At 73.0% G+C, this 56,292-nt stretch carries 53 protein-coding genes and 2 tRNA genes (1 of these 55 cut by a window edge); 46 read left to right on the top strand and 9 right to left on the bottom strand.

The genetic code is table 11. The features are described 5' to 3' along the window. Positions 1–7 precede the first annotated feature (7 nt). A tRNA-Glu gene (locus tag ACFY2K_RS03570) sits at positions 8–80 on the top strand. A 66-nt stretch (positions 81–146) separates the two neighbouring features. Continuing rightward, positions 147–221, top strand: a tRNA-Gln gene (locus ACFY2K_RS03575). A gap of 160 nt (positions 222–381) precedes the next feature. Here ACFY2K_RS03575 and ACFY2K_RS03580 read toward each other — a convergent pair. Then, on the bottom strand, positions 382–1,095 hold the full coding sequence (locus ACFY2K_RS03580) for an IclR family transcriptional regulator (RefSeq protein ID WP_030306825.1): 714 nt from the start codon (positions 1,093–1,095) through the stop codon (positions 382–384). A 230-nt stretch (positions 1,096–1,325) separates the two neighbouring features. On the opposite strand from ACFY2K_RS03580, the gene leuC reads away from it, so the two are divergent. The 4 genes from leuC (at position 1,326) to ACFY2K_RS03600 (ending at position 4,766) form a co-directional block, all read left to right on the top strand. Then, a complete protein-coding gene (gene leuC, locus ACFY2K_RS03585; RefSeq protein ID WP_375891715.1) occupies positions 1,326–2,756 on the top strand; it encodes a 3-isopropylmalate dehydratase large subunit in 1,431 nt (476 codons plus the stop codon). Positions 2,757–2,759: 3 nt separating this feature from the next. After that, positions 2,760–3,356 (top strand): 3-isopropylmalate dehydratase small subunit, encoded by a 597-nt coding sequence (gene leuD, locus ACFY2K_RS03590; RefSeq protein ID WP_375891717.1) that lies wholly within the window; start codon positions 2,760–2,762, stop codon positions 3,354–3,356. A 182-nt stretch (positions 3,357–3,538) separates the two neighbouring features. Further along, a complete protein-coding gene (locus tag ACFY2K_RS03595; RefSeq protein ID WP_380591584.1) occupies positions 3,539–3,889 on the top strand; it encodes a hypothetical protein in 351 nt (116 codons plus the stop codon). A 133-nt stretch (positions 3,890–4,022) separates the two neighbouring features. Beyond that, entirely contained in the window at positions 4,023–4,766 is a 744-nt protein-coding gene (locus ACFY2K_RS03600; RefSeq protein ID WP_375891720.1) for an HU family DNA-binding protein, read from the top strand. A 224-nt stretch (positions 4,767–4,990) separates the two neighbouring features. Here ACFY2K_RS03600 and ACFY2K_RS03605 read toward each other — a convergent pair whose 3' ends face one another. Both ACFY2K_RS03605 and cofC read right to left on the bottom strand, forming a co-directional pair. Continuing rightward, positions 4,991–5,215, bottom strand: a complete 225-nt coding sequence (locus ACFY2K_RS03605; protein ID WP_380525280.1) for a hypothetical protein — start codon at positions 5,213–5,215, stop codon at positions 4,991–4,993. Positions 5,216–5,253: 38 nt separating this feature from the next. After that, positions 5,254–5,937 carry a 2-phospho-L-lactate guanylyltransferase gene (cofC, locus tag ACFY2K_RS03610; RefSeq protein ID WP_375891724.1) on the bottom strand — a complete coding sequence of 228 codons (684 nt, stop codon included), beginning with the start codon at positions 5,935–5,937 and terminating at the stop codon, positions 5,254–5,256. Between the two features lie 230 nt (positions 5,938–6,167). Here cofC and ACFY2K_RS03615 point away from each other — a divergent pair, with 230 nt between their 5' ends. From ACFY2K_RS03615 to ACFY2K_RS03625, 3 genes are all read left to right on the top strand, one after another. Further along, positions 6,168–7,001: a lysophospholipid acyltransferase family protein gene (locus ACFY2K_RS03615; protein ID WP_375891726.1), complete on the top strand. Its 834-nt coding sequence runs from the start codon at positions 6,168–6,170 to the stop codon at positions 6,999–7,001. A gap of 14 nt (positions 7,002–7,015) precedes the next feature. Continuing rightward, the gene (locus ACFY2K_RS03620) at positions 7,016–7,999 is read left to right on the top strand and encodes an NAD(P)H-dependent glycerol-3-phosphate dehydrogenase (RefSeq protein ID WP_380396348.1); all 984 of its coding nucleotides are present in this window, start codon (positions 7,016–7,018) and stop codon (positions 7,997–7,999) included. A 99-nt stretch (positions 8,000–8,098) separates the two neighbouring features. Beyond that, positions 8,099–9,244 carry a D-alanine--D-alanine ligase family protein gene (locus tag ACFY2K_RS03625; protein WP_380525279.1) on the top strand — a complete coding sequence of 382 codons (1,146 nt, stop codon included), beginning with the start codon at positions 8,099–8,101 and terminating at the stop codon, positions 9,242–9,244. Positions 9,245–9,316: 72 nt separating this feature from the next. Here ACFY2K_RS03625 and ACFY2K_RS03630 read toward each other — a convergent pair whose 3' ends face one another. Beyond that, positions 9,317–9,838, bottom strand: coding sequence for a DUF3515 domain-containing protein (locus ACFY2K_RS03630; protein WP_375891729.1), 522 nt, complete (start codon positions 9,836–9,838; stop codon positions 9,317–9,319). A 19-nt stretch (positions 9,839–9,857) separates the two neighbouring features. After that, positions 9,858–10,091 carry an Lrp/AsnC family transcriptional regulator gene (locus ACFY2K_RS03635; protein ID WP_375891731.1) on the bottom strand — a complete coding sequence of 78 codons (234 nt, stop codon included), beginning with the start codon at positions 10,089–10,091 and terminating at the stop codon, positions 9,858–9,860. 228 nt (positions 10,092–10,319) lie between these two features. Between ACFY2K_RS03635 and ACFY2K_RS03640 the strand changes: the two genes are divergently transcribed. The 3 genes from ACFY2K_RS03640 (at position 10,320) to thiD (ending at position 13,314) form a co-directional block, all read left to right on the top strand. After that, on the top strand, positions 10,320–11,285 hold the full coding sequence (locus ACFY2K_RS03640) for a thiamine-phosphate kinase (RefSeq protein WP_375891732.1): 966 nt from the start codon (positions 10,320–10,322) through the stop codon (positions 11,283–11,285). Between the two features lie 167 nt (positions 11,286–11,452). Continuing rightward, entirely contained in the window at positions 11,453–12,478 is a 1,026-nt protein-coding gene (locus tag ACFY2K_RS03645; protein WP_380525278.1) for an ATP-dependent 6-phosphofructokinase, read from the top strand. 38 nt (positions 12,479–12,516) lie between these two features. Beyond that, a complete protein-coding gene (gene thiD, locus ACFY2K_RS03650) occupies positions 12,517–13,314 on the top strand; it encodes a bifunctional hydroxymethylpyrimidine kinase/phosphomethylpyrimidine kinase (protein ID WP_380525277.1) in 798 nt (265 codons plus the stop codon). A 156-nt stretch (positions 13,315–13,470) separates the two neighbouring features. On the opposite strand, the gene rpmB is transcribed toward thiD, so the two are convergent. After that, positions 13,471–13,656 (bottom strand): 50S ribosomal protein L28, encoded by a 186-nt coding sequence (rpmB, locus tag ACFY2K_RS03655; RefSeq protein WP_014138233.1) that lies wholly within the window; start codon positions 13,654–13,656, stop codon positions 13,471–13,473. A 281-nt stretch (positions 13,657–13,937) separates the two neighbouring features. On the opposite strand from rpmB, the gene ACFY2K_RS03660 reads away from it, so the two are divergent. The 10 genes from ACFY2K_RS03660 (at position 13,938) to mutM (ending at position 23,908) form a co-directional block, all read left to right on the top strand. Next, positions 13,938–15,569 (top strand): DAK2 domain-containing protein, encoded by a 1,632-nt coding sequence (locus ACFY2K_RS03660; RefSeq protein ID WP_380525276.1) that lies wholly within the window; start codon positions 13,938–13,940, stop codon positions 15,567–15,569. Between the two features lie 49 nt (positions 15,570–15,618). Continuing rightward, complete coding sequence (gene recG / locus ACFY2K_RS03665) at positions 15,619–17,850, top strand: ATP-dependent DNA helicase RecG (RefSeq protein WP_387709407.1); 2,232 nt, start codon at positions 15,619–15,621, stop codon at positions 17,848–17,850. A 104-nt stretch (positions 17,851–17,954) separates the two neighbouring features. Beyond that, complete coding sequence (locus ACFY2K_RS03670) at positions 17,955–18,488, top strand: hypothetical protein (protein WP_350508249.1); 534 nt, start codon at positions 17,955–17,957, stop codon at positions 18,486–18,488. Between the two features lie 132 nt (positions 18,489–18,620). Then, positions 18,621–19,205, top strand: coding sequence for a 16S rRNA (guanine(966)-N(2))-methyltransferase RsmD (rsmD, locus tag ACFY2K_RS03675; RefSeq protein WP_380591572.1), 585 nt, complete (start codon positions 18,621–18,623; stop codon positions 19,203–19,205). Positions 19,206–19,254: 49 nt separating this feature from the next. Continuing rightward, positions 19,255–19,746 (top strand): pantetheine-phosphate adenylyltransferase, encoded by a 492-nt coding sequence (coaD, locus tag ACFY2K_RS03680; protein ID WP_375891741.1) that lies wholly within the window; start codon positions 19,255–19,257, stop codon positions 19,744–19,746. Between the two features lie 195 nt (positions 19,747–19,941). Next, positions 19,942–21,186, top strand: a complete 1,245-nt coding sequence (locus ACFY2K_RS03685; RefSeq protein WP_387709410.1) for an ATP synthase F0 subunit B — start codon at positions 19,942–19,944, stop codon at positions 21,184–21,186. 162 nt (positions 21,187–21,348) lie between these two features. Further along, positions 21,349–21,993, top strand: coding sequence for a DUF177 domain-containing protein (locus tag ACFY2K_RS03690; RefSeq protein WP_375891745.1), 645 nt, complete (start codon positions 21,349–21,351; stop codon positions 21,991–21,993). A gap of 2 nt (positions 21,994–21,995) precedes the next feature. Then, entirely contained in the window at positions 21,996–22,169 is a 174-nt protein-coding gene (rpmF, locus tag ACFY2K_RS03695) for a 50S ribosomal protein L32 (protein ID WP_030056747.1), read from the top strand. A 20-nt stretch (positions 22,170–22,189) separates the two neighbouring features. Continuing rightward, the gene (gene rnc, locus ACFY2K_RS03700) at positions 22,190–22,978 is read left to right on the top strand and encodes a ribonuclease III (protein ID WP_350508254.1); all 789 of its coding nucleotides are present in this window, start codon (positions 22,190–22,192) and stop codon (positions 22,976–22,978) included. A gap of 54 nt (positions 22,979–23,032) precedes the next feature. Next, the gene (gene mutM, locus ACFY2K_RS03705; RefSeq protein ID WP_380591568.1) at positions 23,033–23,908 is read left to right on the top strand and encodes a bifunctional DNA-formamidopyrimidine glycosylase/DNA-(apurinic or apyrimidinic site) lyase; all 876 of its coding nucleotides are present in this window, start codon (positions 23,033–23,035) and stop codon (positions 23,906–23,908) included. A gap of 36 nt (positions 23,909–23,944) precedes the next feature. Here mutM and ACFY2K_RS03710 read toward each other — a convergent pair whose 3' ends face one another. Then, positions 23,945–24,865, bottom strand: coding sequence for a hypothetical protein (locus ACFY2K_RS03710; protein ID WP_380591566.1), 921 nt, complete (start codon positions 24,863–24,865; stop codon positions 23,945–23,947). Between the two features lie 318 nt (positions 24,866–25,183). Here ACFY2K_RS03710 and ACFY2K_RS03715 point away from each other — a divergent pair, with 318 nt between their 5' ends. From ACFY2K_RS03715 to ftsY, 5 genes are all read left to right on the top strand, one after another. Then, on the top strand, positions 25,184–26,533 hold the full coding sequence (locus tag ACFY2K_RS03715) for a hypothetical protein (RefSeq protein ID WP_380525270.1): 1,350 nt from the start codon (positions 25,184–25,186) through the stop codon (positions 26,531–26,533). Between the two features lie 124 nt (positions 26,534–26,657). Further along, positions 26,658–26,957: an acylphosphatase gene (locus tag ACFY2K_RS03720; protein ID WP_380525269.1), complete on the top strand. Its 300-nt coding sequence runs from the start codon at positions 26,658–26,660 to the stop codon at positions 26,955–26,957. 411 nt (positions 26,958–27,368) lie between these two features. Beyond that, positions 27,369–27,572 carry a hypothetical protein gene (locus tag ACFY2K_RS03725; protein ID WP_030243474.1) on the top strand — a complete coding sequence of 68 codons (204 nt, stop codon included), beginning with the start codon at positions 27,369–27,371 and terminating at the stop codon, positions 27,570–27,572. 157 nt (positions 27,573–27,729) lie between these two features. Continuing rightward, the gene (smc, locus tag ACFY2K_RS03730) at positions 27,730–31,350 is read left to right on the top strand and encodes a chromosome segregation protein SMC (RefSeq protein ID WP_387709414.1); all 3,621 of its coding nucleotides are present in this window, start codon (positions 27,730–27,732) and stop codon (positions 31,348–31,350) included. A gap of 239 nt (positions 31,351–31,589) precedes the next feature. After that, the gene (gene ftsY, locus ACFY2K_RS03735; protein WP_387709416.1) at positions 31,590–32,810 is read left to right on the top strand and encodes a signal recognition particle-docking protein FtsY; all 1,221 of its coding nucleotides are present in this window, start codon (positions 31,590–31,592) and stop codon (positions 32,808–32,810) included. A 119-nt stretch (positions 32,811–32,929) separates the two neighbouring features. On the opposite strand, the gene ACFY2K_RS03740 is transcribed toward ftsY, so the two are convergent. Beyond that, positions 32,930–33,607 (bottom strand): bifunctional DNA primase/polymerase, encoded by a 678-nt coding sequence (locus tag ACFY2K_RS03740; protein ID WP_375891758.1) that lies wholly within the window; start codon positions 33,605–33,607, stop codon positions 32,930–32,932. 595 nt (positions 33,608–34,202) lie between these two features. Between ACFY2K_RS03740 and ACFY2K_RS03745 the strand changes: the two genes are divergently transcribed. From ACFY2K_RS03745 to ftsH, 7 genes are all read left to right on the top strand, one after another. After that, a complete protein-coding gene (locus tag ACFY2K_RS03745) occupies positions 34,203–35,699 on the top strand; it encodes a hypothetical protein (protein WP_375891824.1) in 1,497 nt (498 codons plus the stop codon). 313 nt (positions 35,700–36,012) lie between these two features. Further along, complete coding sequence (locus ACFY2K_RS03750; protein ID WP_375891760.1) at positions 36,013–37,410, top strand: ammonium transporter; 1,398 nt, start codon at positions 36,013–36,015, stop codon at positions 37,408–37,410. After that, entirely contained in the window at positions 37,410–37,748 is a 339-nt protein-coding gene (locus ACFY2K_RS03755) for a P-II family nitrogen regulator (RefSeq protein ID WP_350508264.1), read from the top strand. The genes ACFY2K_RS03750 and ACFY2K_RS03755 overlap by 1 nt, the downstream gene beginning before the upstream one ends. Before the next feature lie 160 nt (positions 37,749–37,908). Continuing rightward, positions 37,909–40,344, top strand: a complete 2,436-nt coding sequence (locus ACFY2K_RS03760; RefSeq protein ID WP_387709418.1) for a [protein-PII] uridylyltransferase — start codon at positions 37,909–37,911, stop codon at positions 40,342–40,344. A gap of 145 nt (positions 40,345–40,489) precedes the next feature. Next, positions 40,490–42,058 carry a signal recognition particle protein gene (gene ffh, locus ACFY2K_RS03765; protein ID WP_380525289.1) on the top strand — a complete coding sequence of 523 codons (1,569 nt, stop codon included), beginning with the start codon at positions 40,490–40,492 and terminating at the stop codon, positions 42,056–42,058. A 136-nt stretch (positions 42,059–42,194) separates the two neighbouring features. Then, positions 42,195–42,737, top strand: coding sequence for a GNAT family N-acetyltransferase (locus ACFY2K_RS03770; protein ID WP_380525265.1), 543 nt, complete (start codon positions 42,195–42,197; stop codon positions 42,735–42,737). Between the two features lie 113 nt (positions 42,738–42,850). After that, positions 42,851–44,770 (top strand): ATP-dependent zinc metalloprotease FtsH, encoded by a 1,920-nt coding sequence (ftsH, locus tag ACFY2K_RS03775; RefSeq protein WP_375891766.1) that lies wholly within the window; start codon positions 42,851–42,853, stop codon positions 44,768–44,770. 64 nt (positions 44,771–44,834) lie between these two features. Here the strand turns inward: ftsH and ACFY2K_RS03780 are convergent, their stop codons facing one another. Continuing rightward, positions 44,835–45,539, bottom strand: a complete 705-nt coding sequence (locus tag ACFY2K_RS03780) for a class I SAM-dependent methyltransferase (RefSeq protein ID WP_380525264.1) — start codon at positions 45,537–45,539, stop codon at positions 44,835–44,837. Between the two features lie 392 nt (positions 45,540–45,931). Between ACFY2K_RS03780 and proS the strand changes: the two genes are divergently transcribed. The 12 genes from proS to ACFY2K_RS03840 all read left to right on the top strand — a co-directional run. Next, positions 45,932–47,344, top strand: coding sequence for a proline--tRNA ligase (gene proS / locus ACFY2K_RS03785; protein WP_380525263.1), 1,413 nt, complete (start codon positions 45,932–45,934; stop codon positions 47,342–47,344). 444 nt (positions 47,345–47,788) lie between these two features. Beyond that, positions 47,789–48,367 (top strand): hypothetical protein, encoded by a 579-nt coding sequence (locus ACFY2K_RS03790; protein WP_375891771.1) that lies wholly within the window; start codon positions 47,789–47,791, stop codon positions 48,365–48,367. 374 nt (positions 48,368–48,741) lie between these two features. After that, on the top strand, positions 48,742–49,170 hold the full coding sequence (gene rpsP, locus ACFY2K_RS03795) for a 30S ribosomal protein S16 (protein ID WP_375891773.1): 429 nt from the start codon (positions 48,742–48,744) through the stop codon (positions 49,168–49,170). Positions 49,171–49,172: 2 nt separating this feature from the next. Next, a complete protein-coding gene (locus ACFY2K_RS03800; RefSeq protein WP_030056773.1) occupies positions 49,173–49,412 on the top strand; it encodes an RNA-binding protein in 240 nt (79 codons plus the stop codon). Positions 49,413–49,601: 189 nt separating this feature from the next. Continuing rightward, entirely contained in the window at positions 49,602–50,162 is a 561-nt protein-coding gene (rimM, locus tag ACFY2K_RS03805; protein WP_375891775.1) for a ribosome maturation factor RimM, read from the top strand. Positions 50,163–50,332: 170 nt separating this feature from the next. Further along, positions 50,333–51,151: a tRNA (guanosine(37)-N1)-methyltransferase TrmD gene (gene trmD / locus ACFY2K_RS03810; RefSeq protein WP_387709453.1), complete on the top strand. Its 819-nt coding sequence runs from the start codon at positions 50,333–50,335 to the stop codon at positions 51,149–51,151. 154 nt (positions 51,152–51,305) lie between these two features. Continuing rightward, entirely contained in the window at positions 51,306–51,656 is a 351-nt protein-coding gene (gene rplS / locus ACFY2K_RS03815; protein ID WP_030243502.1) for a 50S ribosomal protein L19, read from the top strand. Between the two features lie 77 nt (positions 51,657–51,733). Further along, a complete protein-coding gene (lepB, locus tag ACFY2K_RS03820) occupies positions 51,734–52,666 on the top strand; it encodes a signal peptidase I (RefSeq protein ID WP_387709422.1) in 933 nt (310 codons plus the stop codon). A 136-nt stretch (positions 52,667–52,802) separates the two neighbouring features. Further along, positions 52,803–53,609 (top strand): signal peptidase I, encoded by an 807-nt coding sequence (gene lepB, locus ACFY2K_RS03825; protein WP_380527406.1) that lies wholly within the window; start codon positions 52,803–52,805, stop codon positions 53,607–53,609. Between the two features lie 242 nt (positions 53,610–53,851). Then, on the top strand, positions 53,852–54,856 hold the full coding sequence (lepB, locus tag ACFY2K_RS03830) for a signal peptidase I (protein WP_380591555.1): 1,005 nt from the start codon (positions 53,852–53,854) through the stop codon (positions 54,854–54,856). Positions 54,857–55,001: 145 nt separating this feature from the next. Continuing rightward, a complete protein-coding gene (lepB, locus tag ACFY2K_RS03835) occupies positions 55,002–55,757 on the top strand; it encodes a signal peptidase I (RefSeq protein ID WP_387709424.1) in 756 nt (251 codons plus the stop codon). Between the two features lie 112 nt (positions 55,758–55,869). After that, a protein-coding gene (locus ACFY2K_RS03840) for an NUDIX hydrolase (RefSeq protein WP_375891786.1) crosses the window boundary here: on the top strand, positions 55,870–56,292 show its 5' portion. The gene runs 51 nt beyond the window's last position; the window shows 423 of its 474 coding nt (coding positions 1–423); it begins with the start codon at positions 55,870–55,872; its stop codon lies beyond the right edge, outside the window.

Consider the following 56,292-nt stretch of genomic DNA (forward strand, 5'->3'; position numbering starts at 1 on the left):
CCAGGATGCCCCCGTTGTGTAGCGGCCTAGCACGCTGCCCTCTCACGGCAGTAGCGCCGGTTCGAATCCGGTCGGGGGTACTTCAAAGCACGAAGCCGGTGGCTGTGTTCTTCTCGAGGACATGCCCATCGGCCCTTGCTTTGCGTTGGGGTATGGTGTAATTGGCAGCACGAGTGATTCTGGTTCATTTAGTCTAGGTTCGAGTCCTGGTACCCCAGCCAGAAATATGGAAGACCCCGTCCGCGGGGTCTTTTTGCTTTTCCGCCGCGCAGGTGTGCGAAGGGCCCCGCTCGATCCGAGCGGGGCCCTTTCGCGTGCGGTGGGGGAGTGGGGGATTCGGGTTCGGGGGAGTCGGCGGGGTGGGTGGGGGAGTCCGCCGGATCAGCTGCGCCGCAGGGCCTCGGTGAGCCGGTTCGCGGCCTCGATGATGGCCTGGGCGTGCAGCCGGCCCGGGTGGCGGGTCAGGCGCTCGATCGGGCCGGAGACGGAGACGGCGGCCACCACGCGGTTGGAGGGGCCGCGCACGGGGGCGGAGACGGACGCGACGCCCGGCTCCCGCTCGCCGATCGACTGGGCCCAGCCGCGCCGCCGGACGCCGCTGAGCGCGGTGGCGGTGAAGCGGGCGCCCTGGAGGCCGCGGTGGAGCCGCTCGGGCTCCTCCCAGGCCAGTAGGACCTGGGCGGCCGAGCCGGCCTTCATCGGCAGGGTGCTGCCGACCGGGACGGTGTCCCGCAGACCGGAGAGCCGCTCGGCGGCGGCTACGCAGATCCGCATCTCGCCCTGCCGGCGGTAGAGCTGTGCGCTCTCGCCGGTGACGTCGCGCAGGTGGGTCAGGACCGGGCCCGCGGTGGCGAGCAGCCGGTCCTCGCCCGCCGCGGCGGAGAGTTCGGACAGGCGGGGGCCGAGGATGAACCGCCCCTGCATGTCCCTGGTGACCAGACGGTGGTGTTCGAGTGCGACGGCGAGTCGGTGGGCCGTGGGGCGCGCCAGACCGGTGGCGGCGACCAGCCCCGCCAACGTGGCGGGGCCCGACTCCAGTGCGCTGAGCACCAGAGCGGCCTTGTCGAGAACGCCGACGCCGCTAGAGTTGTCCATGCCCTAAGACTGCAGTCTCATTCCGCGAGACGCAAGTTCAATCTTCCGGGAAAAGCGCCACTCTGGATGCAGCAGCCCGGGAGACATCCAGGATGGGGCCTCGTCAGAGTGTCCGCATCGTGGACAGCGATCCGGCGTGCAGGTCTCGCGAACACGCTCCCCACGGGCGGGCGCGCAATGACCTCGACGACACGAGAAGGCCGGCAACGCGGCCGGCTGGAGGGAATCCGATGGGACGGACACTCGCAGAGAAGGTCTGGGACGACCACGTCGTGCGGCGCGCGGAGGGCGAGCCCGACCTCCTGTTCATCGACCTGCACCTGCTCCACGAGGTGACCAGCCCGCAGGCCTTCGACGGGCTGCGGCTGGCCGGCCGTACGGTCCGCCGCACCGATCTGACGATCGCCACCGAGGACCACAACACCCCGACCCTGGACATCGACAAGCCGATCGCGGACCCGGTCTCCCGGGTGCAGTTGGAGACCCTGCGCCGCAACGCGGCCGAGTTCGGCGTACGGATCCACTCGCTCGGCGACGTCGAGCAGGGCGTGGTGCACGTGGTCGGCCCCCAGCTCGGCCTGACCCAGCCCGGCACCACCGTGGTCTGCGGCGACTCCCACACCTCCACCCACGGCGCCTTCGGCGCGCTGGCGTTCGGCATCGGCACCAGCCAGGTCGAGCACGTGCTGGCCACCCAGACCCTGCCGCTGGCGCCGTTCCGCACCATGGCGGTCACCGTCGAGGGCGACCTGCCCGAGGGCGTCACGGCCAAGGACCTGATCCTCGCCGTGATCGCGAAGATCGGCACGGGCGGCGGCCAGGGCTACGTCCTGGAGTACCGCGGTTCGGCGATCCGGAGCCTGTCGATGGAGGCCCGGATGACCGTCTGCAACATGTCGATCGAGGCGGGCGCCCGGGCCGGCATGATCGCCCCGGACGACACCACCTTCGACTACCTCCAGGGCCGCCCGCACGCCCCGCAGGGCGAGGACTGGGACGCCGCCGTCGCGTACTGGCGGACCCTGGCCACCGACGAGGACGCCGTCTTCGACCACGAGGTGTTCATCGACGCGAGCGAGCTCACCCCCTTCGTCACCTGGGGCACCAACCCCGGCCAGGGCGCCCCGCTCGGCGCGGACGTCCCGAACCCCGCGGACTTCGCCGACCCGCAGGAGCGCGCGGCCGCCGAGAACGCCCTCGCGTACATGGGCCTGGAGGCGGGCACCCCGCTGCGCGAGGTCGCCGTCGACGCGGTCTTCGTCGGCTCCTGCACCAACGGCCGGATCGAGGACCTGCGCGCCGCCGCCGCCGTGCTGGAGGGCCGCAAGGTCGCCGACCGGGTGCGGATGCTGGTCGTCCCCGGCTCCGTCCGGGTCGCGCTCCAGGCCGTCGAGGAGGGCCTGGACAAGGTGTTCACCGCCGCCGGGGCCGAATGGCGGCACGCCGGCTGCTCGATGTGCCTGGGCATGAACCCCGACCAGCTCGCCCCGGGGGAGCGCTGCGCCTCCACCTCGAACCGCAACTTCGAGGGCCGCCAGGGCAAGGGCGGCCGCACCCACCTGGTCTCCCCGCAGGTCGCCGCCGCGACCGCCGTCCTGGGCCGGCTGGCCGCCCCGTCGGACCTGTCCGCCAACTCCGCCAACGTCGCCGTGGAGGCCTGAGCCATGGAGAAGTTCACCACCCACACCGGCCGGGCCGTCCCGCTGCGCCGCAGCAACGTGGACACGGACCAGATCATCCCGGCCCATTGGCTCAAGAAGGTCACCCGATCCGGTTTCGAGGACGGCCTGTTCGAGGCCTGGCGCAAGGACGAGTCGTTCGTCCTCAACCGGCCCGAGCGCGAGGGCGCCACCGTCCTGGTGGCCGGCCCCGAGTTCGGCACCGGCTCCTCCCGGGAGCACGCGGTCTGGGCGCTGCAGAACTACGGCTTCCACGCGGTCATCTCCTCGCGCTTCGCCGACATCTTCCGGGGCAACTCGCTGAAGAACGGTCTGCTGACCGTCGTGCTGCCGCAGGAGACCGTGGAGCGCCTCTGGTCGCTCACCGAGAGTGACCCTTCGGCCGAGATCACCGTTGATCTGGAAGCACGGGAAGTCCGGGCCGAAGGCATCACCGCGACCTTCGAACTGGACGACAACCTCCGGTGGCGGCTGCTCAACGGCCTGGACGACATCAGCATCACGCTGCAGAACGAGGGGGACATCGCCGCCTACGAGGCCACCCGCCCGGCGTTCAAGCCCCGTACTCTGCCGGTGTCCTGAGTTCCCCTCAGAACAAGCATTCTGACGATCCGCCGGATGGCCCGCGCTCCCCCTCGGGGGGGCCGGGCCATCCGTCGTTCCGGAGCACGAGTTAGCACCGGGGGCTCCCCGGATTGCCCATTCGGCTTTGCGGAAGAGGGCCCCGCGCAAGTACAACTGCGGGTAGATGGCACAATCAGTACATGCACCGGCACCATGAACCTCCGTACGCGGGCGGCGAACCCGCGTCCGAGGAGTCCACGGGCCGGGGATCCGAACGCCGAATTGACGATCGGCCGGACGTCACCTCCGCAACACCAGCTGAGGCGCCGGACGACCAGGAAGTCGCAGCGCTCTACGCGCTTGTGGCCGAGCGGTTGAAGCAAGCTCACGCCCGCGTGCATGCGCTGAACGTGTCTGTCGATGCAAAGACCGCTCTCACCCGTCAACTGCTCATCGTCACGGAGACCGCCAAGCGCGATCTTCCGGAGGCGGCAAGGCGGTTGAGTCGCTTTGTACATGACCTCGACGAGGGGCACCCGCCCCTCGACTGAGGTCGCGGACGCGCAAATCCATTGCGACACTAGGGTGATTCGCGCGTTTGGTAATTGAAAGTCCGCAGATACATACCTAACGTGCGAAAAGAACGGATGGAATCATCCGGCGCCCGTTTCCGAAGGGGAAGACGTGAACAAGGCTCAGCTTGTCGAAGCGGTGGCCGAGCAGCTGGGCGGTCGCAAGGCTGCCGCAGAGGCCGTCGACGCAGTGCTCGACACCATGGTCCGTGCCGTTGTGGCCGGTGACCGGGTTTCGGTCACCGGTTTCGGCACCTTCGAGAAGGTGGAGCGCTCCGCGCGCTTCGCCCGCAACCCGCAGACCGGCGAGCGGGTCAAGGTCAAGAAGACCTCGGTCCCCCGCTTCCGTCCGGGTCAGGGTTTCAAGGACCTGGTCAGCGGCAGCAAGAAGCTGCCGAAGGAAGGCCCCTCGGTGAAGAAGGCCCCCAAGGGCTCGCTCACCCCGGGCAAGACCGGTGTCGCCGCGACCCCGGCCGCCAAGCGTGCCGCCACCAAGCGCGCCGCCACCGCTGCCGCCGCCGCCCCGGCCGCCAAGAAGGCCGCCGCGAAGAAGGCGACCACCACGGCTGCCGCCAAGAAGACCACGGCCACCGCCGCGAAGAAGGCGACCGCCACGGCCAAGAAGGCGACCACCACGGCCGCCGCCAAGAAGACCACGGCCACCGCCACCAAGGCGGCTGCGACCAAGGCCGCGGCGACCAAGAAGACGGCCGCCGCGAAGAAGGCGACCACCACGGCTGCCGCCAAGAAGACCACGGCCACCGCCAAGAAGGCGACCGCCACGGCCAAGAAGACGGCGCCGGCGAAGAAGACCGCCACCCGCAAGACCACCGCGCGCAAGGCCTCGGCCAAGTAAGTCCCGCGCGACTGTCCTCGGACGGCCTTCGGCACAGAGCCGCGGCACCCCCTTCCGCGAATTGCGGAGACCGGGTGGCCGCGGCTCTTTCGATTTCCGGGCGCTTAGTCAGGATTCACCGGCAGCCGCCGTCCGGGCGCGGAAATCCGCAGGAACTGCGGGAACTGCCGGAAGGGTGGGAACGGCCGGAGGGGGGACGGTGCCGTCAGCGGTCGTTGACGCCGTCAGCGGCCGTCGGCCGGGTCGGGGAAGGTCTGCAGGGTCACGAAGACCACCCGGCGGGCCGCGCCCGCGCCCTCGGTGCGGATCCGCACCCGCTGGCCGGGCCGCAGCAGCAGCAGGCCGCCGGCGTCGAAGGCGGCCGCGTCGAACGGCACCGGGGTCCCGTCGTCGAGCAGCACCGAGCCGGCTCGGGTGGCGGGGTCGAAGGTGAACGCGGTGGCCTGCATGCCAGCAGCATAGCGAGCGGGTCCGACGGGCCCGCTGGTCAGGAGCCGCCCAGACGGGCGAACAGCGCACTGGTGTACGGGCCGAGGCCGAGCCCGGCGGCCTCGCCGAGGTCGGCGCCGGTGTCGACGTCCCGGCGCACCGACTCCACGTCCGCCAGGCGCAGTTCGAGCGCCCCGCCGGCCGCGTGCCGGGCCCGCGAGCCGTCCCCGAACGCGGGGGCGAGCGGACGGCCGGGGCCGCAGGCGAGCAGGGTGGTGCCCAGGCCGGGGGAGTCCGGCAGGAAGGCCCGGCCGTCCGACGGCACCGCGCCCAGCACCCGGGCGAGTTCGGCCGGGCGCAGGGCCGGCAGGTCCGCCGAGAGGGCGGCCAGCGGCGCCCGCGGGGCGAGCGCCCGGGCGGCCGAGGCGCCGTGCGCCAGCGCCCGGTTGAGGCCGCCGCCGGGTTCGTCGGCGACCACCAGGGCGCCCAGCCCGGCCAGCCGGGCGCCGGCGGTGGCGTCCGGGGTGACCACCAGGACGCGCGAGACGCCCGGGGTGGCCAGCGCGGCGGTGACCGTGTCGAGGGCGAAGGAGAGGGCCAGCTCGGCCCGGTGCGGGCCCGCGTACGGGGCCAGTCGGCTCTTCGCGAGGGCGAGCGGCTTGAGCGGTAGCACCAGCGACCAGTCGGCGGCGGGTGCGGCGGGCGCGACGGGCTCGCTGGGGCGTACGGTGTCCTGGGTCATCGGCGTCATTGTGACGCCGGTCCCGGAACCCTCGCCAGGCCGTCCGAGCTGTGCGGACGTGCGTTTGATCACGCCCGCCCGGCGGGTTGGCGCGGCCGCTCGACAGCCGGTGAGCAGGCGGGCGACACTGTTCCGCGCCCGTGCCCCGGGCACCGGTCGCGCCGGTGCGCGGCACGGGAGGCCATGACCGCGGCACCCCACGTGCCGCATGCGATGAGAAGGAGCCTGGGGTGGCCCGCCGCTCGTACGCCAAGTTCGGCAACGCCGACTACGGCATCTGGTACCGCTTCGCGGCCGTGCTGGTGAAGCCGGTGACGACCGCGTTGGTGAAGCCCGACTGGCGGGGCTGGGAGCACATTCCGGAGAAGGGCGGCTTCATCGCCGCCGTGAACCACAACTCGATCATCGACCCGGTGATCTACGCGCACTGGCAGTACAACAGCGGCCGTCCGCCGCGGATCCTCGGCAAGTCCTCGCTGTTCTCGATCCCCTTCATCGGGTTCATGCTGCGCAAGACCGGCCAGATCCCGGTGTTCCGCGAGTCCACCGACGCGGCGCAGGCCTTCCGGGCCGCGATCGACGCCGTCAACAACGGCCAGTGCGTGCAGTTCTACCCGGAGGGAACGCTCACCCGGGACCCGGACCTGTGGCCGATGACCGGCAAGAACGGGGTCGCCCGGGTCGCGCTGATGACCGGCGCGCCGGTCATCCCGGTCGCGCACTGGGGCGCCCACGAGATCATCCCGCCGTACGGCCGGGCCGGTTTCGGCAAGGGCAGGTTCAACCTGTTCCCGCGGCACCGGGTGACCGTGGCCGCCGGGCCCGCGGTGGACCTGAGCAAGTACGCGGGCATGGAGCTCACCGGCCAGGTGCTCAACGACGCCACCGAGGACATCATGGCGGCGATCACCGAGGTGCTGGCCGGGGTCCGCGGCGAGGAGCCGCCGGCCGAGCGCTACGACATGCGCAAGGCCGCCCGCGAGCGGGCCGCCGCCGCGCTGGCCGAACGCCGCCGCGCCAAGGGCGGCCGGAACGACAACGACGAAGAGGGGACGGGCCGGTGACCCGCTGCGCCGTGATGGGGACGGGCTCCTGGGGCACCGCGTTCGCGATGGTGCTGGCCGACGCGGGATGCGAGGTCGTGCTGTGGGCCCGCCGCCAGGAGCTGGTGGACGCCGTCAACTCCACCCACGAGAACCCGGACTACCTGCCGGGCGTCCGGCTGCCCGACACCGTCCGGGCCACCACCGACGCCGCCGAGGCGCTGGCCGGCGCCGACTTCGCGGTGCTGGTGGTGCCCTCCCAGACGCTGCGCGACAACCTGGCCGCCTGGGCGCCGCTGATCGAGCCGCAGACCGTGCTGGTCAGCCTGATGAAGGGCATCGAACTCGGCACCGCCAAGCGGATGAGCGAGGTGATCGACGAGGTCACCAAGGTCGGCCCGGAGCGGGTCGCGGTGGTCAGCGGGCCCAACCTGGCCAAGGAGATCGCCAACCGGCAGCCCGCCGCGAGCGTGGTCGCCTGCACCGACGAGGCGGTCGCCAAGCGGCTCCAGGCGGCCTGCCACACGCCGTACTTCCGGCCGTACACCAACACCGACGTGATCGGCTGCGAGCTCGGCGGCGCGGTCAAGAACGTGATCGGCCTGGCCGTCGGCATGGCGGCCGGCATGGGGCTCGGCGACAACACCAAGGCCACCCTGATCACCCGCGGACTGGCCGAGACCACCCGGCTCGGCGAGGTGCTGGGCGCCGACCCGCACACCTTCGCGGGGCTGGCCGGGATGGGCGACCTGGTCGCCACCTGCTCCTCGCCGCTGTCGCGCAACAACACCTTCGGGATGAACCTGGGCCGGGGCATGTCGCTGGCCGAGACCATCGCGGCCACCCGGCAGACCGCGGAGGGCGTCAAGTCCTGCGAGTCGGTGCTGGACCTGGCCCGGCGCAGCGGGGTCGACATGCCGATCGTCGAGGCGGTGGTGGACGTGGTGCACAACGGGCGGCCCACCCAGGAGGCGCTGCAGGTGCTGATGTCCCGCTCGGCCAAGGCGGAGCGGCGCTGAGGCCCGGCCCGTCGGGCCCCGCACCCGGTGGTGGGTGCGGACTCTCCGGGCCGGCGTTGACTTCCCGGAAACACCTCGCACGGTAGTCTCAAACCCGATATGAGCATCGAACAGACCACCCCGGACCCGTCCGCCCCCAAGCCGCGCGTCGCGCTGGTCTTCGGCGGGCGCAGCTCCGAGCACGCGATCTCGGTCTCCACCGCGGGCAGCGTCCTCCGGGCGATCGACCGTGACAAGTACGACGTGCTGCCGATCGGCATCACCCACGAGGGTCGCTGGGCGCTGACCAGCGACGAGCCGTCCCGGATGGCCATCACCGACGGCCGGCTGCCGGACGTGGCCCACGTCGCCGAGGCCGTCGACGGGCAGGTCGCGCTGCCGGTCTCGCCGGGCAGCCGGGAGGTGCTGCTGAGCGAGCCGGGGAGCGCCCCCAAGGCCCTCGGCGAGGTCGACGTGGTGTTCCCGCTGCTGCACGGCCCGTGGGGCGAGGACGGCACCCTCCAGGGCCTGCTGGAACTCTCCGGCGTCCCGTACGTCGGCAACGGCGTGCTGGCCAGCGCGGCCGGCATGGACAAGGAGTTCGCCAAGCGGATCCTGGCCTCGCACGGCCTGGGCGTCGGCCACTACACGATCGTGCGGCCGCGCGACTGGGAGACCGAGCCGGGCCGCGCCGCGGTGCGCGAGCGGGTCGCCGAGCTGGGCCTGCCGGTGTTCGTGAAGCCCTGCCGGGCCGGCTCCAGCATCGGCATCACCAAGGTCAAGGACCTGGCCGAGCTCGACGCCGCGATCGAGGAGGCCCGCCGGCACGACCCCAAGCTGATCATCGAGGCGGGGGTCTCCGGCCGCGAGATCGAGTGCGGGGTGCTGGAGTTCGAGGACGGCCCGCGGGCCAGCGTCCCGGCCGAGGTGCTGGTCGGCGAGGGCTTCGACTTCTACGACTTCGAGGCCAAGTACATCGACTCCTCCGAGGTGCGGATCCCGGCCGAGCTGACCGCCGAGGAGGTCGCGGAGATCCGGCGCCAGGCGGTGGCCGCGTTCGAGGCCTTCGGCTGCGAGGGCCTGGCCCGGGTCGACTTCTTCCTGCTGGACGACGGCAGCTGGATGATCAACGAGATCAACACCATGCCGGGCTTCACCCCGATCTCCGCCTACCCGAAGATGTGGGAGGCCAGCGGGGTCTCGTACGCGGAGCTGATCGACCGGCTGCTGCAGACCGCGCTGCGCCGCTCGACCGGGCTGCGCTAGCGGGCCCGTACGCGTGACAGGGGCGGGCCGGGACTTCCCGGCGCGCCCCTTCGGCTCGGGGCGGGTACGGGCTCAGCCCGGGATGTTCGCCTTCACCGCGGGGGTCAGGGCGGCCGCCGGGTCGAAGGGGTTCTGCGCGGCTCCGGCCGGGACGGTCACCTCGACGTAGGCGGCCCGCATGGTCGCCACGAAGCGGTAGCCGCCGTCGGCGAGCTGCTGCGACCACCAGGTGACGTCGTCGACGGTCGGCGACAGGTCCTTGGCGTGCGGGCCGTCCAACTCCTCCGGGCGGTCGATGCCGCACCGCAGCACCACCCGGGGCGAGTCGCCCCAGGCCGCCACGTACGGGGAGGCCGGGGACGGGTCCCGGCGGGCGCGGCCGAGCAACTCCTGGGGCAGGGCGGCGCCCAGCGCCCGGCAGTGGTCCGCGGCCTTCCCGCTCGGCCGCGGGACCTCCACCGCGGGGTCGTCGGCGGAACTCCAACTGCCGATGAGCACCACCACGGTGCAGGTCAGCGCGACCGGCGCGGCCAGCCAGCGGACCGGCGCGGGAAGCGCGGTCAGCGCCCTGGGGATGCGGAGTTCTCTGGCCACCCGCCGATGGTAGCCGGGGTCAGAGGTGCACCACCGGACAGGTGAGGGTGCGGGTGATGCCCTCCACCTTCTGGACCTTGGCGACCACCAGGCGGCCCAGGTCGTCGACCGTGTCGGCCTCGGCCTTGACGATGACGTCGTACGGGCCGGTGACGTCCTCGGCGGTGATCACACCGGGGATCTTCGCGATGGTCTCGGCCACCGCGGTGGCCTTTCCTACTTCGGTCTGGATCAGGATGTATGCCTGTACCACGGGTGACCTCCCGGCGGCCGGTTGGGGGGATCGCCGCCGGGACCGCCCGGGCTGGTGCAGGGGTGGGTGCGGGCGCACCGGCAGGCTGATCACCACGCTACCGCGCAGCGGGCCGGGGAGGGGAGACTTCGGTGCCCCCGGAGGGCGTACGCTGCGCGCGGGGGGAGCGACGGGGACCGTATCCCGGGCGGCGGTGCCGTCCGGGGAGGAAAGGCGAGAGGACGGCAGATGCAGGGGACCGTGGGCGAGCTCGGCGAGTTCGGTCTCATCAGGGAGCTGACCGCCCGGGTACCGCTCACCGACGCGGTCGACCTCGGCCCCGGGGACGACGCCGCGGTGGTGAAGGCCCCGGACGGCCGGGTGGTGGCCACCACGGACGTCCTGATCGAGAACCGGCACTTCCGCCGGGACTGGTCCACCGCCTACGACGTGGGCCGCAAGGCCGCCGCCCAGAACCTCGCCGACGTGGCCGCGATGGGCGCGGTGCCGACCGCGATACTGCTCGGGCTGGTCGCCCCCGCCGACCTGCCGACCACCTGGGCCACCGAGCTGATGGACGGGCTGCGCGACGAGTGCCAGGTCGCCGGGGCGACGGTGGTCGGCGGCGACGTGGTGCGCGGCGACACCGTCATGCTGGCGATCACGGCGCTCGGCGACCTCCAGGGGCGCCCGGCGGTGACGCGCTCCGGCGCCCAGGTCGGCGACGTGATCGCGGTGTGCGGCTGGCTCGGCTGGTCGGCGGCCGGACTGACGGTGCTGCAACGCGGCTTCCGCTCCCCGCGCGCCTTCGTCGAGGCGCACCGCCGGCCCGAGCCGCCGTACCACGCGGGCCCGGCCGCCGCCGAGTTGGGCGCCACCTCGATGATCGACGTGAGCGACGGGCTGGTCGCCGACCTCGGCCACGTGGCCCGGGCCAGCGAGGTGGACATCGACCTCAGGGCCGCCGACTTCGACGTCCCGGCGCAGATGGCCGACATCGGCCAGGCGGTCGGGGTGGACCCTTTGGTCTGGGTGCTGTCCGGCGGCGAGGACCACGCGATCGTGGCGACCTTCCCGCGCGGGGTCCAACTCCCGTCCCGCTGGCGGGTGGTGGGCGAGGTGACCGGCCGCCCGCGGGGATCGCGCAGCGGACGGGTGACGGTCGACGGCGCGCCCTGGGACCGGGTCGGCGGCTGGGACCACTTCGCCGAGTGAGGTACGGAGGACGGCTGACGGGGCGTGGACGCCGGTACGGCGCGTGACGCTCCGGACGTGCGGCGGACGGGCTTCGAGGGTGCGTTCTGCGTAGGCTTGCGCCATCCGAGCCCGCCCGCCGTCGGCTGCGGCCGGGCCGAACCACGGCGAGCGGGAGCACACCACACATGCGCATCGGTGTCCTGACCAGCGGCGGCGACTGCCCCGGCCTCAACGCGGTGATCCGCTCGGTGGTGCACCGGGGCACGGACGTGCACGGCGACGAGATCGTGGGCATCGAGGACGGCTTCCTCGGGCTGATCGAGGGCAGAACCCGGCCGGTCTCGCACGACGACGTCACCGGTCTGCTCACCCTCGGCGGCACCATCCTGGGCTCGGCCCGGGTGCAGCGCGAGCGGATCGCCTGGGCGGTGGAGAACGCCAAGACGCTGGCCCGGGACATCGGCATCGACGCGCTGGTCGCGATCGGCGGCGAGGGGACGCTGACCGCCGCCAAGCTGTTCAGCGACGCCGGACTCCCGGTGGTCGGGGTGCCCAAGACCATCGACAACGACATCGACGCCACCGACGTCACCTTCGGCTTCGACACCGCGGTGCACGTGGCGACCGAGGCGATCGACCGGCTCAAGACCACCGCCGAGTCCCACCAGCGCGTCATGGTGGTGGAGTTGATGGGCCGGCACACCGGCTGGATCACCCTCACCGCGGGCATGGCCGGCGGCGCCCACGGCATCCTCATCCCGGAGAAGCCCTTCGACATCGAGGCGGTGGCCCGGATGGTCGAGGACCGCTTCGCCCGCGGCAAGAAGTTCGCCATCATCGCCGTCGCCGAGGGCGCCGCCCCGACGCCCGGCACCATGCGCTTCGACCACGGCGAGGTCGACCAGTACGGCCACCGGACCTTCGGCGGGATCGGCAACCGGCTCGCCCACGAGCTGGAGAACCTGCTCGGCAAGGAGGCCCGCCCGGTCATCCTGGGCCACACCCAGCGCGGCGGCACCCCGACCGCCCGGGACCGGGTGCTCGCCACCCGCTTCGGCTGGCACGCGGTGGAGGCCGTCCACCGGGGCGCGTTCGGGCACTTCACCGCGCTGCGCCGGACCGGCATCGAGCTGCTGCCGATCGGCGACGCGGTGACCAGGTTGAAGACGGTGCCGCAGGACCGCTGGGCGGAATCGGAAGCGGTGCTCTGACGGCGGCGCCCCGAACGCGCGCGGGTAGGTTGGGGGCCATGGATTCGACCGCACCTCCCCGCGTCCTCACCGTCGCCGGTTCCGACTCCGGCGGCGGCGCCGGCATCCAGGCCGACCTCAAGGCGATGCTCGCCCTCGGCGTCCACGGCATGAGCGTGATCACCGCCGTCACCGCGCAGAACTCGCTCGGCGTCCAGGGCTACTGGGAACTGCCCGCCGAAGCCGTCCGGGCGCAGTTCCGCAGCGTGGTGGACGACATCGGGGTGCAGGCGGTGAAGACCGGCATGCTCGCCTCGATCGAACTGGTCGAGACCGTCGCGGAACTGCTCGCCGGGGTGGCCGCCCCGGTGGTGGTCGACCCGGTCGGCGTCTCCAAGCACGGGGACGCGCTGCTGGCCGCCGAGGCGGTCGCCACCGTCCGCGAGCGGCTGCTGCCGGTCGCCACCGTGGTCACCCCCAACCTGCACGAGGTGACGCAGCTCACCGGCCGGACCGTCGAGGACGAGTCGCAGATGCTGGCCGCCGCCGAGGCGCTGCTGGACCTCGGGCCGCGCTGGGTGCTGGTCAAGGGCGGGCACCTGGCCGGCGAGGCGGCCGACCTGCTGTACGGCGGGCCCGGCGAGGTGCACTGGTACCGGGCGCCGCGCTACGACAACCGGCACACCCACGGCACCGGCTGCACCCTGGCCAGCTCGATCGCGGCCGGCCTGGCCAAGGGGGAGTCGGTGCCCGGGGCGGTGGGCTCGGCCAAGGAGTACGTCACCGGCGCGATCGCCGGGGGCTTCGCCCTGGGCGCCGGGATCGGCCCGGTCGACCACGCCTGGCGCTGGCGCTGACCGCGGCCCCGGCCGGAACGCGGCGACGGGCGGACCCCCGAGGGGGTCCGCCCGTCGCGTGTGCGTCCGGAAAGCCTGACCGGTCCCGGAAACAGCGAAGCCGGTCCATCCGGGGATGAACCGACTCACTGGAGGACCGGCATGCCGGTCTGCGCGTCAGCGCGAGACCTTACCGGCCTTGATGCACGAGGTGCAGACGTTGAGCCGCTTCGGCGTACGCCCAATCACAGCGCGCACCGTCTGAATGTTGGGGTTCCAACGACGGGGGGTACGGCGGTGAGAGTGGGAGATGCTGTTGCCGAAGCCCGGCCCCTTGCCGCAGACGTCGCAGTTGGCAGCCACAGGAGTCACTCCAAGACTTCAGATCAGATACTTTCGAAAACCCACTCACCCACCAGAACACTCGCGTGCACCGGACCGGACAAGGGGGTGAGCCTGGACGGTTCCAGGCAACCGGAAGAGCATACAACGCTTGCTTCCGTCCCACGAAACTACCATGACCGGCCGGGTGATCGCTCCGGTCAGGGGCCCCGGCGGCCCTCCCCGAGCCCCGATAACCTGCCGGTATCACCCCTCGCCGCGGCCCCCGGGCCGGTCCGGCGGCCCGTCCCGGAGGAGACCTGGTGCTGCACACGCTCGACGCCCCGGCCGTGCGCACCTGGTGCCAGCTCGCCCTGCGGGCGCTCGGCCAGGCCCGCGAGGAGATCGACGCGCTCAACGTGTACCCCGTCCCGGACGGCGACACCGGCACCAACCTCTACCTGACCGTCGAGTCCGCCGCCGCCGAGGTGGAGAGCCGCTTCGCCGACCCCGAGTCCGGGCCGGCGCCCGGGCTGGCCGACGCCGTCCGCGCGATGGCCCGCGGCGCGCTGATCGGCGCCCGCGGCAACTCCGGGGTGATCCTCGCCCAGTGGCTGCGCGGCACCGCCGAGACGCTGGCCGAGGGCGGCGGCGCCGACCAGCTGCGGGCCGCCCTGCTGCGCGCCGCCGACTCCGCCTACCAGGCCGTCGCGGAGCCCGTCGAGGGCACCCTGCTCACCGTCGCCCGGGTCGCCGCCCGCGAGGCGGTGCGGGCCGGGGACGGGCTCGCCCAGGTCGCCGACACCGCCCACCGGGCCGCCCGGGACGCCCTGCGGCACACCCCCGAGCAGCTCGCCGTGCTGGCCGAGAACGGGGTGGTGGACGCCGGCGGGCGCGGCCTGGTGGCCGTCCTCGGCGCGCTCGCCGACGCCGTCGCCGGGCAGCAGCCGATGGGGCCGGTCGCACTGCGCGGGGACGTCCGGGCGGTGGAGAGCTGCGAGCCGCACCGGCGGCCGCCCGGCCCGGGCCACCCCGCCTTCGAGGTCATCTACCTGCTGGACGCCGAGGACGAGGCGCTGCCCGCGCTGCGCGAGCGGCTCGGCGGGCTCGGCGACTCGCTGGTGATCGGCGGCGGCGACGGCCTGTGGAACGTGCACGTCCACGTGGACGACGCGGGCGCCGCCGTCGAGGCCGGGGTCCGGGCCGGGCGCCCGCACCAGATCCGGATCACCCACTTCGCCGAGGCCGCCGCCCGGTCCGGCACCGCGGCCGAGCGCGGCGAGCGCGAGCACCGGACCCGCGCGGTGCTCTCGGTGGTGTCCGGCGACGGGCTGGCCGACCTGTGCGAGCAGGCCGGCGCCGTCGTCCTGCACGCCGACCCGGACCGCCGCCCGGCCAGCGCCGAACTCGCCGACGCCGTCCGCGGCGCGGCCGCCCGCGAGGTGGTGCTGCTGCTCAACGACCCCGAACTGCGCGCCGCCGCCGGGGCCGCCGCCGACCAGCTGCGCGAGGAGGGCGTGCGGATCGCCGTCCTGCCCACCCGCTCGCCGGTGCAGGGCCTGGCCGCGCTCGCCGTGCACGAGGGCGGCCGCCGTTTCGACGAGGACGTGGTCGCCATGACCTCGGCCGCCGGGGCCACCCGGTACGCCGAACTCGCCGTCGCCGAGGGGGAGTCCTGGACCATGGCCGGGGTCTGCCAGGCCGGCGACGTGCTCGGCCTGATCGACGGGGACGTCGCGGTGATCGGCGCCGGACTGGCCGAGGTCGGCGAGAGCGTGCTCGACCGGATGCTCGGCGCGGGCGGCGAACTCGTCACCCTGATCCTCGGCGAGGGCGCCGACCGGGCGCTCGCCGACCGGCTGGTGGCGCACGTCCGCCAGCAGCGGCCGGAGGTGGACTCGGTGGTCTTCCACGGCGGCCAGGAGTTCACGCCGCTGCTCATCGGCGTGGAGTAGCGGTCCGTTCGTCGGTGTTCGTCGGTGCCTTGGTGTAAACAAGGGCCTGATGGGCGCTCTCGATGAACCACTGACCAAGCTCGTCGGCGACCGCACCGCGAAGGTGCTCGCCGACAGTCTCAAGCTGCGCACGGTCGGGGACCTGCTGCACCACTACCCCCGCCGCTACGTCGAGCGCGGCCAGCTCACCAGCCTGGACGAGCTGGAGGTCGACGAGCACGTCACCGTGCTGGCCCGGATCGAGAAGGTCACCCTGATCCCGTTCCGCGGCCGCAAGGGGGACCGGCTGGAGGTGGTCGTCACCGACGGCCGCAGCCGGCTCTCGCTGGTGTTCTTCAACCAGGGCTGGCGGCAGAAGGAGCTCAGGGCCGGTGCCCAGGGCCTGTTCGCGGGCAAGGTCGGGGTCTTCAACCGCAGCCGCCAGCTGGTCTCGCCCGACTACCAGCTGCTCGACGAGGAAGCGGGCTCCGATGCGGCGAAGCAGTTCGCCGGCCGGCTCATCCCGGTGTACGGCGCCAGCGCCCAGATGCCCAGCTGGAAGCTGTCCATCTGCATCGAGACCGCGCTCACCAAGCACCTCGGCGACGTCGGCGAACCGCTGCCCGCCGAACTGCGCGAGCGCCACGACCTGATCCCGCTGCCGGAGGCGCTGGAGCTGATCCACCGCCCGGGCAGCCAGGCCGACCGCGAGCGCGCCCAGGGCCGGCTGCGCTGGGACGAGGCCTTCGTCCTCCAGGTCGCCCTCGCCCAGCGCCGGGCCGCCGACTCCGCGCTGCCGGCCAAGCCCCGGGTGGCCCGGGCCGGCGGCCTGCTGGACGCCTTCGACGCCCGGCTGCCGTTCACCCTCACCGAGGGCCAGCGGAAGGTCTCCGCCGAGATCGCCGCCGACCTGGCCACCGAGCACCCGATGCACCGGCTGCTCCAGGGCGAGGTCGGCTCCGGCAAGACCTTGGTGGCGCTGCGGGCGATGCTCGCGGTGGTGGACGCCGGCGGCCAGGCCGTGCTGCTGGCGCCCACCGAGGTGCTGGCCCAGCAGCACCACCGCTCGATCGTCGAGATGATGGGCGACCTCGCCCAGGGCGGGATGCTCGGCGGCTCCGAGCACGCCACCCGGGTGGTGCTGCTGACCGGCTCGATGGGTGACCCCGCCCGCCGCCGGGTGATGTCCGACATGGCGTGCGGGAACGCCGGGATCGCCATCGGCACCCACGCGCTGATCCAGGACAAGGTCCAGTTCCAGGACCTCGGCCTGGTCGTGGTGGACGAGCAGCACCGCTTCGGCGTCGAGCAGCGGGACGCGCTGCGCGCCAAGGGGCAGCAGCCGCCGCACCTGCTGGTGATGACCGCCACCCCGATCCCGCGCACCGTCGCGATGACCGTCTTCGGGGACTTGGAGACCTCCGTCCTGGACCAGCTCCCGGCCGGCCGCTCGCCGATCTCCACCCACGTCGTCCCCGCGCTGGAGAAGCCCAACTTCCTCACCCGGGCCTGGGAGCGGGTCCGCGAGGAGGTCGGCAAGGGCCACCAGGCGTACGTGGTCTGCCCCCGGATCGGCGACGAGGAGCCGGCCGCCGACCCGAAGGCCGCCAAGAGGAGGCGGAAGGCGGCCGAAGGGGACTTCGAGGAGGTCGGCGACACCGACGCCGGCGCCGGGAGCGACGAACGGCGGCCCCCGCTCTCGGTGGTGGAGACCGCCGAGAAGCTGGTGAAGGGCCCGCTGGCCGGACTGCGGGTGGAGATCCTGCACGGCCGACTCGCCCCCGATGCCAAGGACGACGTGATGCGCCGGTTCGCCGCCGGGGAGGTGGACGTGCTGGTCGCCACCACCGTCATCGAGGTCGGCGTGAACGTCCCCAACTCCACCGTGATGGTCATCATGGACGCCGACCGCTTCGGCGTCTCCCAGCTCCACCAGCTGCGCGGCCGGGTCGGCCGGGGCAGCGCGGCCGGACTGTGCCTGCTGGTCAGCGACATGCCGGCGGCCAGCCCCGCCCGGGCCCGGCTGGACGCGGTGGCCGGCACCCTGGACGGCTTCGAGCTCTCCCGGATCGACCTCGAACAGCGCCGCGAGGGCGACGTGCTGGGCCAAGCCCAGTCCGGGGTGAAGTCCTCGCTCAAGGTGCTGTCGGTGCTGGAGGACGAGGAGGTCATCCTGACCGCCCGGACGGAAGCCACCCGGCTGGTCGCCGAGGACCCGGAGCTGGCCGCCCACCCGGAGCTGCGCACCGCGCTGGAGAGCCTGCTCGACGAGGACCGCGCCGCCTACATGGAGAAGGGCTGAGCGGGCTCCGGCACCGCCCGACTGTCAGACCCCCGGGAGAGAATGTAGTTGTTCAGGGCGCACCCCCAAGGTGCGTTCCTGGCGCGACACTTGGGGGTCCTGCCATGGCATTCCGTCATCTCAACGAGCTCCCGCTGGGCGACAAGGTCTTCCGGATCGAACTCGCCAGCGACGACGACCGCGAGGTCACCCTCACCCTCACCGGCTGGCGTGAGGGGGCGGCCGCCGCGCCGCTGGCCTCGGGCAAGCTCCGCCTGCCGGTCGAGGACGTCGCCTCGCTGCGGATCGCGCTCAACCGCGCGCTGCGGGCGCTGGCGATCGTCGCGGACGTCGCCGAACCCATCCCCGACCGCGACGTGCTGCGCGAGCTCTACCCCGGACACGGTGCCCCGTGGGTGCCGCAGCACGAGGAGGAGCTGGTCCGGCGCTTCCACGACGGCGAGACCGTCGCCCGGATCGCCGCCCGCTTCGGCCGCACGCCCGACTCCGTCCGGACCAAGCTGCGCGAGCTCGGGCACGACCCGCGCCGCCCCGAGTTCTGCCCGCCCGACGGCTGCCTGTCCTGGTCCCGCTACGCCTCGCCGGCACTGCTCGGCGCGGCGGTCCCGAGCCAGGGGGCCGGCTCCGAGGCGAGCTAGCGAGTGTCCGCCGGGGCCCCGCCGACCCGTCGGCGGGGCCCCGGTCGTTATCCACCGCTCGCCGGCGTTTGCCCGCTCGCAGCCGGGGCGGGATAGCGTGGTCGGGCAGCGACGAAAGGACCTCCCACCACCATGACCCGCGTGATCGCCGGGGCGGCCGGCGGCCGCCGACTGGCCGTACCGCCCGGCCGGGGCACCCGCCCGACCTCCGACAAGGCCCGTGAGGCGATGTTCTCCACCCTGGAGGCGTTCCGCGGCACCCTGCACGGGGCTCGGATGCTGGACCTGTTCGGCGGATCGGGCGCGGTCGGCCTGGAGGCGCTCTCGCGCGGCGCCGAGCACGTCCTGCTGGTCGAGGCGGATACCCAGGCGGCCCGGGTGATCCGGGAGAACGTCCGCACGATCGGCCTGCCGGGCACGGAGGTCCGGGCGGCCAGGGCGGAGAAGGTGATCGCCGGGCCGCCCCCGCAGACCCCGTACGACCTGGTGTTCCTCGACCCGCCCTACGTGGTGACGGACGACGAGGTGCGCGAGATGCTGATCACACTGTCGGCTGGGGGCTGGCTCGCGGAGGACGCACTCGTCACCGTGGAGCGCAGCACCCGCGGCGGCGAGTTCGGCTGGCCCGAGGGCTTCGAGGTGCTGCGCTCCCGCCGCTACGGCGAGGGCACGCTCTGGTACGGTCGCGCCGCCGCCGAGGCCAGCGATCAGGAGTAGCGGGCCGCGGCCCGCAGCAGCCGTAACCCCACGAGGGAGCACACACGCCATGCGCCGAGCCGTCTGCCCCGGTTCGTTCGACCCGATCCACAAGGGCCACCTGGAGATCATCGAGCGGGCCTCCAAGCTGTACGACGTGGTGCATGTCGCGGTCCTGATCAACCGCAACAAGCAGGGCATGTTCACCGTCGAGGAGCGGATCGGCCTGATCGAGGAGGTCACCGTCCCGTTCGGGAACGTGGTGGTCGAGTCGCACCACGGCCTGCTGGTGGACTACTGCCGGCAGCGCGACATCCCGGCGATCATCAAGGGCCTGCGGGCGGTCAGCGACTTCGACTACGAGCTGCAGATGGCCCAGATGAACCACGGCCTGACCGGCGTCGAGACGCTCTTCGTGCCGACCTCGCCGACGTACAGCTTCCTCTCCTCGACGCTGGTCAAGGAGGTCGCCTCGTACGGCGGCGACGTCTCGCACCTGCTGCCGGAGACGGTGCACCGCCGGCTGGTGGAGCGGATCGCGGAGCGTAAGGCCGAGCAGTAGGGCCGGACGGCGGGCCGGGCCCCTTTCTGCCGGTTCGTCATGGCTTGTCCGGGGCGGTGGAGGCCGGTTCGGCGCAGGCGTTGTGAGCTCGCCGCGCGGGGGCCGTACAGTCTGTAGTCCTGCCCTGCGGTGAGGTCCACCGCGCCGGGCCTGCCTCCGCCGGACCGTCGGCGGCACACGGAAAGACGAAGCCCCGTGGACGTGCAGAACAAGGTCGACGAGATCGTGGCGGCGGTCGAGAACGCCCGCTCGATGCCGATGTCGGCCTCCTGCGTGGTGAACCGGGCCGAGCTGATCGGCCTGCTCAACGACCTCAAGGCGGCCATGCCCGCCGAACTCGCCCAGGCCCAGTCGGTGATGGCCGACCACGAGCAGGTGGTGGCCGACGCCCAGGCCGAGGCGGACCGGATCATCCAGGGCGCGCACTCCGAGCGCGGTTCGCTGATCTCCGACACCGAGGTGGTCCGCCGGGCCCAGAACGAGGCCGACCGGATCCTGGCCGAGGCCCGGGCCGACGTCGACACCCGGCGTGCCGAGGCCGACGACTACGTGGACAGCAAGCTCGCCAACTTCGAGGTGGTGCTGACCAAGACGCTCGGCGCGGTCGGCCGCGGCCGGACCAAGCTGCGCGGCGACGCCGGCTTCGAGGTCGAGGCCGAGAGCGACGGCGAGGAGTTCCAGCCGCAGCGGCACAGCCCGAGCCCCGAGGTCGACGAGTACGTCGACGTGAAGCTCGCCACGCTGGAGAACGTGCTCAGCGCGACCCTGGAGGCGGTCGGCAGGGGCCGGGACAAGCTGCTCGGCAAGAAGCCGATCGACGACCTGGGCGCCTACCTGGCCGCCGCCGACGAGGCCCAGCAGGCCAAGGAGCGCGCCGAGGCGGTGGCCGCCGGCTTCGCCGAGGACGCCGACGGCGCCGACCTCGCCTGGTACCGCGAGGACGTCCCGCAGCAGCAGACCTGGCCGGAGCAGACCCCGGCCGCGGCGGGCTGGCAGGCCCCCGGCGCGGACCAGTACGCGGCGACCGCCCAGCACCAGACCGGCCAGCACCAGGGCGACCAGCACCAGCAGCACCAGACCGGCCAGCACCAGGCCGGGCAGTACGCCGAGGTGTACGGGGGCGGCTTCGACCCGGCCGGCCAGGGCGACCCGTACAACACCCAGTGGGGCCAGCAGCAGGGCGGCTACCCCCAGCAGCAGCCCCACTACGACGGCCAGCAGCACCAGGTCCAGCACCAGGTCCAGCACCAGGACGCCTACGGCTATCCCCAGCAGCAGGACGGCTACGCGGCCCAGCCGTACGACGGCTACGCCTACCCGCAGCAGCCCGCCCTGCCCCCGGCCGTGCCGCACCAGCAGCAGCAGAACCTGGACGAGACCAGCTTCTTCGACACCAGCATGATCGACATGACCAGGCTGAGGGAGCTCGGCGGCCGCTGAGCGGCCGCCCCGGAGCCTCGCGACGGGACCGAAGTTGGGCCTGGCGGGAGACTCCGGTAGTCTGACCACTCCGGCATCCCCATGTCCGGCTGTCGGCTTGCCCTCGCAACGCCGGCGCGTGACGGGGGGCACGGCGTTGATCCCTATGGAAGTCAGGACACCTTGAACCGCCTCGACCACCGCGACCCCCTCGTGTTCGACACGCACGAGCTCGGCCGTCGCCCGGGCTCGATGCGTAAGGTGAGCCGGACCCTGGAGGCCCCCGAGGGCTTCGGGATCATCGACGTGATCGGCGTCCCGGAGAAGAGCCCGATCGAGCTGGAGCTCCGCCTGGAGTCCGTGGTCGAGGGCGTGCTGGTCACCGGCACCGCCGACGCCCACGTCGAGGGCGAGTGCGTCCGGTGCCTGGAGCCCGTCGACTTCGACATCGACGTGGACTTCCAGGAGCTGTACTACTACCCGGAGTCCGACGAGCGTCACCGCGCCCGGACCACCGGGACCGAGGACCTCGACGAGGACTCGGAAGAAGAGACTTACCGCCTGGAGGGCGACCTGTTCGACCTCCAGCCGGTGCTGCGTGACGCGGTGGTGCTCGCACTGCCGCTGCAGCCGGTGTGCCAGGAAGACTGCCTGGGCCTGTGCTCCGAGTGCGGAGCACGCCTGAGCGACGACCCGGCGCACCACCACGACGCCGCCGACCCCCGGTGGGCGGCTCTGCAGGGACTCTCCGCCGCCCCCGGCGACGAGGGTGACGGGATCAAGAACAGCGACACCCGTGAGGGTGCCGCCGAGAACCAGGAGAAGTAGCCGTGGCTGTTCCGAAGCGGAAGATGTCGCGCAGCAACACGCGCCACCGTCGGTCCAACTGGAAGGCCGTTGTTCCGGCTCTCGTGGCGTGCGACCGCTGCCACGAGCCGAAGCTCGGCCACATCGCGTGCCCCAGCTGCGGCACGTACAACCGCCGCCAGGTCCTCTCGGTCTGATCGGCGGGGTGCACGGATCGATGTCGGACGGTAACTCCACCCGCAAGGCGTCCTCTGCCTCGAAGGGTTCTTCGGGCAGCGGCAAGGCCGGTGGGCCGGCTTCGACCGAATACGACGTCCTGGAAGGGCGCCTCGGGTACACGCTCGAGCGCGCCCTTCTGGTACGTGCCCTGACCCACCGCTCGTACGCGTACGAGAACGGGGGTCTGCCCACCAACGAACGCCTGGAATTCCTCGGCGACTCGGTGCTGGGCCTGGTGGTGACGGACACCCTCTACCGCGTCCACCCGGACGTCCCGGAGGGCACGCTCGCCAAGCTGCGCGCCGCGGTGGTCAACTCCCGCGCGCTCGCGGACGTCGGCCGGGGCCTTGAGCTCGGCACCTTCATCCGCCTCGGCAAGGGTGAGGAGGGAACCGGCGGCCGCGACAAGTCGTCGATCCTCGCCGACACCGTCGAGGCCGTGATCGGGGCCGTCTACCTGGACCAGGGCCTGGACGCGGCGACCGAGTTCGTCCACCGACTGTTCGACCCGCTGATCGAGGAGTCCTCTCAGCTGGGTGCCGGACTGGACTGGAAGACCAGCCTCCAGGAGCTCACCGCCTCGGTGGGCATCGGCGTGCCCGAGTACGTGGTCATGGAGTCCGGTCCGGACCACGAGAAGACCTTCACCGCGGCGGCCCGGGTGGCCGGCGAGGACTTCGGCAGCGGCGTCGGCCGCTCGAAGAAGGAAGCCGAGCAGAAGGCCGCCGAGAGCGCCTGGCGCGCGATCAAGGAGAAGTACGCCGACCGGCTGCCCGCCGGGGCCTGACCGGCGAGTAGCCTGGCCTCCTGCCGGATCGTCGTACGCAGGAGGCCTGTTCCCGTGCCCGAACTCCCCGAGGTCGAGGTCGTCCGCCGAGGTCTGGCGAACTGGGTCGCCGGGCGCACCGTCGCCGACGTCCAGGTGCTGCACCCGCGCGCGGTCCGCCGCCAGCCCGGCGGCGCGGCCGACTTCGCGGACCGGCTGACCGGCACCGTCCTCGGCGCCGCGCAGCGCCGCGGCAAGTACCTCTGGGTGCCGCTGGGCGGCCCCGGCGCCGGCTCCTCGCTGATCGGCCACCTCGGGATGAGCGGCCAACTCCTCGTCCAGGACCCGGCGGTGCCGGACGAGACCCACCTGCGGGTCCGGCTGCGCTTCGCCGACGGCGGGCGCGAGCTGCGCTTCGTCGACCAGCGCACCTTCGGCGGCCTGGCCGTCGAGGAGGCCGAGGAGGACGCCGAGGGCACCCCGCTCTCCATCGCGCACATCGCCCGCGACCCGCTCGACCCCCGCTTCGACGACGCGGCCTTCGTCGCCGCGCTGCGTGCCAAGCGCACCACCGTCAAGCGCGCCCTGCTCGACCAGACCCTGATCAGCGGCGTCGGCAACATCTACGCCGACGAGGCGCTGTGGCGCTCGAAGCTGCACTACGACCGGCCGACCGCGACCCTCACCCGCCCGCAGTCCGAACTGCTGCTGGCCAACGCCCGGGCCGTGATGACGGCCGCGCTGGCCGTGGGCGGCACCAGCTTCGACAGCCTCTACGTCAACGTGAACGGCGAGAGCGGCTACTTCTCCCGGGACCTCGACGCCTACGGCCGCGAGGACGAGCCCTGCCGCCGCTGCGGCACCGCGATCCGGCGGGCCGCCTGGATGAACCGGTCCAGCTACTTCTGCCCCCGCTGCCAGCGCGTGCCGCGGGACCGCAGCGGGGACTGACACAGCGGGGACTGACGCAGCGGGGGCCGATCGCCGCTACTTGTGGGCGAGTTCGGGACGGTCGGCGGGCGTCCCGCCGGGGTTGCCGTGGGTGTCCTGGCCGAAGTAGGCGACACCGACCGCGGAGACCACCGCGAGCAGGAAGCCGGCCACCCCGAGCCAGCCCAGGCCCGCCTTGGAGGAGTCGCCGAGCCAGAGCACGCCGATCGCGCCGGGCAGCACCGTCTCGCCGACCACCAGGGCGGCGGTGGCGCCGTTCACCGAGCCGATCTGCAGCGCCACGGTGTGCACGTACATGCCGCCGAGGCCGCCGACCAGGATCGCGTAGAGCGCCGGGTCGGAGATCAGCCGGACCAGGTCGAAGGGCTCCACGCCGTTCAGGACGCGCACCCCGACGCCCAGCGCGCCGAAGCCGAGGCCGGAGAGCAGACCGGCGACGATCGCGCCCTTGGAGCCCATCCGGCGCACCAGCAGACTGCCGCCGGCCAGCAGCACGGTGGTGACGATCAGCAGCCCCCAGTGGAAGGCCATCGACGCGTGGTGGCCGCCCTCCGGGCCGGCCGAGACCGCCAGCAGCACCAGGGCCGAGCAGAGCACGCCGATCGAGGCCCACTCCAACTGCTTGAGCCGGATGCCCAGCAGCTTGATGCTGAGCACCGCGGTGATCACCAGGTTGGCGCTGATGATGGTCTGGGAGAGGAACAGCGGCAGCAGCCGCGCGGCCAGCGCGCCGAGCCCGAAGCCGATCAGATCGAGCACCGTGCCGGTGATGAACTCCCAGGTCACGGCGGCCTTGGCGGTGGAGGACAGACTCGGGCCACCGTGCTCGGTGGTCGAGCCGGCGGCGCCCTTGGCCGCCTCCTCCCGCGCCGAGCGGCGGGATCCGACGGCCTGGAGGACCGAGCCGGTGCCGTAGCAGGCGGATGCCGCCACAGCCGTGACGAGGCCGATGATCACCGAGCGCTCCGATCGGGAGTTGGGTCAAGAAGAAGTAATGGGACCGGCGGTCCGGGAACAGTCTGCCCCGTCGCGCGGTACGGTCGGGACGCCCCCTCGCACCGGGCCGGAGCGGCCCCCACGGTGCCCCCGGGCCCGCCGGGACGTACGTCCGGCCGCCTCATGTGGTTCCCGCGCCCCACCCGTATCGGGGTCGACTCGGGGAAATGTCATCCGCGAGAAGGGGAGCCGTCCGGCCGGACGGCGGGGAATCTTGTCACCACCAGTATGCGAAGGGTATGGCGTGCTCCGCCGCTGGTCACGGTAGCGTCGGGGGTTATGAGAACCCTTGCACGACGTTCCCGGGGCGCCGGGCCACTTGCCCTGGTGGCGGCGCTGCTCGGGGCGCTGCTCATGTTTGCCCCGGCGGCCTCGGCCGCCGGCGGTCTGAGCGACGCCGCAGCCACCCTCAAGAAGGGCCAGGTCTACGTCGCCCCGGCGATGCAGGACCGGTTCAGTCAGGCCCAGGCGGACGCCCTGACCAAGAAGATCGAGAAGGCCGACAAGCCGATCTTCGTCGCGGTCGTCCCCGAGGCGGCCAACAAGGCCACCATCGGCACCGACCTGCGCACCCTGGTGGGCATCGACGGCGTCTACGCCGTCTGGCACGGCAACGACGACTTCCTGGCCTACTCGGACCGCGGGGCGATGAGCGCCGGCGCGGCGAGCCGGATCGCGGGCGCCGTCCACCGTGCCGACAAGGGCGACATCAACGCCACCCTGAACGACTTCGTCGACCAGGCCGCCCCGCAGACCAAGGGCAGCGGGGTCAACAGCAGCACCTCGATCGCCTGGGTGATCATCCCGGTCCTGCTGCTGGCCCTGGCCGGCGCCGGTGTCTTCTTCCTCTTCCGCCGCGCCAAGAAGCGCAAGGAGGAGCAGGCCCGGGCCGAGCTGGAGCAGCTGCGCCGCGTCGTCGACGAGGACATCACCGCCTTCGGCGTCGAGCTGGAGCGGCTCGACTTCAACCCGCGTGCCGCCGACGCCGACGACGCCCAGCGCACCGACTACAGCCACGCCCTGGACTCGTACGAGAAGTCCAAGCGGCTGATGGAGGAGGCGAAGAAGCCCGAGGACGTCAAGCAGGTCACCGAGGCGATCGAGGAGGGCCGGTTCCAGCTGGCCACCCTGGCCGCCCGGCGCGAGAAGCGCCCGCTGCCCGAGCGGCGCCCCCCGTGCTTCATGGACCCGCGGCACGGCCCGTCCGTCAAGGACGTCGACTGGGCCCCGGCCGGCGGCTCCGCCCGCCCCGTCCCGGTCTGCCAGGCCGACGCGGACCGCGTCGCGGCCGGCCTCGACCCGGCGGTGCGCACCGTCGACACCGAGCACGGCCCGCAGCCGTACTGGAACGCGGGCCCGGCCTACGCGCCGTACGCCGGCGGGTACTACAGCGGCTTCGGCGGCGGCAGCCTGCTGGGCGGCCTGCTGGTCGGCACCATGCTCGGCTCGATGATGAGCTCCCCGGCCTACGCGGCGGCCCCGATGATGGAGGGCGGCCACGGCGGCTACCAGGACCAGTACGAGGGCGGCGACTTCACCGGCGCCGACTTCAACGCCTCCGACTTCAGCGGCGGCGACTGGGGCGGTGGCAGCGGCGGCGACTTCGGCGGCGGTGGCGGGGACTGGTGACCCGCTGATCCGCTGATCCGTCCGCGATCCCCACGGCCCCGCCGGTTCCGACCGGCGGGGCCGTTCGCCGTCCCCGGCAGGCCTGGAGCGGTGACCTGCCCCGGGGCCCGTTAGGGTCGGGGGCATGCACGGTCGCGATGCCCACAGTGATGAACCGGTCCGGGTGACCGCCTGGGTCCGGGGGAAGGTCCAGCAGGTCGGGTTCCGCTGGTGGACCAGGGCGCGGGCGCTGGAGATCGGCCTGACCGGCTACGCGAGCAACCTCGGCGACGGCCGGGTGCAGGTGGTGGCCGAGGGCCTGGCCGCCGACTGCGAGCAGCTGCTGGCCCAGCTGCGCGGCCCCGACACGCCCGGCGCGGTGAGTGGCGTGACGGAGATCTGGACCGCCGTCGGCGCAGGTTACGAGGGTTTCGAGATCCGCTGAGCCGTCTCCCTGCGGGGCGCCGCCGTCGCGCCCCGGAAATGATCGGCAACCGTCGGTGTCATACGGTTGCCATTCGGGCAGACTCGTGGTTGACTCCGCATCGAACGATGATCCACGAGCACGTGGTGGACCCGGGCCCGAGACCCCCAGGCGTGACGACACCGCCGGGCAGGTGACAGGGGCGCGGTAGCGTGCGGTGATCGTGTTGACCCTTTCCGTCTTTGGTGAGACGCTTGAAGCCCGCGCACACGATCGCGTTCCCCGGCAGGCGCATGCTCTCGTGAGCCCAGCTCACGGCGGTTGTGCCGTAGTGCCCAGCCAGCACTTCCGGTGCGCGCCGCGCGTGCGTCCCCCTTCCCCCTAGACCTGTACCGTTCCGGTTCGGTCACTCAGCGTGGAGGACCATTCATCATGGCAAAGGCGCTTCTCGGGTACGTCGGCGGCCCCGACCCGCGAATGCTCTCCGAGATGCGACGGCTTCAGCAGCGCGTCCAGGATCTTGAGTCCGAGCTCCTTCGGATGCAGGCTGAGAACGACGCGCTCACCGCTGTCGCTGACGAGCACTCGCTGCTCAACAGCATCGATCTGGACCAGCGGGAGCCGGCGCTCACCTGAGCCCCGCCCCGGTCCTCCCAGATCGACGCCGCTGTGCACTGAGCCGCCCCGAAAGGGACGCAGCTTTGCAAGGGACGCCCGGATGTGGCGTCCCTTCGTCGTGTCGGACTGCGGATACAGTCGGTTCCCGTCGTGAGCGAATGAGGGGACTGGCCGCGTGCACCTGAAGAGTCTGACGCTGCGCGGGTTCAAGTCCTTCGCCTCCAGCACCACCCTGCGCTTCGAACCGGGCATCACCTGCGTGGTCGGCCCGAACGGCTCCGGCAAGTCCAACGTGGTGGACGCGCTGTCCTGGGTGATGGGCGAGCAGGGTGCCAAGTCCCTGCGCGGCGGCAAGATGGAGGACGTCATCTTCGCCGGGACCAGCGGGCGCGCCCCGCTGGGCCGCGCCGAGGTCAGCCTCACCATCGACAACGCCGACGGCGCCCTGCCGATCGACTACGCCGAGGTGACGATCACCCGGACCATGTTCCGCAACGGCGGCAGCGAGTACGCGCTCAACGGCGAGACCTGCCGCCTGCTGGACATCCAGGAACTGCTCTCCGACTCCGGCATCGGCCGCGAGATGCACGTCATCGTCGGGCAGGGCCGGCTCGACTCCGTCCTGCACGCCGACCCGATGGGCCGGCGCGCCTTCATCGAGGAGGCGGCCGGCGTCCTCAAGCACCGCAAGCGCAAGGAGAAGGCGCTGCGGAAGCTGGACGCGATGCAGGCCAACCTCAACCGGGTCCAGGACCTGGTCGCCGAACTGCGCCGCCAGCTCGGCCCGCTCGGCAAGCAGGCCAGGGTCGCCCGCCGGGCCGCCGGCATCCAGGCCGACCTGCGCGACGCCCGGCTGCGGCTGCTCGCCGACGACCTGCTGGCCCTGCGCCGGGCCGTCGAGGCCGAGGTCGCCGACGAGTTGGCCCTGCGGCTGCGCCGGACCACCGTCGAACAGGAACTGGCCCGGGCGGTGCAGCGCGAACGCGTGCTGGAGGCGCAGGTCCAGCAGCTCGGGCCGGGCCTGGAGGCCGCCCGGCAGACCTGGTACCGGCTCTTCGCGCTCGCCGAACGCACCCGCGGCACGATCGGACTGGCCGAGGCCCGGGCCCGGCACGCCGTCGCCGGGGGCACGGTCGAGGAACGCCGCGGCCGGGACCCGGAGGAGCTGGAGCGGGAGGCCGAACGGGTCCGCGAGGAGGAGGCCGCACTCGCCGAGGCACTGGAGGAGGCCCAGTACGCGCTGGCCGAGGCGGTCGAGCACAAGAGCGGACTCGAATCCGCGCTGGCCGCCGAGGAACGCCGGCTGCGGGACGCCACCCGGGCCATCGCCGACCGCCGGGAGGGCCTGGCCCGGCTCCAGGGGCAGGCCGCCGCCGCCCGCTCCCGGGCCGGTTCGGCGCAGGCCGAACTCGGCCGGCTCACCGAGGCCAGGGACGAGGCCCTGCTGCGCGCCGGGGCCGCCCAGGGCGAACTGGACGAGCTCCAGCAGCAGGTGGACGGCTCGGCCGTCGAGGACGGACGGGCCGAGGACGGCTACCGGCGGGCCCGGGCCCGGCTGGCCGAGGTCGAACGGGAGCTGGCGGCGGCCCGGGAGGCGGCCGGAGCCGCCGAACGCGAGCGGGCCGCGCTGACCGCGCGGCACGAGGCGCTCTCGCTCGGACTGCGCCGCAAGGACGGCACCGGCGCACTGCTGGACGCGGGGGAGCGACTGGCCGGCGTGCTCGGCCCGGCCGCCGCGCTGCTGCGGATCGAACCCGGCCACGAGGTGCCGCTCGCCGCCGCGCTCGGCGCGGCCGCCGACGCCGTGGCGGTCGACTCGCCCGGCGCCGCCGCCGGGGCGCTGCGACTGCTGCGCGCCCAGGACGCCGGGCGGGCCGCACTGTTGGTCGCCGGTGCCGCCGAACTGCCCCGGACCGAGGGCGAGTTGCCCGAAGGAGCCCGCTGGGCCGCCGAACTGGTCGACGGGCCGCCCGAGTTGCTCGCCGCCGTACGCAACCGGCTGGCCGGGGTGGCCGTGGTCGCCGACCTGGACCAGGCGCTGCGCCTGGTCGCCGAACGCCCCGGACTGTCCGCCGTCACCGCCGAGGGCGACCGGCTGGGCGCCGGCTTCGCCCAGGGCGGCTCCGCCGGCGCGCCCAGCGAGCTGGAGACCCGGGCGGCGGTGGACCGGGCCGCCCGGGCGATCACGGAGGTCGACCTGCGCTGCGCCGAGTCGGCCGGGCGGCTGGCCGAACTCACCGCACTGCGCGGGGAGTCGGCCGCCGAACTGGAGCGGCTCGGCGAACAGCGACGGCAGGCCGAGCAGGAACGGGCCCGGGTGGCGGGCTCGCTCGGCCGGCTCGGCGGGCAGGCCCGGGCCGCCGCCGGGGAGGCCGAACGGCTCTCGGCCGCCGCCGCGCGGGCCGAACAGGGCCTGGCCGAACTGCTCGCCGCCGCCGAGGAACTGGCCGAACGGCTGGCCGTCGCGGAGGAGTCGGCGGACGCGGGGGAGGACGAGCCGGACCGGGCCGAGCAGCAGCGGCTCACCGAGGCCGCCTCGGCCGCCCGGCAGGCCGAACTGGAGGCCCGGCTCTCGGTGCGCACCCACGAGGAGCGGGTCCGCGCCCTGACCGGCCGGGCCGACCAGCTGGACCGGGCCGCCCGCGCCGAGCGCGAGGCGCGCGCCCGGGCCGCCGAGCGCCGCCGGCGCGCCGAGCACGACGCCCGGGTGGCGAACGCCGTCGCGGCGGGCGCCCGGCAGCTGCTCGCCTGCCTGGAGGTCTCGCTGGCCCGCGCGGACGCCGGGCGGGCGGCCGTCGAACAGGCGCTCACCGAGCGGGAGCGCGAGCTCCGGGAGCACCGCGAACACGGGCGCGGGCTCAAGGAGGAGCTGGACAAGCTGGTCGACGCCGGGCACCGGGACGAGGTGCTGCGGGCCGAGAAGCGGCTGCGGATCGAGCAGTTGGAGGCCCGCGCGCTGGAGGAGTTCGGCATCGACGGCGGCGAGCTGCTGGCCTCGTACGGGCCGGACCGGCCCGTCCCGCCCTCGGCGGCGGAGGACGGGCAGGAGCCGGGGGAGCCGTACCCGTACGTCCGGGCCGAGCAGGAGAAGCGGCTGCGGGCCGCCGAGAAGGCGTACCAGCAGCTGGGCAAGGTCAACCCGCTGGCGCTGGAGGAGTTCGCCGCGCTGGAGGAGCGCCACACCTTCCTCGGCGAGCAGCTGGACGACCTCAAGCGCGGCCGGCGCGACCTGCTGGACATCGTCCGGGACGTGGACCAGCGGGTCGAGCAGCTGTTCAGCGCCGCCTACCATGACACCGCCGCCCAGTTCGAGGGCGTCTTCGCCCGGCTCTTCCCCGGCGGCGAGGGGCGGCTGGTGCTGACCGACCCGGACGACATGCTCACCACCGGGGTCGAGGTGGAGGCCCGTCCGCCCGGCAAGAAGGTCAAGCGGCTGTCGCTGCTGTCCGGCGGCGAGCGCTCGCTGACCGCGGTGGCCCTGCTGGTGGCGATCTTCAAGGCCCGGCCCAGCCCGTTCTACGTGATGGACGAGGTGGAGGCGGCGCTGGACGAGACCAACCTGCGCCGGCTGGTCGGGATCATGGAGGAGCTCCGGGAGAGCTCCCAGCTGATCGTGATCACCCACCAGAAGCTGACCATGGAGTCCGCCGACGCCCTGTACGGCGTGACCATGAAGGGCGACGGGATCTCCCAGGTGATCAGCCAGCGACTGCGCGAGGGGCACCGGGAGCGGAAAGCACTCTCGGTGCCTCCCCGGCAGCACGACGAGGCGATCACCTCAGGGCCGATGGTCTGATCCAACGGCCTACGCCGGGGCAGATGCTCCCGGACGACCCGATCACGGATACTGGTCGGGTTGTGACTCCTCCCCCTCGCGCGCGAGGGGGCTTCTCACTCAGCCGCTTGACGACCTCATGACGGCCAAGCCCTGACCGGTGCCGGGTGGCACGCGGCCAGCGTAAGGGAGGCGGCGGCGCCCCGTGCGTCGGTGACCGAAGGATCACTCTGTCGTGGGATCCAGTGAAGGAGATTGATGTGGAATACGTGATCCTTGCCGTAGTCATCGCCGTGGTCGCCGTCGGCGCGATCGCGGGCCTCGTCGTTTCCGGCAGACGACGCCAGCAGCTGCCCCCGAAGTCGCAGGCGCCGGTCATCACGGCGCCGAAGACCACCCCGCAGGAGCCCCAGGTCGGCGAGGAGGCCGCGCCGCCGACCGAGGAGCCCCGCCGTACCGTCGAGGAGGTGCCGCTCCCCGAGGCCGTCGAGCCCGCCGAGGAGGTGGTGGTCGAGGCCCCGGCCGAGGCCGAGGCGGCGCCCGCCGTCGAGGTCCCCGAGCCCACCGCCGGCCGGCTGGTCCGGCTGCGCTCCCGGCTCTCCCGCTCGCAGAACTCGCTGGGCAAGGGCCTGCTCTCGCTGCTCTCCCGCGAGCACCTGGACGAGGACACCTGGGAGGAGATCGAGGAGACCCTGCTCACCGCGGACGTCGGCGTCGCCCCGACCCAGGAGCTGGTCGAGCGGCTGCGCACCCGGGTGAAGGTGCTCGGCACCCGTACCCCCGACGAGCTGCGCGCCCTGCTGCGCGAGGAGCTGGTCGAGCTGGTCGGCAAGGACGCCGACCGCACCGTCCGCTCCACCAAGCACGAGGAGGGCCCGGCCGTGGTCCTGGTCGTCGGCGTCAACGGCGTCGGCAAGACCACCACCACCGGCAAGCTGGCGCGCGTGCTGGTCGCCGACGGCCGCACCGTGGTGCTCGGCGCGGCCGACACCTTCCGCGCCGCCGCCGCGGACCAGCTGCAGACCTGGGGCGAGCGGGTCGGTGCGCGCACCGTGCGCGGCCCGGAGGGCGGCGACCCGGCCTCCATCGCGTTCGACGCGGTCAAGGAGGGCATCGCCGAGGGCGTCGACACGGTGCTGATCGACACCGCCGGCCGGCTGCACACCAAGACCGGCCTGATGGACGAGCTGGGCAAGGTCAAGCGGGTCGTCGAGAAGCACGGCCCGGTGGACGAGGTGCTGCTGGTGCTGGACGCCACCATTGGTCAGAACGGCCTGATCCAGGCCCGGGTGTTCGCCGAGGTGGTGGACATCACCGGCATCGTGCTGACCAAGCTGGACGGCACCGCCAAGGGCGGCATCGTGGTCGCGGTCCAGCGCGAGCTGGGCGTGCCGGTCAAGCTGATCGGTCTGGGCGAGGGCGCGGACGACCTGGCGCCGTTCGAGCCGGGTGCGTTCGTGGACGCGCTGATCGGGGACTGACCGGGACTTCCCGTCGGTCGGGGTCCGCTCCTTCGGGGGCGGGCCCTTTCGCCTGTCCGGGGTCCGGGGAGGCCGGGGGGCGGGTGCCGGCGTCCGACGTTCGGCGTCCGAGAGGAGTCCTACGAGGCGATCCAGGCGGGCTCGGCGGTGCGCTCGCGGCTGCGGTGGCAGGCGTACGCGAGGGTGCCGAGCAGCAGCCGGGCCTCGGGCGGGCAGCCGGCGTTGTCGCGGGTGGGGCGGCGCAGCCAGCGGACCGGGCCGAGCTCGCCGAGCACGGTGGGCGGGGCGGCGACGTAGCTGCCCTCGCCGTGGCAGGTGAGGTCGAGCGCGGCGTCGTCCCAGCCCATCCGGTACAGCAGGTCGGGCAGTCGGCGAGCGGTGCCGGCGGAGACCAGGAACTGCAGTCGGCCGGTGGGCGGGGCCAGTACCGGGCCGACCTGGGTGCCCATCCGCTCCAGCCGGACCAGGGCCTGGAGGCCGGCCGGCTCGGGGACGTCCAGCACGTCGAAGGCGCGGCCGGTGGGGAACAGCACCGAGCCCTCGGCGTCGGCGGCGTCGGCCGGCCCGGTGGTGCCGGGCACGGGGTGCAGGCCGGGGGCGGCGCAGCGGCGGGAGCCGCAGGGACAGCGGGTCGGGGCGGTGGCGCCGGCCGCCGGTTCGCCGGTGGCGACGGTCCAGCCCCAGCGGCCGGTGTACTCCGCGGCGGCCCGGGACGCGGTGACCTTGGTGCGGCGGCGCGCGCCCAGCGGTGCCAGCCGCAGGTGCCCCAGTCGAAGTTCGCCGAACAGGTTGTCCATGCCTCCCCCAACAGGTTCTCGTTGCCGATGGTTACGGGACGGTGACTGTGTGTTGATTGTCCGGTGTGTGGTGCGTGGTGCGGTGGCGGCGCGCAGCGCTTGGCGTGCGCCTGTTGTGGCGGTGTGCCTCGGGCGCCGCCTTGTGGGGGCGGCGCCGATGCCGGATCGTCGTGTGCGCGGGACGGTTGCCGTCCCGAGTGGGCGCCGAACTCGCCTGGGACTGCGATGTATTGCGGGGTCTGCCGGGTCTGCCGGGGCTGGCCGGGGGACTTGGCGGCCCGCATATGCCGGACCGTCGCGACTACCCAGTCAAGCGTGTGCCCCCGGGGTTCGGTTCACTCCTGGGGGTGGCGAAAGGTGGCGTTTCGCCAGGGGCGCTCCCACGGGTGCCTCACGGGGCACTACGTTCAGCACACGGACGTCGTCGAAGCGCCTGCTCCGAGCCGTCGGGGAACGGGAGTTGGGGATCTGACGGACCGTCCGGGACGATGGCACACCAGTACGACGAGCGGTACCGCGAGGGCAGGACGGGCGGCACCGCGACACCTCAGGCACGGCACGTCTGGCAAGAGCCCGCAACCGTCGGGCGGTCACGATCGGGGGCCCCGCAGGGGCCGGGCGGGATGGGGACGTTCCCATGGCAGAGAAGCAACCCAACGAGAAGCTGACCACGTGGTTCGCCCGCAGCGGCTGGTCCAAGGGTGAGTTGGCCCGCCAGGTCAACCGCCGGGCCCGGCAGATCGGCGCCCACCACGTGTCCACCGACACCTCCCGGGTGCGCCGCTGGCTCGACGGGGAACAGCCGCGCGAGCCGATCCCCAAGATCATGTCCGAGCTGTTCTCGGAGCGCTTCGGCTCGGTGGTCTCGGTCGAGGACCTCGGCCTGCGCGCCGCCGTCCCGGTCTCCACCGTCGGCGGCGGCGTCGACCTGCCGTGGAGCGCCCCGCAGACCGTCCAGCTGATCAGCGACTACTCCCGCAGCGACCTGATGCTCAACCGCCGGGGCTTCCTCGGCACCTCCCTCGCGCTGACCGCCGGCGCCGCGCTGATCGAGCCGATGCAGCGCTGGCTCACGCCCGGCCCGACCGGCGTCCCCACCCCGATCCTCACCGCGGCCAACGGCGGCGAGGCGTTCACCGGCCGGCTCTCCGAGCCGGAGCTGGAACTGCTGGAGCAGACCACGGTCATGTTCCGTCAGTGGGACGCCCAGAACGGCGGCGGGCTGCGCCGCAAGGCCGTGGTCGGCCAACTCCACGAGGTCACCGACCTGCTGCAGGAGACGTACAGCGAGGACACCACCAAGCGGCTGTTCCGGCTCACCGCCGAACTCGCCCACCTGGCCGGATGGATGTCGTACGACGTCGGGATGCATCCGAGCGCGCAGAAGTACTACGTGCTGGCGCTGCACGCGGCCAAGGAGGCCGGCGACCGCCCCTTCGGCGCGCTGATCCTCACCGACATGAGCCGCCAGATGATCCACCTCAACCGGGGCGAGGACGCCCTGGAGCTGATCCACCTGGCGCAGTACGGCAGCCGGGACACCGCCACCCCGCGCCAGCAGTCCCTGCTGTACGCGATGGAGGCGCGCGCCTACGCCACCATCGGCGAGATCAACCGCTGCGCCCGGGCGATCCGGCTGTCCGAGGACACCTTCACCGACATCCGTGACGGTGACGGCGACCCGGACTGGCTGAAGTTCTTCTCGCCGGCCGAGCTGAACGCCGAGAACGCCCACTCCTACCGGGACCTCGCGTACCACTCGGACAACGCCCAGCTGTACGCCTCGCTGTCGGCGCCGGTGATGGAGCGCGCGGTCGACCTGTTCCGGCAGGACGACGACCACGTGCGGTCGTACGCCTTCAACCTGATCGGCATGGCCAGCGTGCACCTGCTGCAGCGGGAGGCCGAGGAGGCGGCGAGGTACGCCGAGCAGGCGGTCGACATCGCGACCAAGGTGCGTTCGGAGCGGCTGAACTCCCGGGTGCGCAAGACCACGGAGGCCGCGGCGGCCCGGTTCCAGGGCGTGGACGCGGTGAGCCGGCTCAAGGAGCGGGTGGTCCAGGACATCCCGGAGTTCGTCTCGGTGGTCTGAGCGACTCCGGCGGGGCTCCACCGACCGTGACGGCCGCCGCCGTCACGGTCGGTGGCACGTCCGGGGCGGCCCGGGCGGTGCGGTGAGGCGGTACCGGACGGTGCGGTGAGGCGGCACGGTAACCCATCCGGCCCCGCGTCCGGGCCGCGGTTCACGTGCCCGTAACCCGCGCGACGCACGCGTCACGGCCGCGAAACAACCGGTCGCACTGGCCGAAACCAGCCTTCGGCACTCTCCTCTTCATCGCCGCCACCCCGGGTGGCACGGGACAGGTACCCGGGGGTGGAGCGGCACTCACGCAGAGGAGACGCCGATGCCGGACGGCTTCAGCGCGGGCGACACCGCCTTCGTACTCATCAGTGCGGCCCTGGTCATGGTGATGACCCCGGGCCTGGCCTTCTTCTACGGGGGCATGGTCAGGGCCAAGAGCACACTGAACATGCTGGCGATGAGCTTCCTCTCGCTCGGCATCGTCAGCGTGCTCTGGGTGCTCTACGGCTACTCGCTCAGCTTCGGGCCCGACTCCTTCGCCGGTCTGATCGGCAACCTGGACTTCCTCGGGATGCGCAACATCGGGCTGAACGAACTCACCGGATCGATCCCGGTCACGGCGTTCGCGGTCTTCCAGCTGATGTTCGCGATCATCACCCCGGCGCTGATCAGCGGTGCGATCGCGGACCGGGCCAAGTTCTCCGCCTGGGGCCTGTTCATCGCGCTCTGGGTGACGGTGGTCTACTTCCCGGTCGCGCACTGGGTGTTCTTCTTCGACAACGGCAACGGCGGCTGGCTGGGCGACCGCAACGGCGTGATCGACTTCGCCGGCGGCACGGCCGTGCACATCAACGCCGGTGTCGCGGGCCTCGCGCTCTGCCTGGTGCTGGGCAAGCGGGTCGGCTTCAAGAAGGACCCGATGCGCCCGCACAGCCTGCCGCTGGTGATGCTCGGCTCCGGGCTGCTCTGGTTCGGCTGGTTCGGCTTCAACGCGGGCTCGGCGCTGGCCGCCAACGGCGTGGCCGCGATGGCGATGGTGAACACCCAGGTCGCCACCGGTGCGGCGCTGGTCGGCTGGCTGGTCTTCGAGAAGCTCAAGCACGGCGCGTTCACCACGCTGGGCGCCGCCTCCGGCGCGGTGGCCGGGCTGGTCGCGATCACCCCGGCCTGCGGCTCGGTCAGCCCGCTCGGCGCGGTGGCGATCGGCCTGGTCGCGGGCGCCGTCTGCGCCGCCGCCGTCTCGCTCAAGTACCGCTGGGGCTTCGACGACTCGCTCGACGTGGTCGGCGTGCACGCGGTGGGCGGGGCGATCGGCTCGCTGCTGATCGGCCTGTTCGCCACCGGCGGGGTCGGCCAGACCGCCAAGGGCCTGTTCTACGGCGGCGGGCTCGGCCAGCTCGGCAAGCAGGCGATGGGCGTGGCGGTGGTCGCCGCGTACTCCTTCGTGCTGTCCTGGCTGCTGGCCAAGGCGGTCGACAAGCTGGTCGGCTTCCGGGTCCCCGAGGAGGTCGAGGTGGCCGGCATCGACCAGGCCGAACACGCCGAGTCCGCCTACGATTTCAGCGCCGTCGGCGCGGGGCTGGCCCGGGCGCTCCCGACCGTGGGCGCCGGTGCCGCGTCCGGTGGGAAGCCCGCCGGGAAGCCCGCCGACCCGCCCGCCGGAAAGTCCGCCGACACGTCCGTCGGGACGTCCGTTGAGAAGACCGAGGTCGACGCCTGATGAAGCTCATCACCGCCGTGATCAAGCCCTACCGCCTGGACGAGGTGAAGGCCGCGCTGCAGGCCTTCGGGGTCCACGGCCTGACCGTCACCGAGGCCAGCGGCTACGGCCGCCAGCGCGGCCACACCGAGGTCTACCGGGGCGCCGAGTACACCGTCGACCTGGTACCGAAGGTCAGGATCGAGGTCCTGGTCGAGGACGAGGACGCCGACGACCTGATCGACGTCCTGGTGAAGGCCGCCCGCACCGGCAAGATCGGCGACGGGAAGGTGTGGAGCGTCCCGGTCGACACCGCCGTCCGGGTCCGCACCGGCGAACGCGGCCCGGACGCCCTGTGAGGCACTGACCGATCCGGCGGATCCGCCCCCTGCCCGGGGCGCGGGTCCGCCCGTCGGCGCATCCCCGCTCAGCCGTACGACGGCTCGGCCCCGCGACGGCCCAGCCCCACCGGCCGGCCCCCACGACGGCTCATCCGCACCACGGACGGGACCCACGCGCATGACCACCGAGACCAGCCCCTCCGACCCCCTCGGCCACGCGGCGGCAAGGACCGCGCTGCTGGAGCGGCCCGGGCTGACCGGCCGCCCGCGCCGGGCCGCGCTCGCCCGGCTCACCGACGACTGGCTGGCCGCGCTGCTCGCCGACGCCGGGGCGCCGGCGTCCGGCGTCGCGCTGGTCGCCGTCGGCGGCTACGGCCGGGGCGAGCTGTCCCCGCGCAGCGACCTGGACGTCCTGCTGCTGCACTCCGGCCCGGTCCCGCGCGAGCTGCCGGAGCGGATCTGGTACCCGGTCTGGGACACGGGTGCCAAGCTCGACCACTCGGTGCGCACCGTCGCCGAGGCCCGGGCGGTGGCCGCCGCCGACCTCAAGGCCCAGCTCGGCCTGCTGGACGCCCGGCACCTGGCCGGGGACCGGGACCTCACCGCCGCGCTGCGGTCCGCGGTGTTCACCGACTGGCGCGCGAGCGCCCCCGTGCGGCTGCCCGAACTGCGCGAGCTGGGCCGGGAGCGGGCCGAGCGGCACGGCGAACTGTCCTTCCTGCTGGAGCCCGACCTCAAGGAGGCCCGGGGCGGTCTGCGCGACCTGGTCGCGCTGGACGCCGTCGCCGCCACCTGGCTGGCCGACGCGCCCCGGGACGGCCTGGACACCGCCGCCCTGCGCCTCGCCGACGTCCGCGACGCGCTGCACCTGGTCACCGGCCGGGCCACCGAGCGGCTCGGCCTCCAGGACCAGGACCAGGTCGCCGAGCGGCTCGGCGTGCTGGACGCCGACACCCTGCTGCGCCAGGTCTACGAGGCCGCCCGGACCATCGCCTACGCGAGCGACGTCACCTGGCGGGCGGTCGACCGGGTGCTCGCCGCCCGCTCCGGCCGCGGCCGCCGGGCGGTCCGGCTGGGCTTCCCGTTCACCGGCGCCGGGCGGGGCGCCGGCGCGGTGGCCCGGGGCGCCGTCGCCCGCCGCCCGCTCGCCGAGGGCGTGGTCGAGCAGGACGGCGAGGCAGTGCTCGCCCAGGCCGCCCGTCCGGCCGCCGACCCGGTGCTGCCGCTGCGCGCCGCGGCCGCCGCCGCGCAGAACGGGCTGACCGTCTCGTACGCGACGGTGCGCCGACTGGCCGCCGAGTGCCGCCCGCTGCCGGTGCCCTGGCCGGACGAGGCGCGCGAGCAGCTGGTGACCCTGCTGGGGGCGGGGGAGGCGGCCGTCCCGGTCTGGGAGGCGCTGGAGGCGGAGGGGCTGGTGACCAGGCTGCTGCCGGACTGGGAGCGGGTCCGCTGCCGTCCGCAGCGCAACGCGGTGCACCGCTGGACGGTGGACCGGCACCTGGTCGAGACGGCGGTCCGGGCCGCCGCGATGACCCGCCGGGTGGCCCGACCGGACCTGCTGCTGGTGGCCGCGCTGCTGCACGACCTCGGCAAGGGCTGGCCCGGCGACCACAGCGAGGCCGGCGAGGTGATCGTCCGCGACCTGGCCGTGCGGATGGGCTTCCCCGCCGAGGACACCGAGACCCTGGCGGTGCTGGTCCGCCACCACCTGACGCTGGTGGACACCGCCACCCGGCGCGACCCGGACGACCCGGCCACCGCCGAGACGATCACCAAGGCGGTCGGCACCCTGCCGGAGCTGGAACTGCTGCACGCCCTCACCGAGGCCGACGCGCTGGCCACCGGCCCGGCCGCGTGGAGCAGCTGGCGGGCCTCCCTGGTGGACGGCCTGGTGGCCCGGGTCGCCGCGCAGCTGGCCGGCGGCGGGGCCGCCCCGGTGGAGGCGGAGCCCGGCGCGGAGCAGGAGCGGCTGGCGGTCGAGGCCGCCCGCACCGGCGCCCCCGCGCTGTCGCTGCTGGCCCAGGCCGAGGGGGCGGACCCGGGCACCGAGCCGATGGGCGTCGAGCTGAACCTGGCCGTCCCGGACCGGCCCGGGCTGCTCGGCACGGTCGCCGGGGTGCTGGCGCTGCACCGGCTGACCGTCCGCTCGGCGGGCCTGCGCGAGCTGGACCCGATCGGCGCCGGCCCGGTGCTGCTGCTGTCCTGGCGGGTGGCGGCCGAGTTCGGCGAGCTGCCGGAGGCGGCCCGGCTGCGCGCGGACCTGCGCCGGGCGCTGGACGGCTCGCTGGACGTCTCCCGCCGGCTCGCCGAGCGGGACGCCGCCGCCCCGCGCCGCAAGGGCATCCCGACCCCGCCGCCGCTGGTCACGGTGGCGCCCGCGGTGGCCTCGGCGACCGCGACCGTGCTGGAGGTCCGGGCGCACGACGCCCCCGGGCTGCTGCACCGGATCGGCCGGGCGCTGGACGGGGCGGGGGTGCGGGTGCGCACCGCGCACGTCTCCACGCTGGGGGCGGAGGCCGTCGACTCCTTCTACCTGACCGATCCGGCCGGCCTGCCGCTGGCCGCCGAGCGGGCCCGGGAGGTGGCGGCGGCGGTCCGCTCGGCGCTGGGCTGAGGGCCTCCCGCACGGGCGGCCGAGGGCCTCCCGCACGGGCGGCGGAGGGCCGCTCGCCCGGGGGTGGAGACCGTACCCGGGGCGGCCGGATACCCTGGGGACGACGACCGTACCGATACCGATGCCGCAGAGGACCCGCGACGACGTGTTCGACACCCTTTCCGATCGCCTCGCAGCGACGTTCAAGAACCTCCGGGGCAAGGGCCGCCTGAGCGAGGCGGACATCGACGCCACCGCCCGCGAGATCCGCATCGCGCTGCTGGAGGCGGACGTCGCGCTGCCGGTCGTCCGGGCCTTCATCAAGCAGGTCAAGGAGCGTGCGGCCGGCGTCGAGGTCTCCGGTGCGCTGAACCCGGCACAGCAGATCATCAAGATCGTCAACGAGGAGCTCATCGCCATCCTCGGTGGCGAGACCCGCCGGGTGCGGTTCGCCAAGAACGGCCCGACGGTCATCATGCTCGCCGGTCTGCAGGGTGCCGGTAAGACCACCCTGGCGGGCAAGCTCGGCCACTGGCTGAAGCAGCAGAAGCACACCCCGCTGCTGGTCGCCTGCGACCTCCAGCGCCCCAACGCGGTCAACCAGCTCCAGGTGGTCGCCGACCGCGCCGGCGTGGCCTTCTACGGTCCGCAGCCGGGCAACGGCGTCGGCGACCCGGTGCAGGTCGCCCGGGACTCGATCGAGTACGCCAAGCAGAAGCAGTACGACGTCGTCGTCGTCGACACCGCCGGCCGCCTGGGCATCGACGCCGAGCTGATGCAGCAGGCCGCCGACATCCGCGCCGCGGTGAACCCGGACGAGGTCCTGTTCGTCGTCGACGCGATGATCGGCCAGGACGCGGTCACCACCGCGCAGGCCTTCCTCGAAGGCGTCGACTTCACCGGTGTCGTGCTCTCCAAGCTCGACGGCGACGCCCGCGGTGGCGCCGCCCTGTCGGTCGCGCACGTCACCGGCCGCCAGATCATGTTCGCCTCCAACGGCGAGAAGGTCGACGACTTCGACGCCTTCCACCCGGACCGGATGGCCTCGCGCATCCTGGGCATGGGCGACGTCCTCTCGCTGATCGAGAAGGCCGAGCAGACCTTCTCGCAGGCCGAGGCCGAGAAGATCGCCGCCAAGCTGCGCGGCGGCCCGAAGGCCTTCACGCTGGACGACTTCCTGTCCCAGCTGGAGCAGGTCCAGAAGATGGGCTCGATCTCCAAGCTGCTCGGCATGCTGCCCGGCATGGGCCAGATCCGCGAGCAGATCAACAACATCGACGACAAGGACGTCAACCGGGTCGGCGCGATCATCAAGTCGATGACCCCGACCGAGCGCGCCGAGCCGGAGCTGATCAACGGCTCCCGCCGGGCCCGCATCGCCAAGGGCGCGGGCGTCCAGGTCGGCGAGGTCAAGAACCTGGTCGAGCGGTTCTTCGACGCCCGCAAGATGATGTCCGCGATGGCCTCCGGCAAGGGCATGCCCGGCATGCCGGGGATCCCGGGCATGGGCGGCGGCGCCAAGAAGTCCGGCAAGAAGGCCCCGCAGGCCAAGGGCAAGCGCAAGAGCGGCAACCCGTTGAAGCGGGCTCAGGAGGAGGCCGCGGCCGCCGAGCGCCGCGCGCTCGGCCCGGGCGCCGACCAGGGCCCGGCCGACGGCGGCGGCGCGTTCGGTCTCGGCGCGGGCAAGGGCCCGGCCGACTTCGAACTGCCCAAGGAGTTCAAGGACCTGCTGTAGTCCTCGGTTTCCCGCTGTTGCGGCCCGTCGTCCGGAGTCCTCCGGGCGGCGGGCCGCACGCGTGTCCGGGGCGACGCCGGTGGGACGGTGGGTGCCGCCGTGTCCGACGGGCTTCGCGGTGCCGGATGATGTCGGCATGCCAGATGATGTCGCCGTGCGAGTGATGATCAGGGCCCCGAGGGCCGAGGACGAGGTTGTGTACGCGGAGGCGGTCCGCCGGTCCGCCGATCACATCGGACGGTGGAACCCGGTCGAGCCGGACGGGCTGCCCGAGCTGCTGGGACGCCAGGGCGCCGGCCTGCGCACGTTCCTGATCCTCGACCGGGAGAGCGGCGGGCTGGTCGGCAAGGTGAACGTCGCCAACATCGTGATGGGCCGGTTCTGCAACGCCTCGCTGGGCTACGACTCGTACCTGCCGTACGCCGGCACCGGGCGGATGACCGAGGGCCTGCGGCTGGTCCTGGACCGCTGCTTCGCCCCGCAGTCGGCCGACGGGCTGGGCCTGCACCGGCTGGAGATCAACGTGCAGCCGGAGAACGAGCGCTCGATCGCGCTGGCCAAGCGGCTGGGCTTCCGGCACGAGGGCTACACCCCGCGGATGCTGTTCCTCCAGGGGGACTGGCGCGACCACGAGCGGTTCGCGCTGACCGCGGAGGAGTGGCCGGGCGGCGCGGCGTAGCCCACTGACAGGAGGTCATATCCGCTGGTCGGAGGCGTCGGTGCGGCCGTACGGACGGTCCGGCGCGGCGTTGCGGTTGGCCCGCCCCAGTGGCTGTCCGTATCGTCCGGTGGGTGACCGAACCCGTGCCGCCGCGCCAGACCCCCGACCAGCCCTGGCGGTCCGAGGGCGCCCCGCCCCCGCCGCCGCCCCGCCGCCGGATGCCCGGCGGCTGGGCGGGCCTCGTCCTGACCGCACTCGTGGTGTTCCTGATCTCCGACCTGCTGCTGTCGTTCTTCGGCAACGAGGGCGCCACCACGATCTCCTACACCGAGTTCAACAACCAGCTGAACAAGGGCAACATCACCAAGATCTACTCCAAGGGCGACGCGATCGAGGGCACCCTCAAGAGCGCCCAGCCCAAACCCGACGGCGGCAAGGGCGACTACACCGACTTCGACACCCAGCGCCCCTCCTTCGCGGGCGACAACCTGTGGACCACCCTGCAGCAGCAGGGCGTCGAGGTCACCGCCACCTCCCCGGTCCAGCAGCGCAGCTTCCTGACCAACCTGCTGCTCTCGCTCGCCCCGATGCTGCTGCTGGTCTTCATCTGGGTGCTGCTGGCCCGCCGGATGGCCGGCGGGCTCGGCGGCGGACCGCTCGGCCGCAAGGCCCCGCCCAAGCCGGTCACCGCCGACCAGGGCAAGCGCACCACCTTCGCCGACGTGGCCGGCATCGACGAGGTCGAGGCCGAACTCACCGAAGTGGTCGACTACTTGAAGCACCCCGAGCGCTACCGCAAGCTCGGTGCCAAGATGCCGCGCGGGGTGCTGCTCAGCGGCCCGCCCGGCACCGGCAAGACCCTGCTGGCCCGGGCCGTGGCCGGCGAGGCGGACGTGCCGTTCTTCTCCGCCTCCGCCTCCGAGTTCATCGAGATGATCGTCGGCGTCGGTGCCAGCCGGGTCCGCGAACTGTTCGCCGAGGCCCGCAAGGTCGCCCCGGCGATCATCTTCATCGACGAGATCGACACCATCGGCCGCCAGCGCGGCGCCGGCGGCGGCATGGGCGGGCACGACGAGCGCGAGCAGACGCTCAACCAGATCCTCACCGAGATGGACGGCTTCACCGGCTCCGAGGGCGTCATCGTGATCGCCGCGACCAACCGGGCCGACGTGCTCGACCCGGCGCTGCTGCGCCCCGGCCGCTTCGACCGCCGGATCACCGTCAGCCCGCCCGACCGGGAGGGGCGCGCCGCGATCCTGCGCATCCACACCCGTACCGTCCCGCTGGCCGGCGACACCGACCTCACCCAGCTGGCCAAGGTCACCCCCGGGATGACCGGCGCCGAACTCGCCAACCTGGTCAACGAGGCGGCCCTGCTGGCCGTCAAGCGGGAGCAGGACGCGGTCAACGAGCGGGACCTCTCGGACGCCCTGGAGAAGGTCCAACTCGGCGCCGTGCGACCGCTGGTGATGCCGCAGGAGGAGCGCGAGCGGACGGCGTACCACGAGAGCGGCCACGCGCTGCTGGGCATGCTCCAGCCGGGCGCGGACCCGGTCCGCAAGATCACCATCGTGCCGCGCGGCCGGGCCCTCGGCGTCACCCTCTCCACCCCGGAGAACGACCGCTACTCGTACACCGAGCCCTACCTGCGCGGCCGGATCATCGGCGCGCTCGGCGGGATGGCCGCCGAGCAGGTGGTCTACGGGGTGATCACCACCGGCGCGGAGAGCGACCTGGAGCAGGTCACCAACATCGCCCGCGGGATGGCCGGGCGCTGGGGGATGAGCGAGCGGGTCGGGCGGCTCACCGCCGTGCCCGCGGACGCCCAGGGCGCGTACGGGCTCTCGGCGGCGCCGACCACGCTGGACGCGGTGGACGAGGAGGCCCGGCGGATCGTCGCCGAGTGCTACGAGGACGCGGTGCGGATCCTGAACGAGGAGCGGCAGCGGCTGGACGCGCTGGCGGCGGCGCTGCTGGAGGCGGAGACCCTCGACGAGGAGGCGGCCTACCGGGCCGCCGGGGTGCCGCGGAAGGCCTCCGAGGAGGCGTGAGCCGGGGAGCCGGGGGCGCCCGCCGTGGTGGCGGGCGCCCCCGGTTTCCGTTGCTCGGGGGCTTTCAGCGCGGCCGCTCGGCGATCAGGTAGCGGAAGACGTTCTCCATCCGGACCGAGCCGTCCGGGCGCAGGTACGGCTGCAGCGCCTCCTCCAGCTCCTTGGCCACCAGCGGGGCGCCGGAGAACTCCTCGGCCGCCTCGAACAGTCCGGTGGAGAGCAGGCCGCGCACCGCGCTGTCGAGGTCCGGGTAGGCGAACGGGCAGCTCACCCGGCCGCTGCCGGCCGGGCGCAGGCCGGCCGGGGCCAGCAGGTCCTCCAGCGTTCCCGGCGCGCTCAGTTCGAACGGGTCGCGGGCGGTGGTCCGCCCGGCCATCCGGCGGGCCGCGTCCAGCACCGGGGCGCTCTCGCAGTGCTCCGGCGGGCCCCAGGCGGCGAGCACCACGTGCCCGCCCGGGAGGGTGTGCCGGGCCGCCTCGGCGACCACCGGCCCGGGCTCGGCGGAACCGGGCAACTGGTCGAAGACCGTCACCAGCGAATGGGCCGAGCGGGGGACGGCGGCGGCCGGCCGGGCCCCCGCGCACACCCGCAGCCGACGCCCCCGGGCCAGCTCGCGCAGCTCGTCCCGCGGCTCCTGCCCGGCGACCTGGGCGCCCCGTCCGGCGGCCAGCAGCAGGGCCAGTCCGGACCGGCAGCCCAGTCCCAGCACGCTGCTCGCCGGGCCGACCTCCAGGCGGTCGTGCACCGCCTCGTAGAGCGGCACCAGCATGCGCTCCTGGATCTCCGCCCAGTCGCGCGCCCGCGCGGGCCCCGCGGCCTCCTGCGGGGGGTGGTGCGGTCGTGCGCCGGTCGGTCGTGCGCCCGCCGGTCGTGCGGTCCCTGGTCGTGCGGTCGTGCCGGTCGTCCGAGCTGAAGCCATCGCGGCCTCCCATCCGGTCCTTCGGTGTGCAGCTACGGCTCCCCCAAAGTCCCGCCCCACTCCAGCGAACAGCGGGTCGGGCCCGGCGTCCAGAGGGGTGCAGGGTGGTGCGCGCGTGTCGCGGTCGTGCGCCCCCTGCGGACGGACCGCGGTCGGCGTGCCACGACTGAGGGTGTCCTCACCCCCTCATCGGTGTGATACCGATTCGAAGTGAGGGGGCCGATCCCCGTACCATTCCGCCCATGGCTAAGGCACCCGTTCTCACCCCTCAGGCGGAAGACTTCCCGCGCTGGTACCAGGACCTCATCAACAAGGCCGAGCTGGCCGACAACGGTCCGGTGCGCGGCACCATGGTCATCCGACCGTACGGCTACGGGCTGTGGGAGCGGATGCAGCAGGAGATGGACGCGCGCATCAAGAAGGCGGGCGCCCAGAACGCCTACTTCCCGATGTTCATCCCGCAGTCCTACCTGACGAAGGAAGCCGAGCACGTCGAGGGCTTCGCACCCGAGCTCGCGGTCGTCACCCACGGCGGCGGCAAGCAGCTGGAGGAGCCGGTCGTCGTCCGGCCGACCTCCGAGACCATCATCAACGAGTACTTCTCGAAGTGGGTGCAGAGCCACCGCGACCTGCCCCTGCTGATCAACCAGTGGGCCAACGTGGTCCGTTGGGAGCTCCGCCCGCGCGTCTTCCTGCGCACCACCGAGTTCCTCTGGCAGGAGGGCCACACCGCCCACGCCACCTACGAGGACGCCCGCGCGTACGCGTCGATGATCCACACCCAGGTCTACGGCGACTTCATGACCAACGTGCTCGGCATCGACGTCGTGCTCGGCCGCAAGACCGCCAAGGAGCGCTTCGCCGGCGCCATCAACACCCTCACCCTCGAAGGCATGATGGGTGACGGCAAGGCGCTGCAGATGGGCACCAGCCACGAGCTGGGCCAGAACTTCGCCAAGGCGTTCAACACCACCTACCAGCTGCAGGGCGCCGAGCGCGAGCACGTCTGGCAGACCTCCTGGGGCGTCTCGACCCGCATGGTCGGCGGCCTGATCATGTCCCACGGCGACGACAACGGCCTGCGGGTGCCCCCGCGCCTGGCCGCGGTCCAGGCCGTGGTGCTGGCCATCAAGGGCGACGACGCCGTCATCGCCAAGGTCCGTGAGATCGGCGCCCAGCTGGAGGCCGTCGGCATCCGGGTCGTGGTCGACGACCGCACCGACACCCCGTTCGGCCGCCGCGCCGTCGACTGGGAGCTCAAGGGCGTTCCGGTGCGCATCGAGGTCGGCCCGCGCGACCTGGAGAACGGCACCGCGATGCTGGCCCGCCGCATCCCGGGCGGCAAGGAGCCGGTCTCCATCGACGCGCTGGCCGCCCTGCTGCCGGGCCTCCTGGAGGAGGACCAGGCGCTGCTGCTGCGCCAGTCCCGCGAGCGCCGCGAGTCCCGCACCGTCGACGTCAAGACCCTCGACGAGGCCGTGGAGGCCGCCGCGACCGGCTGGGCCCGGATCTCCTGGGCCGACCTCGGCCCGGCGGGCGAGGCCAAGCTGGCCGAGCAGGGCGTCACGGTGCGCTGCATCGTCGCGGCCGACGGTTCGGTGCCGCAGGCGGACGACCAGGACGGCAATATCGCGATCGTCGCGCGTTCGTACTGACGTCATCGCGGCGTGCGCGTACTGATCGCGTGCCGCCCACCGATGTCGGCGGTCGTCGGGTAATGACCGGTGGCGGCGACATTTGCCCGAAATGCGGGCGGGTAAGAATCCGGTAACTCTGCCGGAGGGGGCCGAGTAGGTGACATCCCTACTGGCCGGTCAACTGCCGGTATTAACGGAATAGCGGTACGGTGTACGGCCCGTGGCCCTGTCAACTTCGACGGGTCCACGGGCCGTACGTCCAGGGGGCGACAGCCCGCTCCCCGGACGGAATTCACGAGGCCCGCCGACGTTGCGACGGGCCGAAACCCGCAGGGGGTTGGTCTTGCCTCAGATCCGGAACGCGCAATTCGCGCGCAGTCGTGCATTCCTGGGAGTTCCCTGGGAATTCCCGGAGAACGGGAACATGCGGAACATCGGCGCACTCTGCATCGTTGGTCTAGCGTGAGCACGACACAGCCCCTCGTCCTCGCGGCCGAACTGGCCGCCGCCTGGAGCGACATCCAGGCCTACCACCAGGACCTCCCCGACCTGGCCTCGCCCGAGGCACTGATCGGCGAGTCCTCCTCGGCCTGTGGCACGCGGCTCGGTTTCGAGCGGCTCCTCCACGAGGCTGCCCACGGTCTGGCCGCGGCCCGGGACATCCGGGACACCTCGCGGGCCGGCCGCTACCACAACCGGCGCTTCCTGATGCTCGCCTCCGAGCTGGGCCTGGCGCACCCGGTCGAGCCGCACGCCAGCAGCGGCTTCTCCCAGGTGACCATGCTCAAGGAGACGCAGGAGCGCTACGCCGACACCATCGAGCGACTGGACCGCGCCCTCGGCGCGCACCAGGAGGCGGTGGCCGGCGACGGCGCCAACCGCGCGTTCCGCGGCCCGGCCGCCCGGCACGGCTCCTCCGGGGGCGGCGTCCGGGTCAAGGCGGTGTGCGGCTGCGGGCGCAACGTCCGCGTCGTGCCGTCGGTGCTCGCCCAGGCGTCCATCGTCTGCGGCGCGTGCCAGCAGCCGTTCAAGATCGCGTAATCCGGGGTCGGGACCGGTCGGCGACTGTGCGGGCAGTCGGCTCGGCCGGGGTGATCGACACCGGTGGCATCGGTGAGTCTGTGGGCTGACCGGGAGCGGGGGCTCCCGGTCGATCCCTGAACCGTCCCCCCTGAAACCGTCCCCCTGCTCCGGCCCGGTCGCCCCGGCCGCGGCACAGGTGCTCCCCGGCTCCGTCTGCGAAGGCCGGGTGAAGAGCCCTGCCGCCGATATGGCAGAATGGACAGCTGAGTACTCGGCAGCCGAGCAGGACCCCTCTCTCCTACGGCTGGCGTGTCCCTTGAGCGGACCGCCCCGCAACCCCACGCGGACGGCGAGACCGCTCACCCACGTCAACACCAGGAGAATCCACTCCCGTGGCAGTCAAGATCAAGCTCAAGCGTCTCGGCAAGATTCGCGCCCCGCACTACCGCATCGTCGTCGCCGACTCGCGCACCAAGCGTGACGGCCGCGCGATCGAGGAGATCGGCATCTACCAGCCGACCTACAACCCCTCGAAGATCGAGGTCGACACCGACCGCGCCCAGTACTGGCTGTCCGTCGGCGCCCAGCCGACCGAGCCGGTGCTCGCCATCCTCAAGCTGACCGGTGACTGGCAGAAGTTCAAGGGCCTGCCGGCCCCGGCGCCGCTGCTGGTCGCCGAGCCCAAGGTCGAGGACTTCTCGCACCTGTTCGCGAAGGCCGTCGCCGGCTTCGAGGACGCCACCACCGGTGTTGCCATCACCCCGAAGGCCAAGAAGTCGGACAAGGCCGAGGCTGAGGCCGACGCCGGCGCCGAGGCCTGATCGTGATCGAGGACGCCCTCGACCATTTGGTGAAGGGCATCGTCGAGCACCCCGACGAGGTGCAGGTGCGCTCGCGCAACCTGCGTCGGGGGAACACCATCGAGGTGCGGGTGCACCCCGATGACCTCGGCAAGGTGATCGGCCGGGGTGGCCGCACGGCGCGCGCACTGCGCACCGTGGTCGGCGCCCTCGGCGGTCGCAACGTCCGGGTCGACCTGGTCGACGTGGACAACATTCGCTGACGCAGCTGCTCGTTCAGCCGTCGGGCTTGAGGCCGACCGGGACGCATGTCGTCCCGGTCGGCCTTTTTCTGTCTCCGGCTTTCTGCCTCCGGCCGCTGTCCTCGGCTGTCGTCACCGGTCTTCGTGACCGCTTCTGTCTCTGCCTTTGTCTCTGCCTTCTCGCCCAGCAACTCCAGGAGAACGATCACCGTGCAGCTCGTCGTCGGCAGGATCGGCCGTGCCCACGGCATCCGGGGGGACGTCAGTGTCGAGGTCCGCACCGACGAGCCGGAACTCCGGCTCGGCCCCGGTGCCGTCCTGCTCACCGACCCGGCCTCGGCCGGGCCCCTGACCGTCGAGTCCGGCCGGGTGCACAGCGGCCGGCTGCTGCTGCGCTTCGCCGGCGTCAAGGACCGCAACGCGGCGGAGGCGCTGCGGGGCACCGTGCTGATCTCCGAGGTCGACCCGGAGGAGCGTCCGGACGATCCGGAGGAGTACTACGACCACCAGCTGGTCGGCCTCGACGTGGTGCTGCTCGACGGCACCCCGGTCGGCGAGCTGACCGCGGTCGTCCACCTGCCGTACCAGGACCTGCTCACGGTGGAGAAGGCCGACGGCACGGAGGTGCTGGTGCCCTTCGTCACCCAGATCGTGCCGACCATCGACCTGGAGAACCAGCGGGCCGTGATCACCCCGCCGCCCGGGCTGATCGACCTCGACGAGGCCGAGGTCGTCGGCAGCGCCTCGGAGGAGCCGGAGGAGTCGGAGTGAGCGCCGAGCAGGACCTCGCGTCGACGGCCGCTCCCGAGCCCGCTCCCGTGCCCGCCCCGGAGAGTGCCTCGGAGAGTGCTTCGGCGGCTGCCCCCGGTGGGCAGTCGGGGATGGTGCAGCCGGGGACCGTGCAGTCGGGGACCGTCCAGTCGGGGACCGTCCAGTCGGGGATGCGGATCGACGTCGTCTCGATCTTCCCGGAGTACCTGGAGCCGCTGAACATCTCGCTGGTCGGCAAGGCCCGGGCCCGCGGCCAGCTGGACGTGCACGTCCACGACCTGCGCGGATGGACCCACGACGTGCACCGCACGGTGGACGACAGCCCGTACGGCGGCGGCCCCGGCATGGTGATGAAGCCCGAGCCGTGGGGCGAGGCGCTGGACGCGGTGGTGGCCGGCGGCCCCGAGGGCGAGCTGCCCACCCTGGTCGTTCCCACGCCCAGCGGGCGGCCGTTCACCCAGGAGCTCGCCCAGGAACTCGCCGGGCGCCCCTGGCTGGCGTTCACCCCCGCGCGGTACGAGGGCATCGACCGCCGGGTCATCGAGGAGGCGGCCACCCGGATGCCGGTGGTCGAGGCCTCGATCGGCGACTACGTGCTGGCCGGCGGCGAGGTCGCGGTGCTGGTGATGGTCGAGGCGATCGCCCGGCTGCTGCCCGGCGTGCTCGGCAACGCCGAGTCGCACCGGGACGACTCCTTCGCGCCCGGCGCGATGGCCGACCTGCTGGAGGGCCCGGTCTACACCAAGCCCGCCGAGTGGCGTGGCCGGACCGTCCCGGACGTCCTGCTCAGCGGCAACCACGGCAAGATTGCCCGCTGGCGGCGGGAGCAGGCCTTCGCCCGCACCCTGGCCAACCGGCCCGACCTGGTCGGGCGCTGGCAGTACGGGGCCTTCGACAAGAAGGACCGGGCGGCGCTCGACGTCCTGGGCCTGGCCTGGGACGAGGAGCTCGGCCGATTTCGGTCCACGGCCGTCGATGTGGAACAATAGGCCGCTGCTGTCTGTCGCTGGCCCCCTTCCGTAGGGGGCACGTGGACCGGCGCCCTCGCCACGGGGGGATCGCCGTCAGCCGATGCGGCCCGCAGCTCACCCCATTGTGACGAACTTCCGTGGGCGGCCCGTGGCGCCTGCGATGGAGAGCAACATGAGCAACAAGCTCGCTGCTGTCGACGCGGCCTCGCTGCGCACCGACATCCCGGCCTTCCGCGCCGGTGACACCCTGAAGGTTCACGTCCGGGTCATCGAGGGCAACCGCTCCCGTGTCCAGGTCTTCCAGGGCGTCGTCATCCGCCGCCACGGCGCCGGCGTCGGTGAGACCTTCACCGTCCGCAAGGTCAGCTTCAACGTCGGCGTGGAGCGCACCTTCCCGGTGCACACCCCGGTCGTCGAGAAGATCGAGGTCGTGACCCGCGGTGCGGTTCGCCGCGCCAAGCTGTACTACCTGCGTGACCTCCGCGGCAAGGCCGCGAAGATCAAGGAGAAGCGCGACCGCTGATCCACCGCCCCCCGGCCGCGCCGGGGGACCGGAGCGCTCCGAGGGGCCGGGCCACCGCAAGGTAAGCTCTGCGCCCGATGAGCACGCACGAACCACCCGCGGACCGCGACGGCAGTCCCGCACCCACCGGTGCGGACTCGCTGTCGCGGTCCGCGGTCGTTTCCGAGCCGGATCGGGCTGCGCGGCCGGAGCGGCTCGGACAGCCGGAGCGGCTCGAAGGGCCGGAGCGGCTCGAAGGGCCGGGGGCCTCGGGGGCCGCGGAGGGGTCCGAGGCCTCGGGGGTCGCGCGGGCGGAGCCCGAGCCGGGGGCCGAGGACGAGGCCGAGGAGCCCGGGCGGTCCCGCTCGCGGGACCTGCTGCTGTTGGCCGGGATCTGTCTGGCGGCCCTGCTCCTGGTGAACGCCTTCGTGGCCCGTCCGTTCACGGTGCCCTCGGGCTCGATGGAGGACACCCTGCGGCCGGGCGACCGGTTGATCGCCAACCAGCTCGCCTACGCCTTCGGCGGGCACCCCCAGCGCGGTGACGTGGTGGTCTTCGACGGGACGGGCTCCTTTCTCCGCGATTCGGCCGAGCCGCCGGGGTTCTGGGACGACCTCCGCTCGGTCGGCCGGGACCTGGGGCTGGTCCCGGCCGGCGACACGGTCTACGTCAAGCGCGTGATCGGCGTCGCCGGGGACCGGGTGCGGAGCACCGGCCCGGGGGCGCCGCTCACCGTCAACGGCGTGCCGGTGGACGAGAGCGCCTACCTGGCCCCGGGCGACCAGCCGTCCGCCGTGGCCTTCGACGTCCTGGTACCGAACGGCAAGCTGTTCGTGCTGGGCGACCACCGGAGTTCCTCCCGGGACTCCCGGGACCACCTCGGGGAGCCCGGTGGCGGCTTCGTGCCCGAGGACAAGGTGATCGGCCGGGCGGACTGGGTGGTCTACCCGTTCTCGCGCCTGACCGGACTGGACCGGCCCGCGGCCTTCACCGCGGTCCCGGGGACGGGTGGCCGTGGGGACCAGGGGTAGGGGCCGGGTCGCCGACCGGCCGGCTCCCGAACCGGGCGGGGACGGGGGCGGGAGCGGGGGCGAAGCAGCGGAGTCCGGGGCGGAACCGGTCGCGCCGGTCCGCGGCCGCGCCGATCGTCGGCGCAGTGCCCGCCGCGTGGCCCGGCGGCGCAAGCGCTCGCTGCTGCGCGAGTTCCCGCTGATCATCCTGGTGGCCCTGCTGGTGGCACTGGTGATGAAGACCTTCATGATCCAGGTGTTCGTGATCCCCTCGGGCTCGATGGAGCAGACCATCCAGGTCGGGGACCGGGTGCTGGTGGACAAGTTGACCCCCTGGTTCGGCAGTGAGCCGCAGCGCGGCGACGTGGTGGTGTTCAAGGACCCGGGCGGCTGGCTGGAGAGTGACCACAAGGCGGCCGACGACGGTCCGGTCCTGGCCCCGGCGAAGCACGTGCTGACCTTCGTCGGGCTGCTGCCGTCCGACAACGAGCAGGACCTGATCAAGCGCGTGATCGGTGTCGGCGGGGACACCGTCGAGTGCTGCGACCCGCAGGGGCGGCTCAGCGTCAACGGCCGTGCGGTGGACGAGCCGTACCTCGCGGCGGGCAACCCGCCGTCCCGCCAGCCGTTCAAGGTGACGGTGCCGAAGGGGCGGCTGTGGGTGATGGGGGACCACCGCGACGTCTCCGCCGACTCCCGCTTCCACATGGGCAACCCCGGGCAGGGCACCGTGCCGCTGAGCGACGTGGTCGGTCGCGCCTTCATGATCGGGTGGCCGCTGGGCCGGCTCCATCAACTCGACGAGCCCGGTTCACTCTCCTCTCTCGCCGCGACCTCGCGGCCCGGCGGAACTGCGCCGCAATCGATGGGCATTGGGCCGGTTCCATTGGAACCACCGCTCGTTATGGGTGTGTTGGGCATCCTTCCGTTCGTCGTTCGCCGGTCGGGGCGGCCTCCGCGGTGAGCCGCTCCGGTCGTCGGACGGCCGGACGGCGCGTGTGGAACCGCGGGCCGGATGCCCTGGAGTGATAGAGAAGTGCAGGTGCGGCCGGGAGCGGTCCCGGTCGTGAGCCGGGGTCGGGTTGGTGTCAGGAGAGCCTGCTGTGGGCAATCCTGATGCGTTCACGGTCGTGGTGAGCGTGGTGCCCGCTGTGCGGCACTCTGAGCGCGGGCGCGCAGGCGTCCGCACAGCAGGGAGGAGACGTTGTGGGGGATTTGGTGATCGGCGCCCGCTCAGGCGCCGGGGAACCCGAGGGCCCGGGCGGTCGGGTGACCCGGTCCGCCGAGTCCTCGGCGCCGTCCGCCGCGGTCGAGGACACGGCCGCCCAGACCGCCGACGAGCACGGGAGCGGGGCCGACGGCCCGGCGGAGCCCGGGCGGCCGGAGAGCGGGCCGACCGACGAGTCGGAGTCGGAGGCTCCGGCCAAGCCGCGCAAGCAGCGCTCCTTCCTGAAGGAGTTGCCGATCCTGGTCGGCATCGCACTGATCCTGGCGTTGGTGATCAAGACTTTCTTCGTCCAGGCGTTCTCCATTCCGTCCGAGTCGATGCAGAACACGCTGCAGGTCGGCGACCGGGTGCTGGTGGACAAGCTGACCCCGTGGTTCGGCGCCGAGCCCGAGCGCGGGGACGTCGTGGTGTTCCACGACCCGGGCGGCTGGTTGGGCGACGAGCCGACCCAGCAGAGCAGCAACTCCTTCGTTCGCGGTGTCCAGGACGTGCTCAGCTTCGTCGGGCTGATGCCCTCCGCCAACGAGAAGGACCTGATCAAGCGGGTCATCGCGGTCGGCGGCGACACCGTCGAGTGCGCGGACGACGGTCCGGTCAAGGTCAACGGCGTCGCGCTCAACGAGCCGTACATCTACCCGGGCAACACTCCTTGTGGGACCCACCCCTTCGCTCCGGTGAAGGTGCCGAACGGCCGGATCTGGGTGATGGGCGACCACCGCGCGGACTCGCTGGACTCCCGCTTCCACATGGACCAGCCGGGCGGCGGGACCGTACCGGTGGACAACGTGATCGGGCGTGCCTTCGTGGTGGCCTGGCCGGTCGGCCACTGGTCCACGCTCCCGGTGCCGGGCACCTTCGACCAGAAGGGCCTGGCGGCGGCCTTGCCGGCCGCGCCTCCCGTGGCCGGTGCGGTGGGTGCCGTCGCCCTGCTTCCGCTGGTGCGTCGGGCGCGGGCCCGGACGGAGCGCCGGAAGGAGTCCTGAGCTCCAGCTGCTCCTCCCCGACCCTTGCGCGGGCCGTGGTACCGACGAGTAATCTGCTCGGACGTGCCACGGCCCGTCGGCGTTCGCCCCCGAGCCACCGGCGTGCCAGTGGTGTTCTCCGGTCGGCCAAAGGTGGACGGTGTCGATGAGCAGTGTCGTGGAACAGTCGGCCGACCACTCGGCCGCGCCCGCCCGGTCCGGCCGCCGGCCCGCCGCGGTGCTGCAGGGGGTCGCGATCGCGCTCGGGCTGGTGTTGATGATCGGCGGATTCGCCCTCATCGCGGTCGACTACCGGCCGTACAAGATCCCCACCGCCTCGATGCACCCGACGCTCCGGATCGGCGACACCGTGCTCGCCCGCAAGGTCGACGGCGGCGCCGTCGGCCGGGGCGACGTGGTGGTCTTCCGCGACCAGGCCTGGGGCGGGGAGCTCATGGTCAAGCGGGTGGTCGCGGTCGGCGGCGACACCGTCGCCACCACCGCCGCGGACCACCGGCTGACGGTCGACGGGCAGCCCGTGGACGAGCCGTACCTCGCGACCCAGGGCCGCCAGGGCGATGCGTTCAGCGTGACGGTGCCGCAGGGCCGGCTGTTCCTGCTCGGTGACAACCGGGTCGGCTCGCTGGACTCCCGCACCCACCTGGAGGTCGACGGCGGGACCGTCCCGGCCACCGCCGTCGAGGCGAGGGTCGAGGCCACCCTGCTGCCCCTCGGCCGGACCGCCCTGCTGGAGCGGACCTCGGCCTTCGACGGCTTCGCGGGCCCCCGGGCCGCGGAGCCGGGCCCGCTGGAGCCCGCCGCCTACGCCAGCGTCGCGGGCGCGGCGCTGATCGTGCTGACCTCGGCGGTGGGCGGGGTGGCCGGCCTGGCGCGCCGGCTCGGCCGGGGGCGCAGCTCCTGAGCACGGCCGTCGCGGGTCGGGCCGCTCTGCCGAACATCGCCCCGGACGGCCGCGCCGGGTGGCAGGATCGGTAGCACCACCGATGCGAACCGAAGGAGCGTGGAGCGCCGCGATGACTGCACAGCGTCGCCGGGCGGCGCGGATCCTGCTGCTGGACGGGCTGGACCGCATCCTCCTGTTCCTGGGCGTCGATCCCGCGGTGCCCGACGAGACGTGGTGGTTCACGCCCGGGGGCGGCTTGGAGCCGGGGGAGGACGTGCGGGCGGCCGCCGAGCGGGAGCTCGCGGAGGAGACCGGCTTGCGGGGTGTGGCCCTGGGGCCCTTGGTGGCGTACGGCACGGTGTCGTTCTCCTTTCGGGGACAGCGTTACGAGCAGGAGCAGTGGTTCCACCTGGCCCGGACCACGGAGACGGGCCTGGACCACTCGGGCATGGGCGAGGACGAGCACGCCCAGCTGCTCGCGGCGCGCTGGTGGACGGTCGAGGAACTGCGGGGGACCGCCGAGACGGTCCATCCGGCCGGACTGGCGGACTTC

Source organism: Kitasatospora sp. NPDC001309 (assembly GCF_042896295.1).
GTDB lineage: Bacteria > Actinomycetota > Actinomycetes > Streptomycetales > Streptomycetaceae > Kitasatospora.

Excerpts from the sequence above, each read along its gene's own strand:
- ACFY2K_RS03770 (WP_380525265.1), top strand. The coding sequence starts at position 42,195 with ATGCCAGATGATGTCGCCGTGCGAGTGATGATCAGGGCCCCGAGGGCC.
- leuD (WP_375891717.1), top strand. The coding sequence starts at position 2,760 with ATGGAGAAGTTCACCACCCACACCGGCCGGGCCGTCCCGCTGCGCCGC.
- ACFY2K_RS03750 (WP_375891760.1), top strand. The coding sequence starts at position 36,013 with ATGCCGGACGGCTTCAGCGCGGGCGACACCGCCTTCGTACTCATCAGT.
- recG (WP_387709407.1), top strand. The coding sequence starts at position 15,619 with ATGGGCGCTCTCGATGAACCACTGACCAAGCTCGTCGGCGACCGCACC.
- cofC (WP_375891724.1), bottom strand. The coding sequence starts at position 5,937 with ATGACCCAGGACACCGTACGCCCCAGCGAGCCCGTCGCGCCCGCCGCA.
- ACFY2K_RS03645 (WP_380525278.1), top strand. The coding sequence starts at position 11,453 with ATGCGCATCGGTGTCCTGACCAGCGGCGGCGACTGCCCCGGCCTCAAC.
- lepB (WP_387709424.1), top strand. The coding sequence starts at position 55,002 with ATGAGCAGTGTCGTGGAACAGTCGGCCGACCACTCGGCCGCGCCCGCC.
- leuC (WP_375891715.1), top strand. The coding sequence starts at position 1,326 with ATGGGACGGACACTCGCAGAGAAGGTCTGGGACGACCACGTCGTGCGG.
- ACFY2K_RS03595 (WP_380591584.1), top strand. The coding sequence starts at position 3,539 with ATGCACCGGCACCATGAACCTCCGTACGCGGGCGGCGAACCCGCGTCC.
- ACFY2K_RS03780 (WP_380525264.1), bottom strand. The coding sequence starts at position 45,539 with ATGCTGGTGCCGCTCTACGAGGCGGTGCACGACCGCCTGGAGGTCGGC.
- ACFY2K_RS03755 (WP_350508264.1), top strand. The coding sequence starts at position 37,410 with ATGAAGCTCATCACCGCCGTGATCAAGCCCTACCGCCTGGACGAGGTG.
- ACFY2K_RS03580 (WP_030306825.1), bottom strand. The coding sequence starts at position 1,095 with ATGGACAACTCTAGCGGCGTCGGCGTTCTCGACAAGGCCGCTCTGGTG.
- rplS (WP_030243502.1), top strand. The coding sequence starts at position 51,306 with ATGAGCAACAAGCTCGCTGCTGTCGACGCGGCCTCGCTGCGCACCGAC.
- ACFY2K_RS03625 (WP_380525279.1), top strand. The coding sequence starts at position 8,099 with ATGAGCATCGAACAGACCACCCCGGACCCGTCCGCCCCCAAGCCGCGC.
- lepB (WP_387709422.1), top strand. The coding sequence starts at position 51,734 with ATGAGCACGCACGAACCACCCGCGGACCGCGACGGCAGTCCCGCACCC.
- ACFY2K_RS03720 (WP_380525269.1), top strand. The coding sequence starts at position 26,658 with ATGCACGGTCGCGATGCCCACAGTGATGAACCGGTCCGGGTGACCGCC.
- ACFY2K_RS03670 (WP_350508249.1), top strand. The coding sequence starts at position 17,955 with ATGGCATTCCGTCATCTCAACGAGCTCCCGCTGGGCGACAAGGTCTTC.
- rsmD (WP_380591572.1), top strand. The coding sequence starts at position 18,621 with ATGACCCGCGTGATCGCCGGGGCGGCCGGCGGCCGCCGACTGGCCGTA.
- coaD (WP_375891741.1), top strand. The coding sequence starts at position 19,255 with ATGCGCCGAGCCGTCTGCCCCGGTTCGTTCGACCCGATCCACAAGGGC.
- ACFY2K_RS03740 (WP_375891758.1), bottom strand. The coding sequence starts at position 33,607 with ATGGACAACCTGTTCGGCGAACTTCGACTGGGGCACCTGCGGCTGGCA.
- thiD (WP_380525277.1), top strand. The coding sequence starts at position 12,517 with ATGGATTCGACCGCACCTCCCCGCGTCCTCACCGTCGCCGGTTCCGAC.
- rnc (WP_350508254.1), top strand. The coding sequence starts at position 22,190 with ATGTCGGACGGTAACTCCACCCGCAAGGCGTCCTCTGCCTCGAAGGGT.
- ACFY2K_RS03605 (WP_380525280.1), bottom strand. The coding sequence starts at position 5,215 with ATGCAGGCCACCGCGTTCACCTTCGACCCCGCCACCCGAGCCGGCTCG.
- trmD (WP_387709453.1), top strand. The coding sequence starts at position 50,333 with ATGCGGATCGACGTCGTCTCGATCTTCCCGGAGTACCTGGAGCCGCTG.
- ACFY2K_RS03725 (WP_030243474.1), top strand. The coding sequence starts at position 27,369 with ATGGCAAAGGCGCTTCTCGGGTACGTCGGCGGCCCCGACCCGCGAATG.
- ACFY2K_RS03620 (WP_380396348.1), top strand. The coding sequence starts at position 7,016 with ATGGGGACGGGCTCCTGGGGCACCGCGTTCGCGATGGTGCTGGCCGAC.
- ACFY2K_RS03640 (WP_375891732.1), top strand. The coding sequence starts at position 10,320 with ATGCAGGGGACCGTGGGCGAGCTCGGCGAGTTCGGTCTCATCAGGGAG.
- proS (WP_380525263.1), top strand. The coding sequence starts at position 45,932 with ATGGCTAAGGCACCCGTTCTCACCCCTCAGGCGGAAGACTTCCCGCGC.
- ACFY2K_RS03760 (WP_387709418.1), top strand. The coding sequence starts at position 37,909 with ATGACCACCGAGACCAGCCCCTCCGACCCCCTCGGCCACGCGGCGGCA.
- ACFY2K_RS03715 (WP_380525270.1), top strand. The coding sequence starts at position 25,184 with ATGAGAACCCTTGCACGACGTTCCCGGGGCGCCGGGCCACTTGCCCTG.